Origin of the sequence: Gaetbulibacter sp. M235 (assembly GCF_043876835.1) — a bacterium.
Lineage (GTDB): Bacteria > Bacteroidota > Bacteroidia > Flavobacteriales > Flavobacteriaceae > Yeosuana.
The window spans coordinates 1-57,671 of record NZ_JBAWJZ010000010.1; the positions used below are offsets into that span (position 1 = coordinate 1).

The 57,671-nt window shown below is 33.6% G+C and carries 36 protein-coding genes and 1 pseudogene (1 of these 37 running past the window's edge); 4 read left to right on the forward strand and 33 right to left on the reverse strand.

Going from position 1 to position 57,671, the window contains the following annotated elements; all coding sequences use genetic code 11:
* Nucleotides 1–88: 88 nt before the first annotated feature.
* The 3 genes and pseudogenes from V8G69_RS14365 to V8G69_RS14375 all read right to left on the reverse strand — a co-directional run bounded on the left by V8G69_RS14365 (nucleotide 89) and on the right by V8G69_RS14375 (nucleotide 2,168).
* On the reverse strand, nucleotides 89–937 hold the full coding sequence (locus V8G69_RS14365) for a serine protease (RefSeq protein WP_394882772.1): 849 nt from the start codon (nucleotides 935–937) through the stop codon (nucleotides 89–91).
* A 101-nt stretch (nucleotides 938–1,038) separates the two neighbouring features.
* Nucleotides 1,039–1,800 (reverse strand): annotated as a pseudogene (locus tag V8G69_RS14370) (tyrosine-type recombinase/integrase).
* A 35-nt stretch (nucleotides 1,801–1,835) separates the two neighbouring features.
* Entirely contained in the window at nucleotides 1,836–2,168 is a 333-nt protein-coding gene (locus V8G69_RS14375; RefSeq protein ID WP_394882773.1) for a hypothetical protein, read from the reverse strand.
* A 263-nt stretch (nucleotides 2,169–2,431) separates the two neighbouring features.
* Between V8G69_RS14375 and V8G69_RS14380 the strand changes: the two genes are divergently transcribed.
* Complete coding sequence (locus tag V8G69_RS14380) at nucleotides 2,432–2,644, forward strand: hypothetical protein (protein ID WP_394882774.1); 213 nt, start codon at nucleotides 2,432–2,434, stop codon at nucleotides 2,642–2,644.
* A 1,222-nt stretch (nucleotides 2,645–3,866) separates the two neighbouring features.
* Here V8G69_RS14380 and V8G69_RS14385 read toward each other — a convergent pair.
* The 17 genes from V8G69_RS14385 to V8G69_RS14465 all read right to left on the reverse strand — a co-directional run bounded on the left by V8G69_RS14385 (nucleotide 3,867) and on the right by V8G69_RS14465 (nucleotide 32,163).
* The gene (locus tag V8G69_RS14385) at nucleotides 3,867–4,502 is read right to left on the reverse strand and encodes a GDSL-type esterase/lipase family protein (RefSeq protein ID WP_394882775.1); all 636 of its coding nucleotides are present in this window, start codon (nucleotides 4,500–4,502) and stop codon (nucleotides 3,867–3,869) included.
* 61 nt (nucleotides 4,503–4,563) lie between these two features.
* Complete coding sequence (locus V8G69_RS14390) at nucleotides 4,564–5,292, reverse strand: MIP/aquaporin family protein (protein WP_394882776.1); 729 nt, start codon at nucleotides 5,290–5,292, stop codon at nucleotides 4,564–4,566.
* A gap of 27 nt (nucleotides 5,293–5,319) precedes the next feature.
* Nucleotides 5,320–6,813 (reverse strand): glycerol kinase GlpK, encoded by a 1,494-nt coding sequence (glpK, locus tag V8G69_RS14395; protein WP_394882777.1) that lies wholly within the window; start codon nucleotides 6,811–6,813, stop codon nucleotides 5,320–5,322.
* A 52-nt stretch (nucleotides 6,814–6,865) separates the two neighbouring features.
* Nucleotides 6,866–8,428 carry a glycerol-3-phosphate dehydrogenase/oxidase gene (locus V8G69_RS14400; RefSeq protein ID WP_394882778.1) on the reverse strand — a complete coding sequence of 521 codons (1,563 nt, stop codon included), beginning with the start codon at nucleotides 8,426–8,428 and terminating at the stop codon, nucleotides 6,866–6,868.
* Nucleotides 8,429–8,480: 52 nt separating this feature from the next.
* Nucleotides 8,481–9,479, reverse strand: coding sequence for an L-rhamnose/proton symporter RhaT (locus V8G69_RS14405; RefSeq protein ID WP_394882779.1), 999 nt, complete (start codon nucleotides 9,477–9,479; stop codon nucleotides 8,481–8,483).
* Between the two features lie 16 nt (nucleotides 9,480–9,495).
* A complete protein-coding gene (rbsK, locus tag V8G69_RS14410; RefSeq protein WP_394882780.1) occupies nucleotides 9,496–10,410 on the reverse strand; it encodes a ribokinase in 915 nt (304 codons plus the stop codon).
* Between the two features lie 28 nt (nucleotides 10,411–10,438).
* Nucleotides 10,439–12,391 (reverse strand): sialate O-acetylesterase, encoded by a 1,953-nt coding sequence (locus V8G69_RS14415; protein ID WP_394882781.1) that lies wholly within the window; start codon nucleotides 12,389–12,391, stop codon nucleotides 10,439–10,441.
* 22 nt (nucleotides 12,392–12,413) lie between these two features.
* On the reverse strand, nucleotides 12,414–14,054 hold the full coding sequence (locus V8G69_RS14420) for a cellulase family glycosylhydrolase (protein WP_394882782.1): 1,641 nt from the start codon (nucleotides 14,052–14,054) through the stop codon (nucleotides 12,414–12,416).
* Nucleotides 14,055–14,058: 4 nt separating this feature from the next.
* A complete protein-coding gene (locus V8G69_RS14425) occupies nucleotides 14,059–16,719 on the reverse strand; it encodes a beta-L-arabinofuranosidase domain-containing protein (protein WP_394882783.1) in 2,661 nt (886 codons plus the stop codon).
* Between the two features lie 29 nt (nucleotides 16,720–16,748).
* Nucleotides 16,749–17,513, reverse strand: a complete 765-nt coding sequence (locus tag V8G69_RS14430) for a family 16 glycosylhydrolase (RefSeq protein WP_394882784.1) — start codon at nucleotides 17,511–17,513, stop codon at nucleotides 16,749–16,751.
* A gap of 50 nt (nucleotides 17,514–17,563) precedes the next feature.
* The gene (locus V8G69_RS14435) at nucleotides 17,564–19,381 is read right to left on the reverse strand and encodes a glycoside hydrolase family 2 protein (protein ID WP_394882785.1); all 1,818 of its coding nucleotides are present in this window, start codon (nucleotides 19,379–19,381) and stop codon (nucleotides 17,564–17,566) included.
* A 3-nt stretch (nucleotides 19,382–19,384) separates the two neighbouring features.
* Nucleotides 19,385–21,649: a glycoside hydrolase family 3 N-terminal domain-containing protein gene (locus V8G69_RS14440; protein ID WP_394882786.1), complete on the reverse strand. Its 2,265-nt coding sequence runs from the start codon at nucleotides 21,647–21,649 to the stop codon at nucleotides 19,385–19,387.
* Nucleotides 21,650–21,657: 8 nt separating this feature from the next.
* Complete coding sequence (locus tag V8G69_RS14445; protein WP_394882788.1) at nucleotides 21,658–22,497, reverse strand: endonuclease/exonuclease/phosphatase family protein; 840 nt, start codon at nucleotides 22,495–22,497, stop codon at nucleotides 21,658–21,660.
* 1 nt (nucleotide 22,498) lies between these two features.
* Nucleotides 22,499–24,058, reverse strand: coding sequence for a glycerophosphodiester phosphodiesterase family protein (locus V8G69_RS14450; RefSeq protein WP_394882790.1), 1,560 nt, complete (start codon nucleotides 24,056–24,058; stop codon nucleotides 22,499–22,501).
* A 324-nt stretch (nucleotides 24,059–24,382) separates the two neighbouring features.
* The gene (locus tag V8G69_RS14455; protein ID WP_394882791.1) at nucleotides 24,383–25,921 is read right to left on the reverse strand and encodes a SusD/RagB family nutrient-binding outer membrane lipoprotein; all 1,539 of its coding nucleotides are present in this window, start codon (nucleotides 25,919–25,921) and stop codon (nucleotides 24,383–24,385) included.
* A 12-nt stretch (nucleotides 25,922–25,933) separates the two neighbouring features.
* Nucleotides 25,934–29,089, reverse strand: coding sequence for a SusC/RagA family TonB-linked outer membrane protein (locus V8G69_RS14460; protein WP_394882792.1), 3,156 nt, complete (start codon nucleotides 29,087–29,089; stop codon nucleotides 25,934–25,936).
* 281 nt (nucleotides 29,090–29,370) lie between these two features.
* On the reverse strand, nucleotides 29,371–32,163 hold the full coding sequence (locus V8G69_RS14465; protein ID WP_394882793.1) for a triple tyrosine motif-containing protein: 2,793 nt from the start codon (nucleotides 32,161–32,163) through the stop codon (nucleotides 29,371–29,373).
* A gap of 417 nt (nucleotides 32,164–32,580) precedes the next feature.
* On the opposite strand from V8G69_RS14465, the gene wecB reads away from it, so the two are divergent.
* Complete coding sequence (wecB, locus tag V8G69_RS14470) at nucleotides 32,581–33,672, forward strand: non-hydrolyzing UDP-N-acetylglucosamine 2-epimerase (RefSeq protein WP_394882794.1); 1,092 nt, start codon at nucleotides 32,581–32,583, stop codon at nucleotides 33,670–33,672.
* A gap of 46 nt (nucleotides 33,673–33,718) precedes the next feature.
* Here wecB and V8G69_RS14475 read toward each other — a convergent pair whose 3' ends face one another.
* Nucleotides 33,719–35,239: an ArnT family glycosyltransferase gene (locus tag V8G69_RS14475; protein ID WP_394882795.1), complete on the reverse strand. Its 1,521-nt coding sequence runs from the start codon at nucleotides 35,237–35,239 to the stop codon at nucleotides 33,719–33,721.
* Nucleotides 35,240–35,465: 226 nt separating this feature from the next.
* Between V8G69_RS14475 and V8G69_RS14480 the strand changes: the two genes are divergently transcribed.
* Nucleotides 35,466–37,016, forward strand: a complete 1,551-nt coding sequence (locus V8G69_RS14480; RefSeq protein WP_394882796.1) for a M20/M25/M40 family metallo-hydrolase — start codon at nucleotides 35,466–35,468, stop codon at nucleotides 37,014–37,016.
* Nucleotides 37,017–37,257: 241 nt separating this feature from the next.
* Here the strand turns inward: V8G69_RS14480 and V8G69_RS14485 are convergent, their stop codons facing one another.
* The 3 genes from V8G69_RS14485 to hutH all read right to left on the reverse strand — a co-directional run bounded on the left by V8G69_RS14485 (nucleotide 37,258) and on the right by hutH (nucleotide 42,162).
* Nucleotides 37,258–38,439 carry an MFS transporter gene (locus V8G69_RS14485; protein WP_394882797.1) on the reverse strand — a complete coding sequence of 394 codons (1,182 nt, stop codon included), beginning with the start codon at nucleotides 38,437–38,439 and terminating at the stop codon, nucleotides 37,258–37,260.
* 221 nt (nucleotides 38,440–38,660) lie between these two features.
* Nucleotides 38,661–40,661 carry a urocanate hydratase gene (locus V8G69_RS14490; RefSeq protein WP_394882798.1) on the reverse strand — a complete coding sequence of 667 codons (2,001 nt, stop codon included), beginning with the start codon at nucleotides 40,659–40,661 and terminating at the stop codon, nucleotides 38,661–38,663.
* 10 nt (nucleotides 40,662–40,671) lie between these two features.
* Complete coding sequence (gene hutH / locus V8G69_RS14495) at nucleotides 40,672–42,162, reverse strand: histidine ammonia-lyase (protein WP_394882799.1); 1,491 nt, start codon at nucleotides 42,160–42,162, stop codon at nucleotides 40,672–40,674.
* Between the two features lie 82 nt (nucleotides 42,163–42,244).
* Here hutH and V8G69_RS14500 point away from each other — a divergent pair, with 82 nt between their 5' ends.
* Nucleotides 42,245–43,135: a LysR family transcriptional regulator gene (locus V8G69_RS14500; protein WP_394882800.1), complete on the forward strand. Its 891-nt coding sequence runs from the start codon at nucleotides 42,245–42,247 to the stop codon at nucleotides 43,133–43,135.
* A 6-nt stretch (nucleotides 43,136–43,141) separates the two neighbouring features.
* On the opposite strand, the gene V8G69_RS14505 is transcribed toward V8G69_RS14500, so the two are convergent.
* The 9 genes from V8G69_RS14505 to V8G69_RS14545 form a co-directional block, all read right to left on the reverse strand.
* On the reverse strand, nucleotides 43,142–43,411 hold the full coding sequence (locus V8G69_RS14505; RefSeq protein ID WP_394882801.1) for a hypothetical protein: 270 nt from the start codon (nucleotides 43,409–43,411) through the stop codon (nucleotides 43,142–43,144).
* Between the two features lie 64 nt (nucleotides 43,412–43,475).
* Entirely contained in the window at nucleotides 43,476–45,881 is a 2,406-nt protein-coding gene (locus V8G69_RS14510) for a cellulase family glycosylhydrolase (RefSeq protein WP_394882802.1), read from the reverse strand.
* A gap of 27 nt (nucleotides 45,882–45,908) precedes the next feature.
* Nucleotides 45,909–47,393: a glycoside hydrolase family 30 beta sandwich domain-containing protein gene (locus V8G69_RS14515; protein WP_394882803.1), complete on the reverse strand. Its 1,485-nt coding sequence runs from the start codon at nucleotides 47,391–47,393 to the stop codon at nucleotides 45,909–45,911.
* A gap of 22 nt (nucleotides 47,394–47,415) precedes the next feature.
* On the reverse strand, nucleotides 47,416–49,164 hold the full coding sequence (locus tag V8G69_RS14520) for a glycoside hydrolase family 30 beta sandwich domain-containing protein (RefSeq protein WP_394882804.1): 1,749 nt from the start codon (nucleotides 49,162–49,164) through the stop codon (nucleotides 47,416–47,418).
* A 233-nt stretch (nucleotides 49,165–49,397) separates the two neighbouring features.
* Entirely contained in the window at nucleotides 49,398–50,276 is an 879-nt protein-coding gene (locus V8G69_RS14525; RefSeq protein WP_394882805.1) for a PKD domain-containing protein, read from the reverse strand.
* Between the two features lie 47 nt (nucleotides 50,277–50,323).
* Nucleotides 50,324–51,430 carry a PKD domain-containing protein gene (locus V8G69_RS14530; RefSeq protein ID WP_394882806.1) on the reverse strand — a complete coding sequence of 369 codons (1,107 nt, stop codon included), beginning with the start codon at nucleotides 51,428–51,430 and terminating at the stop codon, nucleotides 50,324–50,326.
* An 18-nt stretch (nucleotides 51,431–51,448) separates the two neighbouring features.
* Nucleotides 51,449–52,987, reverse strand: a complete 1,539-nt coding sequence (locus tag V8G69_RS14535; protein ID WP_394882807.1) for a RagB/SusD family nutrient uptake outer membrane protein — start codon at nucleotides 52,985–52,987, stop codon at nucleotides 51,449–51,451.
* A gap of 12 nt (nucleotides 52,988–52,999) precedes the next feature.
* Nucleotides 53,000–56,119, reverse strand: a complete 3,120-nt coding sequence (locus V8G69_RS14540; protein ID WP_394882808.1) for a SusC/RagA family TonB-linked outer membrane protein — start codon at nucleotides 56,117–56,119, stop codon at nucleotides 53,000–53,002.
* A gap of 286 nt (nucleotides 56,120–56,405) precedes the next feature.
* A protein-coding gene (locus tag V8G69_RS14545; protein WP_394882809.1) for a T9SS type A sorting domain-containing protein crosses the window boundary here: on the reverse strand, nucleotides 56,406–57,671 show its 3' portion. It continues 516 nt past the right edge of the window; 1,266 of the gene's 1,782 nt are visible here — the last part of the coding sequence; the start codon falls outside the window, past its right edge; it ends in the stop codon at nucleotides 56,406–56,408.

The following is a 57,671-nucleotide window of genomic DNA, read 5'->3' on the forward strand; positions in this document are numbered from 1 at the left end:
AAATAAAAACCGAATAGAAAATCCGCGAGGATTTTCGTAAGTAGGCTAGAACTAGCAATAAATTATATACGGTGTTAGCAGCTGTTTTTTATAAATTAAATTTCTGTTTGAAAATCGGAAGAAAGTCCAAAACTTTTTCAGATTTAATTACTATTCCAAGGTTATTAGGGATTCTTGAAAATGTCATTGGAACTTGAAGGTTAGGAACGTTAACTACTTGTAATTCTCCTGTTGCTGTATGTTGTGGTCCCGAATATAGAATTCCAAGAAAGTATAATCTAGCAGCTCCTATATTAAATCCTCCGTTTTTGGTCGAGTATCCGCTATTGTTATAAAGCAAGACTGGTGAGCCACTTGAACCAGGAAAACAAGCAGCGTCAATCATAAACTCTTTTTTGCCATTATAGTCAATATTTGGATGAGTTGCTGTTGTACCTTTTCTTATAATAGGCATATTGTTATGAGAATCCCAAATTCCATTTGGATAGCCAATCATTAGTATGTCCTCAACAACATCAAGTTCTTCTTGTTGCTGTTTATTTGGAATAATATTATTATCAAATGTTCTGTAGAAAAGGTTTGCATTCATTTGTTTAGCAGCACTAACAAGTTGACCAATAGGCATTGCACATAAATCTATATTTGGGTCAGGATGATAAGTCCACATTTTATCAAAGTCTTTTGAAAAGTCTAGTGTAAAATGGTCGGTTAAATTTGGATTACCATCTTTGTCCGATTTAGTAAGTTTAAAGCGTCCTTTTGCCATTCCTTCCGCTACGTGTCTATTTGTTACGACCATAGGGATGCTTTTTTCATCGTCTATTTTTAGGCTAAAAAAGAATCCTGTTCCAGTTCCCTTATCTCCATTTGGTTTTTCACATTCAATTCTAGTTGTGCTGTAGCAAATTTGTTCAAGTAAAGAAAGTTGTTTTGTCATATGTGAGTTGAGTTGGTTTAAATTGCTGCTAACGTAAGGATATATACACTAGTGTATATATCCCCACTATATATACTATTACGAATTTAATAAAAAATACCTTACAAATCCAAAGGATTTTTAATAGAATCGAAACTGCTTTTGGCTACATGAGTGTGAATTTCAGTGGTTTTGGTAGAACTATGTCCAAGAAGCAATTGGATGTACCTCAAATCCGTACCAGATTCCAATAAATGAGTAGCAAAACTATGCCTTAAAGTATGTGGGGTAACTTTTTTCCTTATTCAAGCCTTAATGGCAGCTTCGTTTATTATCTTACCAACACTATTGGCACTGTACTGGTCTCTTGTTTGTCCTTCAAATAAATAAACACTTGGTTTCCACTCTTTAAAATATTGCCTCAAATCCCTTAATGTGTTGCTGGACAACAATGTGTACCTGTCTTTGTTCCCTTTGGCATCTCGTACAAATATCAACATCCTAGAACTGTCAATATCGGTCGGTTTTAAGTTTAATAGTTCGCTTCTTCTCAGACCGGCCGAGTATAAAAGACTTACTATACATCTATGTTTTAAATTGTTGGTGTGGTCTATAATTTTCTTTACATTTTCTTTGGATAGAACCACGGGCAGTTTTTTGTCTTTTCTCGGACGTTCTATGCTATAGAACCTGTTGGGCATCCCCAAAACTATTTCATAATAGAATTTGATACTATTGATGGCTTGGTTGATATAGGATTTCAATCTGTCTTTTTGCACCAACCATTGTAGATACTGCCTAATATCATTTTCGTTCAATTCATCAATTGCAGTTTTGTTGTAGTAATTAATAAAATCCTCAAAAGAAGAAACATAAGACTTCACGGTACTATTGGAGTATTTTTTCAATTCCAATTTAATCAAATACGATTCGGGACAATATCTGAAACTATCATGTTTTTTCTGCTTCTAAACCACGCGACATCAAATGTTTCGAACAATTGCTTCGACCTGGTTTCTTGGAAGAAGTATTTTGAATTAATCCAGGCAATACCCCTAAATAGGTTATATATACTGTCAAGATTGTTTTTGTTGTTGGGCAGATAATGCATATTGAACTCGTCACTCCAAGAAACGGAGTCTAGTTCATTAACCAAAATGTTCAATGCCTTGTTTGAGTAGAATTCCAAACCTATACATTTATTATTGTCTATAAGAAGATGCTTTAGGGTAATTTGCTGATTGAATTTCATATATAATAGTATTTTCTTAAAAATATACCATAATGAATTTATAGTTGTACATTACACGTATAATAAACGTATAATGTACAGAAGAATATATACACCATGAAACCCTTTAAAAAATGCTTGTCCTGTGGAAAGGAATTGGAAGGACGTTACGATAAAAAGTTTTGCGACCCTTACTGTAAAGTTCATATCATTACCAAAGGAACGTTCAAAATGAAACAGCTTTCTATAAGAACATTGATAAGCAATTAAAACTGAACAGAAGATTGCTAAAAAACTTTAATAAAGCCGGAAAGGCCATTGTTAGGTTGGACGAACTGGTTGCGGAAGGATTTAACCCCAATTATTTTACCCATTATTGGAAAACCGCAAAAGAAGATGTTTACTTGTTTGTTTATGAATACGGGTTCTTAAAAAGAAAAGAAAATAATATTGAAAAATACGTCTTGATTAAATGGCAGGATTATATGGAAAAATAATTTTTATAGAAATTTAAGCTAAGTGCTTGTAGTAATCTTACATGTTATAGAATCAAATTTTTATAATTCTAGTATTAAGAGTTCGATATTTTTTTATTTGCCTAGCGAACAATTTTAAAAGGATTTGGTCTAATTATAATCATAAAAAAGATTAAAAAATCTATCTCAAAACTTTTAAAATTCATTAAGTTCAATTAATAATTAATTTATTAAATTGCATTAAATATTTTCAATAATCTGAAAACTTAAAACTGCATACGTTTTTGCATACGTTTTATAATTTTAAGGGTTGTTTCTCCTCATGATTGTGCTTGAAATTCTTTTGGCGCAGAGCTCATAACCCGAAGGTCACTGGTTCGAGTCCAGTTCCCGCTACAAAATGAAATTCATTCAATACTAACGGTTTAGTTTACTCTAAACCGTTTTTTATGAAAAAAACTTTTGAATTCAACAAATTGTGTCTCAATTCAGCTACTTTTTCAAGCGTTTGATATTGGTCAAGAATGTCAGAGTCAATTTCCGTCTTTTTCAAGTCAATTTTTTTATCTGAGGAACTTTGTTCGATAACATAACTTTCCGCTATTTCAATTACTTGATTTTTGGTCAGAATTTTAGTTGAAGCCAGCCTGTAAAAATCAATAAAATGTAAATGAGTTCAATTTTTATTTTGTTCATCTCAAATATATGCTAACAACCTGTTAAACACAGGTTTGCTTTGCGAAGGAAAAGATAATAAATTTAAGCAACAATGATTTGAGAATTTGATAGATTTTGGGAATTAAGCCTCAAATCATTGATTATCGACTAGGTAGCGGAGCTACCGTTAGTTGTTAAATTTATTAGATTGGGAGTTCAAGAAGCAGGGTCAAATTGCTTTTAGCACCTGCTATGTCACTTAAAAGGTTTGAGTCTGTCAGCTGGAGCTGTAGTTCATATATATGCCATAAGTAATTAGGTTTAGCAGGGCGTTAGAGCTCATTTAACTTGTGAGGGGAGTGCAAAGCACGTAGCAGCATAAGTCAGCTTTAGCTGAATGTGCTTCAAAGAAAATCTAAAAGGCCTTACAGACGTTTCATGTGTTAAATATCCTATTATATTTGTCTCGTATATGGAGCACCATTCTAACCAAACCTCTAGGTTGTAAACCATTGCTAAAGTAGTAGTAATCCCCCCAAAAGAGAAAGGCTTGCCCTTCTTTTCAAGAAAATAGAATTGCTGTTAATTAATTTTTTAAAACCTTAAAAATTTCACTTGCCATTAATTTAGCTCCTTCTGCATTGGGATGAACCCCATCGGGCAGTAAATTTGATTTATCAAGAAAAAATCCATAGAAATTAATGGTTTTAATATGATTGTCAGATGCTATTTTTTTTAAGATATCCAACATTTCAAATTTAAGAACATCTTTTTGCATACTCCATCTGTTTTCAAATATAGGTGGGGGTAGGCCAATATACAGAGTCGTTTTCGGATTTAGTTCCTTTAAAATTTTGAGCATTGCATTATAGTCTAAAACAAATTCATCTTTATTTGTATTCCAATTGAATGTTTTTGTGTCATTAGTTCCCAACATCAACACTATAATATTGGGTTTAAATTCTTTTACAGCTTTAAATTCAGGTTCCTGCCAATATGGTTTATTTCCTTTTTTAATCATATTGGCGCCACTAACCCCAAAATTTCTAACATCATATCTTTTTCCCATGAGCTTTTGAAGTTGCCTTGGGTATGACAGAAAATCCCTGTTTTTAATTCCTGAACCATAAGTAATACTGTCTCCCACACAGGCTATTTTTACCGGTGAGCAAGACGACATTAATAGCAGTATCCCTAATAGTGAAATATAAAACTTTTTCATTTGGAGCATTTTAATTATTATAAAAGATATTTGAGATTCAATAGATTCTTAATTTCTTTTTTTAAGATAATAACATCATTAACCATGCAGCAATGGCTGCTCCAATAATTGGTCCCAACACCGGAATCCATGCGTAGCCCCAATTGTTGGTTGCCTTGTTTTTAATTGGCAGTATGGCATGCACGATTCTTGGACCTAAATCTCTGGCCGGATTAATGGCATAACCGGTTGTGCCCCCTAAAGATAACCCAATGGACCATACTAAAAAAGCAACAGGCAATGCCCCTAGAGAACCTAAACCAACAATTGTTTGTTTATCATCAATTGAAGCACCAGTAAAGTATAAAATGGTAAAAATCAAAACAAAAGTGCCTAAGATTTCACTGAATAAATTTGAAAATAAATTTTTGATTGCCGGTGCTGTACAAAAGATAGCTCTTTTAGAATCAGCATCATCGGTATCACCAAAATGATCTTTATAGAACAACCAAACTAAAGAGGCTCCTATCATAGCTCCGATCATTTGCCCTAAAATATATGTTGGCACCAAATTCCATGAGAATTTGCCAGCAATGGCCAAACCAATACTCACTGCTGGATTGATATGGGCCCCACTATAGGGGCCAGTTACTACAACAGCTACATAAACAGCTAACGCCCAGCCTGTTGTAATTACTATCCAACCACTATTATTTCCATAGGTTTTATTTAAAACCACATTGGCTACAACGCCTCCTCCTAATAAGATAAGTAATGCTGTTCCTATAATTTCTGCAATAAATGGTGTCATTTTTTATTTTGTTTTTTATGTTATGAATTATTTTTTTGTCCAATATTCTAAAGCATCTATTGCTTTATACCAACCTTTGATGTTTTCATTTATTTCTTTTCTATCTGTAATAGGATTAAAACGTTGGTCTGTTTGCCATATTTGTTGAATTTCTTCTTGGTCTTTCCAATATCCCACTGCTAATCCGGCTAAAAAAGCGGCACCCATAGCGGTTGTTTCAACTACTTTAGGTCTAACGGTTACTGTATTTAATACATCGGACTGAAATTGCATAAGCATATTATTAATAGTAGCACCGCCATCAACACGCAATTCTTTAATGGAAATACCAGAATCGGCTTCCATAGCCTTCAAAACATCCATGGTTTGATAAGCAATGGATTCTAAAGCGGCACGTGCAATATGAGCATCAGTACTGCCTCTGGTTAATCCAAAAATAGTACCCTGTGCATGCTGGTTCCAATGGGGTGCCCCCAAGCCTGCAAAAGCTGGTACAAAATAAACCCCTTCTGCGCTGTTAACTGAACTTGCCAATTTTTCAACATCAGCAGACGTTCTAATGATTTTTAAACTGTCTCGCAACCATTGAACAACCGCTCCGGCAATAAAAATACTGCCTTCAAGAGCATAATGGGTTTTTCCATTAATTTTCCAGGCTACAGTTGTTAACAGATTATTCTTTGAAACAATAGGTTTCTCGCCAATATTCATAAGCATAAAACAACCTGTGCCATAGGTGTTTTTAACCATTCCGGATTTTGTACACATTTGCCCGAATAGTGCTGCTTGTTGATCTCCTGCAATTCCAGCAATAGGGATTTTGGTGTCATAAAAAGTTGAGTGAGTATGCCCGTAAACTTCACTGGATTGTTTAACCTGTGGCAACATACTTTTTGGAATGGTAAACAGTTCTAGCAATTCATCGTCCCAATCCATAGTATTCAGGTTAAACAACAAGGTTCTGGAAGCATTGGAAGCATCGGTTACATGTTGTTCGCCTTTTGTGAAATTCCAAATTAGCCATGTGTCTATGGTTCCCATAATCAACTCACCCGCTTCAGCTTTTTTTCTTGCTCCTTCAACATGATCTAAAATCCATTTTACTTTAGTCCCAGAAAAATAAGAATCAATAACCAACCCCGTTTTTTTTCTAATCAAATCACTTTTTCCTTGCTTTTTAAGTTCATCACAAAAATTGGATGTTCTTTTGTCTTGCCAAACAATTGCATTGTAAACTGGTTTCCCTGTTTTTCTCTCCCAAACTATAACTGTTTCACGTTGATTAGTGATGCCTATTGCCGCAATATTTTCAATATTTAAGTTTTTCTTAGCAATGGCTTCAGCGGCAACGCCTGCTTGAGTAGACCATATTTCAATAGGGTCATGCTCAACCCAACCCGGTTTCGGAAAATATTGTTTAAATTCTTTTTGAGCGAGTGAAACAATATGCCCTTGCTTGTCAAAAATAATGGCTCTAGAACTTGTAGTTCCTTGGTCGAGAGCAAGTATGTATTTTTCCATAGTCATTGTGGGTTAAAGGGTTTCAAAAAAAATTCTAATATAATAATTCGATTTATAAAATGTATTGATTTGCTATGTTTATAAAGTTTTTGATTTGTTGTTGTTTCCATGCTTCATCTTTATCCAGTTCATTGGCCAATAAACCGGCTACAACTGGAATGATTTCTATGGTTGCTTTAGCATCTATGAACAAGGCTCGCACCCGTCTTGCTAAAATATCTTCAACGGTTCTTGCCATTTCATTTCTAATGGCCCAGATAACTTCTGCTTTGGTATATGGTAACCGTGGATGTAATTTTTCTTCTAACTCAGGTGATTCTTTTGTTAGTTTTTTAATAGCATCTTGGTCGCTTCCATAAACATATAAATGGTTGGTTTTATCAACCATTTCTTTAGCTCCGTGAATTTTCAAATTTTTTGTCTTACATGCTATGTTAGGCAATCCAGCTGTGAGGATAGCCCTGTTAACAGTGTCTTGGGCCATTCTTCTATAAGTTGTCCATTTACCGCCCGTGATAGTGATTAATTTAGATGGAGACACAATGATTTTATGACTTCTTGATATTTCCTTTGTTTTTTCTGACTCGTCTTTTGAAACGGCCAAAGGCCTTAATCCTGCAAAGACACTTAGCACATCTTTATTGCTTATGTTTTTGTTTAAATAGTTGTTTGCGTTTGAAATGATAAAACCGACTTCTTCTTCTAAAGGCTTAGGTTCTAAACTGTGACTTTCAATTAGTGTATCGGTGGTACCTATAAGCACTTTATCATGCCAAGGCACTAAAAACAGTACCCTGCCGTCATTGGTTTTGGGGATCATGATGGCATCATTACCAGGTAGAAAAGATTTGTTCACAACTAGATGAACCCCTTGGCTAGGGCGAACAATATTCTTTGCTTTTGGATTATCCATTTTTAAAATTTCATCAGTAAAAACACCAGTAGCATTAATGACAATTTTGGCTTTTATAGTATAAAAAATATTGGTTTCTATATCTTGTGCAGTAACCCCATTAACAATGCCATGGTTGTTTTTCAACAGTTTCTGCACTTTAAAATAATTTAAAAGCGTTGCACCGTTTTCAATACAGGTTTGGGCAATATTTATTGCTAATCTGGAATCGTCAAATTGACCATCCTGATAGATTACACCTCCTTTAAGATTTTCATTTTTTATTGTCTTTAATCTGGAAAGAGTTTCTTCTTTTGAAATATATTCGGATTTTCCAAAGCTTAGTTTCCCTGCCAAAAAATCATAAATTTTTAGCCCAAACGTGTATAGGAAAGTATCCCATCTTTTATAGGTTGGGATTATGAATGATTGATTGCTCACTAAATGCGGCGCATTTTTTAACAGCAGGCCTCTTTCATATAAGGCCTCCTTAACCAAATCTATATTGCCTTGGGCCAAATATCTTACGCCCCCGTGAACCAATTTGGTGCTCCTGCTAGAGGTTCCTTTTGCAAAGTCTGCCTGCTCTAATAAAAGCGTTTTAAAACCACGTGTGGTACTGTCTGATGCAACCCCTAATCCCGTTGCACCTCCACCAATAACAACAACATCCCAGATGGAGTTATCTTTTAATTGCTTGGTTAATGTTTCTCTTTTGTACAAAATTGTTTAAATACTTTTAAATTATATATCAAATGGAACTCTTAAAATAAATTTATTTTGATAGGATAATCATTGTTAATCCTGCTACATATAACAACAACATAATATTTAATAGAGTTTTTGTTCCTTTGGGTGCTGTAGCAAACTCTTTCCAGATATAAATGCCCCAAATGGCAGCAACCACGGTTGCACCTTGCCCTAATCCGTAAGAAATAGCCGGACCTGCTTTTCCGGAAGCCAAGATACTTAAAGACATTCCTATACTCCAGATAATACCTCCTAAAACACCTATTGAATGATCTTTTTTGTTTCCGTTGAAATAATCACTAAAAGAAACTGCAAAACCTACAAAAGGACGCTTCATTTGAATGGTATTAAAAACAAAACTGCTCATTACCACACCAAGAGCAAAAACCACCAATGCGGTGTATGGAGTGAGTTTGCCTGGTTCAGGAATATTGAAATCAGTCACCATTGAACTTGCAACATATTTGTAGAACAATCCCATTAAACAACCACTTATAACAGATATTATCAATCCTTTTTTGGATACTTTTTCAACTAAATTGGCTTGCATTTTTTGGTAGGCTCTGGCATTTAGTATAATGGCCAAGGTTATTAATGCAACACCTACAAATATTAATGTTGGATCTCCCTGAGGATTTGAAATATAATTTACAATAACCCCTAATACCAAAGCAATTCCAATAGCGACAGGAAAAGCAACCGACATTCCCGCTATTGCTATAGCGGCTACCAACAATATGTTTGCAGCATTAAATATAGCCCCTCCAATAAAAGCAGATGCCAAACTTTCAGAATTGGCCTGTGAAAAATCTTCAAGAAATGACCTGCCTTCAATACCATTACTTCCCAACGTAAAAGCGAGTAGTAAAGTAGCTATAAGAATCCCAAACCCATAATCCCAATAAAATAGTTCAAACCTCCAAGTTTTAGTGGTCAATTTTGTTGTATTAGCCCAAGAACCCCAGCAAATCATGGTAACAACACAAAGGAAAATGGCCAATCCGTAATTTTCTACAATGAACATGAGTTAAGTTTTTAAGTTAGTTTTGTTTAATTGAAATTTCATTTCTGTAAGGAACTGATACTTGTGCCCCCAATCTTGTTACTGAAACGGAGGCTGCTTCAACAGCAAATCTTATTGCTATTTCCCAATCCATTTTTTCTGTAATGGCAACTGTTAAAGCACCGCTAAAGGTGTCACCAGCAGCCGTAGTGTCCAATGCTTGGACTATGGGTGCATTTATTTTTAGCTTTAAGGTATTGTTTTGAAAATAGGCGCCTTGTTTACCCAAAGTAATAATCACATTTTGAACGCCTTTGCTTAAAAAAACTTCTGCAGCTTGTGAAGCTGTTTTATCATTTAAAACGGTGATACCAGTTAATAATGTAGCTTCTGTTTCGTTTGGTGTCACTAAGAATAAACCGTTCAATAATTCATCATCAAGTTTTTGTGCAGGTGCAGGGTTAATAATTACTTTTTGGTGATTTGCTTTTGCTTTTTTTGCAATGAATGTGATGGTTTCCATAGGAATTTCCAATTGCATTAGAATGATTTCAGCACTTGAAATATCCTTTACTTTTTCAATATCTGAAGGCAACAGATAAGCATTGGCACCGGGAGCAACGACAATACAATTTTCGCCCTCTTCATTTAATAAAATCAAGGCTGTACCAGATGGCGCTTTTTCATCAGTAAAAACAAAATCAGTATTGATCATGTCTTTTTGTAGGCCTTCAACGGTTTGTTTGCCAAAAATATCGTTACCTACTTTTGAAACAAACGTTACATTGCCTCCCAATCTAGCCGCCGCAACTGCTTGATTGGCACCTTTACCGCCCGCATTCATAAAGAAAGTTCCGCCTAAAACAGTTTCTCCTGGTAGTGGAAGTGTTTTTGTTTTTACTACCATATCGGTATTTGAACTGCCTATGACGATTATTTTGTTTGTTTTCACTTTTAATGGATTTGTTCAGCTTAATTTTTTAGATTTTATACTTTTCTTCTTTGGTAACGGTTTTCCATTGGTCAGTTCTAAAAGGAACAGCAGGAAATCCTTCCTTGTTAAACAAATTGCTTTCTGTTGCGTCACCAATCCAGCTATAATGAACGGCAATTGGTGTATCTACTTCGTTGCTTGAAAGTATTATTTTATTGTCTTTGATGTAAGCTGTTGCATAATGAAAAATCTGGTCTTCTCCAGCTATTTCAAACCCTTTAATATACCCGTATTTGTCTGGTGTATATAAACCACTTCCAATATCATCAAATGAAACTATAATTTGATTACCTTTTATTTCCATTGATTTATACATAGGGCCACTACAAACCATGGGCTTATCATATACATTATTAAAAGCAAGAGCTGCCAATCGTTTTCCTACATCTTGCTTGTTGGTAGGATGAATATCTCTAGGATTAGTAACCAAATCTGTTGTAACAACCATTCCTGTATTTGGTAAGCTCAAAGCTATTGTTTGTGCTTCCCTAAGTTCTGCCCAACCACAACCATCGTTACTGTTTCCTCCGGCAAAAAAGGATGCTAATTGCATAAAATAAAAGGGAAAATCACCTTGATTCCATTTTTGGCGCCAGTTGTTTATCATTAGTGAAAATGCTGTTCGATATTGAAAAGATCTTCTTGCATTGGATTCTCCTTGATACCATAATACGCCTTTGAAAGCAAATGGAATGAGCGGATTTATCATGGCGTTGTAGCATAGTGAAGGAAATGAATTTTCGTTGTTTGTTTTTTTTATGGATTCTACCTGAAATTTCCAAATCCCGTTTAATGGAATGACAGTATTATCAATAATTAATCTGAGATTAGCAGGGTCTCCATAAATACCACCGCCACCGCCAGTATCTGTTACTCTTATGGCAATTGTATTGACCCCTTCATTCAATACACCTGCCGGGATTGTATATTTCCTAAAAGCGTCCCACTGGTTAGTACTTCCTATTTTTATGCCGTTTACGTAGGTATCGTCATAGTCATCAATTGTTGAGAGTTCTAAAACTGCTTGTTTTTTACTATCACCAGTAGGTATAACAAAAGACTTTCGCAGCCAAACTATACCGTCTAATTCACCTAAACTTTGCTGTTCCCATAATCCTGGTTGGTTCAATTCTGGCCAATTGGAATCATGATATGCCACTTCTTTGAAATTATTTGCATTTGCTGCATTTATTTTTTCACCTTGTATTTTTTCTATTCTCTTTTCAAACGTTTTTACTTTGAGTTTTGAAAGTGAGTCTAAACTTATTTTAGGCATACCGGCAATTATTTCTGTAAATTCATCACTACTTTCATAACCATCTCTACTAATCCAAGTTTCAATATTTGTTCCTCCCCATGATGTGTTTATGAGCCCGATTGGAATTTTTAATTCGTTGTATATGTTTTTCGCGAAAAAATATCCGGCAGCCGTAAAATCTCCAACAGTAGTAGAATCGCAGACCTGCCAACCATTAGCTGAATTTACATCTCTTTGAGGCAATGAATTTATTTCTTTGTCAATTTTAATATGCCGAATCATTGGATTATTTGCAGAAGCTATTTCTTTTTTAGCGTCGTTAGACTGTACAACTGACCATTCCATATTTGACTGTCCTGCACATATCCAAACCTCTCCAACAAGTACATTTTTTATTTGAATGGTATTTTTCCCTTTAATGATTAATTCAAAAGGGCCTCCTGCAGTTTCGTTATCTAAATGGATCATCCATTTACCATTTTTGTCTGCCGAGGTTTTTTTGATTTGCTTGTCAAAATGAACTTCAATTTTTTCATTTGGTTTGGCTTTTCCCCAAACAGGGATTGGTGTATTTCTCTGCAACACCATATTGTCAGAGAAAATTTTAGATATGGAAACCTGCGCATTAATTATAATGCTGTTAATTAGTATGGTTATAAGAAACAAATACTGTCTTTTCATTTTTAATAACTTTAATATGCTTTTATTTAATTTCAATCCAATCCAACTTAATAGTGTTGGATTTTACCAAAATTTTAATCTTGTTTTCTCCTTTATTCAAATAAAAATTTCCTAGGGTTGTTTCTGTCAAATTTTTGTTGTTAACTATAGAAATTATTTTTTTGTCATTAATTTCTATGCTTAGTTTGGTGGGCTTTGCTCCACTGGATGCTTTTAACGAAAATCGAAATGTTTTGTCTTCCAGACTCGTAAACTTATAAACTACCCATTCTGATTTTTGAAGTTCAATAGATTGGTCTGACCAAAATTGCGTTTCATCCGTACTGTCCAACTTTATTTGAACAGGTTCATCCTTTCTGTAAAATTCAGATTTTTTTAGTGTTTCTAAAACAAAATAAGAACGGTTGTAACCATCAAAACCATAATTTTCGGCTTCTATTTTACCAGGGATTCTTGTGTTTATAGCGTTACAGACATCTTCAAAATACTCGCAGTTTGATAGTTTAATGTTTTCTAAGAAGTCATTAAATGCTTTTTCGGCAACAATACTATCTGGTTTTTCTCCTCCTCTTGTATATTCAGAAATTAAATCCCAATTAGCTGGTTTTTTAATGGAGTAGGGTGTATTTTTAGTATTCAATTTTTTCCAAGGCCAAAATGAAAAACCAATGTTATTTTTTTCAAAATATTGTGTGGTTGCCCAATAAATGGCATTTCCTTTTTCACCGGTTTCTCCAACCCAAATAGGTGTGTTAAGCTCATTGCGTTTTTTTAGAAAGCCATCAATACTATTCAAATTATCTGGTCTTGACCAGCAATAATAATGAAACTGATAAAAAACATTAGAATCAAAAGGTGTGTCAAAAAGAGACCAATCATTTGCCCAATTAAAACCTTCTAAAGTAATCATATGTTTTTGATCTACTTTTCTAATTTCAGATGTAATGTGTTTATACAAAGGCACAAGTAAATGTTTGTATTTTTCTGCGGATCCGGTATTGATTGGTAATGGCTCGTTTAATAAATCGTAAGCAGCAACGGTTGGTTCATCTTTATATCTTTGAGCAATTTTTACCCAAAGATTAACAAGTTGATTTTCAAATTTTTTATTAATGAATAGTTCTGGTTGATCGTTTGCACTATCATCAATATTGGCACCCGTTTGTCCACCAGGAGCTCCGTGCATATCAATAATAACATAAACTTTGTATTTTTTGCACCACGAAATTAAGGAGTCAATCAACTGAAACCCTTCTTCAAGATAGACAGGGTTTTCATCTTCAGTCAAAAATAATCTAGAATTTAGAGCTGGTCTAACAGAATTAAAACCCAATTCTGCAATTCGTTTAATATCAGCCTCTGTGATATAGTGCTGTCTATAAGTTTTCCAAAAGTGAGCAGATTTTTCTTTTCCAATTAAATCTTCTACTACTTTTTCAATTTTTCTGGGACGATCGCCGAGACCACCAAACTTCCACATGTAACCTTCAGGTAAAAGCCAGTTTCCAAGTCCAACACCTTTTAAATATATTTTCTCGCCAGTTTCGTTGACTATATCTTGTCCAGATGTATGCAAAAAAGTTAAATTGTTTTCTTGCTTTGTTTGAGCCTGAGAAAAATAGGCAATAATTAAAAATAAAAATAAAGTTCTAAATTTTTTCATCTGTTTATTTTTTTTCGTTTACTGGTAACCAAACCTTTATAACTCCGCTGGCTTGACTAGCATCGGCATAAGGAACCAGTAACAATTGTTGATCAGAATTGTTGCCTTTTTCATCTATCATGTTTACAGTATAGGTTTGCTTTCCAATCCATTGGGTTGGTAAAACATCAAAAACAGTTTTAACCACAAGGTTTTCAGTTGGCAATAATGGATTAGTGTTTATGTCTACTCCTGTGTTCAAAGATGAGTCAAATGCCAAGACTTGCGGGCCTCTTTGAAATGCAATTTGATTGGGATAACTTTTCCCTCCATTTAATATTTGAATTGGCATATCAAAAGAGACGTTTATTTTATCTCCCGAAGTCCATACTCTATCAATTTTTAAGTATTGATTGGCAATACCCCTATATTCTTTTTTACCAATAGTAACCTTAAAAGAAGTACACCAATCAGGAACCCTTAAGGATAGTGCAAAAGCGGCTTTTTGAGATGGATTAACTGTTATAGTGGCATCACCGCTTTCGGGGAAATAGCCTTCAACCTGTAGTGATAAATTAATTTTTTTACCTTTTGAAGTTGCTATGGTTTCGTTATAATTAGCTGGGTCAAACATCATAATGGTTGGAACGTTTTGAACATTTCCAAAAGCAAAATATGGTATCATTGCAATGCCTCTAGGAACGCTTGATGTACAGCAACTAATGTAGCATATAAAGGGTTTTTTGTCCATGAGTGGTGTGTAATAACTCACACAACCGGTTTCTGGGTTTTCAGCAGCCAATAAATGGTTGTAAATGGTTTTTTCAATTTGATTGGCATACTTTAAGTCACCAGTAATGTTTAAAAGACCATGATTTAATTGAAGCCAAGTAACTGTTACACAACCTTCTCCCATATGGTCTTTATCTGCTGCTGGTAATAATTTGTCGTCTTGAAAATGTTCCCAAGAACTGGTGGTTCCGGTAATGTATAATCTGTTGTCAACAATGTCCTGCCAAGCAATTAAAACAGGGTTTAGCAATTTTTCATCTCCGGTAACTCGGTATAAATTTACCATTCCAACAAAATTTGAAAGCATTTCATAGGCTTTGCCATTGGCTACTTTGTTTACCTTTCCTGAAGATAGTAATGTGCTGATGATTTTAGGGCCGTTTTCTTGTTCCCAAGCATCAATGATATAATAGCAAAAATCCAGATACTTTTTGTCGCCCGTATATTTGTACAATTCAACCATTGGGTCTAAAATGCTGGTCGCTGCCATTCCAATATGTGTTCCTGCCAAAATAATGTCTCGTTGCCCAGGATTATTTCCAAACGTTGTGCACATCAAATCACCTATTTTTTTACAAGCTTCTAAAGCAGGTTGGTAACCCGTTGTAGTATAATAAGCAAGCAAACCGTATAAATTGTATTTATGGGACCATACATCCCAACTTGTCCAATAGGCATCAGGGGTATAGGTTCCCAAATAACCATCTTCCAGTTGTGAGTTTACCAATTCAAACATTATTCTGTCTATCTGCTGTTTGAGTTTGGTATCATGCGTATTTTTCCAAACATTGCAGGCAGTTTCTAAATATTTGCCAACATGTTCGCCAGCCCATGGATGAATACCGGGTCTTTTTAAATAAGAACCTATGATGCCTTCTTCATCCACATTTAAAAGGCGTTCCACTAAATTTTGAGCTTGTCGTTTTCCTAAATAGCCATTGAATTGCTGATTTTGAAAAGGAATTGAAGTGAAAACATCCTTTATTTTATTTTCAACTATTATGCTTGGTTCATTGGCAACAGGAATTTTAATATTTCTATCTGCTAAATACATCTGTCCATCTTCTATGGAAGCAGTGCTATTATTTTCTTGAATTTGATATCCTACTTTAAAAATATTATTTTTTTCAGGCTGATAATTTGACGATAAAACAACAGCTTTATATCCTTGAATTGGTTTAACTTCTACAGGCAATGTTTCGGAAAACAAAATGGTCTTATTTTTATCCGCTACCCAATATTTTATATTTCCATCAAAGGCTCTATTGCTACTGTTTGTGAATGTAATATGAGTTGTAAAGCCATTATTGTCAGTTTCTAAAATTTTATACGTTGTTGAAATATAATCAGACCATTGTACAGGAGCATAATTATAGGGCCCTTCATACAAACCAATTCCTGCATTGTCCAGACTAAATACTCTAACGGCTATAACATTTTCTCTATCCCATAATATTTCTTTCTCAGGTATGATATAGGAGCGTTTGACATCCCATTTAGTTTCATAGTGTGGAGGTAAAGACCCTGTTTGGCCAATTAGTTCTCCATTAAAGAAAGTTTGGTCAGCATCATCAATCTTTCCTAGGTTTAGTTTTATTCCATTGCCCTTTTCAGCTAGACTTTTCATACTTGAAGGGATAACAATTTTAATACGATACCAAGCAAAAACATTTTCTTTTTGTGTTGTTGAGGCCCAACTTGTCGCCAATAATTTAGTATCCCAATCTGTATCATCAAACTCTAAACTAGCCCAATTTGAATCATCGCCTTGTTTGAATTTGCTTTCAATGGGTAATTGCTGTAGTAGTTGTGCGTGAATTTCGTTAGTAATAATCACAACAAAAAAAACAACTAAAATACTGGTTGATACCTTGTGTTTAAAAAGTGATTTCATGACGTGATGTTTATTTTTTTCTTTATGCTTTATTTTCTCTGATAAACCCTTATATAATCCACTTCCATGGTTTGAGGCCATATGGTTTCATCCACCCCGTTTTTTCCACCCCAATCACCTCCAACAGCAAAATTCATGATTAAGTAAAAGGGCTGATTAAAAGGCCAGTTCTCTTGTGTCTTGGGACTAGGGGCATAAGTGTTTTTAATGTTTTCAGGAGAATCAATATAGAATTGTATGGCATTTTCTGTCCAAATAATTCCATAAGTATGAAATTCTTCCTCGGCAGTCTTTAGGTTAACTGCCGTTTTATTATTTGTGTAGCCGTAATCACTTTTTGTATGAATATTAGTATGCGCTATATTTGGTTCGTAACCCACATATTCCATAATGTCAATTTCCCCACACAATGGCCATCTGGTTTCTTCATGATTGGATCCTAACATCCATAATGCTGGCCAAGTGCCCGTGCCATGTGGTAGTTTAGCCCTAAATTCGATACGACCGTACTTGAATTCTTTTTTTCCTTGACTTGATAATCGGGTGGAGGTATAGCCTCCTTTTTTGTTTTCGCCCGTTTTGGTGGCAGTTATATAGAGTATGCCGCTTTCTATTTTGTAATTGTCTGTGTTTTCAACATATTGTTGCCATTCGTTATTGACTTTTCCAGCGTTCCATAAAATAAACGACCAGTTATCTAAATTAACATTGTTGCCGTTAAATTCATCGGCCCAAACTAATTCATAATTTTTTGATAATGCTGTTGCCTTTTTGTTGCTTGAACAAGAAGGCAACAGTATCAAACTAATTACACTAATGAAAAAAAAACTTATTTTATGCATCTTTAATTATACTGGAGCTTTATTTTATTATAGAATTCTTGCATTACAAAAAACGCTTTCTTTTTGATTCCATGGTTTGATATCAATCCTTTTCTGTTCCACCCGTCTTGGAATCCTGGAAGTACTCTTTTTGGAGACCTGAAGTCATTTAATATCCATGGACTTGTCCCTCTTATGTTTGGGATTTTCTCAATCATTTTTAGATTTTGTTGGTACAGATACTCTTGGTATTCTTCTGTCCATCGTTCTTTTATGGTTCCGTGCAATCCTTGTAAAGCACCACCACCAAATTCTGATATTACTACTGGCTTATTGTATTTAATATTCCATTTTGCATTTGGAGCATCTTCTAAAGAACCGCCATACCATCCGGTATATTGGTTAAAAGCGACAATGTCCATATACTTACCAATTTCATCATCAACAATGTTTACATCATCTTTAGTGTGTTTTTCCAATGCAGCACTAACAAGTCTGGAGTCATCTTTGCTTTTTGTGAGTATAATAAGTTCTTTGATAAATGCATTTCTAGCTTCGGATGGAGGCGTTTCGTTAGCCATAGACCAAATAATAATGGAAGCCCTATTTTTGTCCCGTGTTATAGCTTCTGTTAATTGGTTTTTAGCATTGCTTAGTGAAGTTTGATTGATAAAATCAACAGTCCAGTAAACAGGAATTTCTTCCCATACCATAAGACCAATCTTATCTGCCAATTTTAGTATGTACTCGTTATGCGGATAATGTGCCAACCGTACATAATTGCAGCCCAATTCTTTTGCCCAGTTTAAAGCTATCAAGGCATCAGCATCATTATAGGCCCTGCCTCCTCGCATGGCATTTTCTTCATGAATGCAAACACCCCTTAAAAAAATGGATTTACCATTTAAAAGAATATTTGGGCCTGAAGTTTCAATGGTCCTAAAACCAATATTATCTGTTAAATCTTGATAATCTGTTTTAATAGTTATGGCATACAGTTTGGGAGAATCTGGCGACCAATACTGTATGTTTTTTGTTTGGATTTCAAAGGTTATATAACCTTCATCATTTGCTGTTAAAGTTTGATTTATTTTTAATTCAGGAATGGAAAGTGTTATAGCGTCGTTTCCTTTTGAATGATTCAGTTTAACATAACCACTAATTGTTTTGTTGGAATCTTTTTTAAGTTGAATGCTGTAATCTTGAATGAATGTGGCAGATTCTTCAATAAGTTTTACGTCTCTAGTAATTCCACCGTAATTCCACCAATCTGTATTAATGGTTGGTATGGCTTCTTTAAATCGCTTGTTATCTACTTTAACAACTAAATAATTATCAGTTGGTTTTACAATATCTGTGACTTCAAAATTAAATGGCGTAAAGCCCCCTTCATGAACGCCTAATTTTGTGCCGTTTAGGTAAACTTCAGCTTTGTAATTAATTGCCCCAAAATATAAAAACAATCTATTGTTGTCCTTAGTAAACCTATAATCAAAAGAACGTTTGTACCAAATAGTCCCTTCGTAATAAAGCAGTTTTTCGTATTGAGAATTCCAATCTCCCGGAACTGTTAATGTGGGAGACTTATCAAAATCATACTCAACTAATTCCAGTTTGTTGTCTGTATGATAATTATTAAAAAATGCTGAATTACTTTTTTCGGTTAGCTGGTCATAAGGCTCATATCTGTAATTATAATATCCAGTTTCGTAAGGATCTACAATATAATTCCATGTTCCATTTATTGATGTTACATGTCTGTTTGACGTGTTGATCAACAGGTTTTGAGCTGACCCAATTAAGGGTAATAAAAATAAAATTTTTATTAAAAAGGGTTTCATTTTTTAATCAATTAATTCAAAATAATCTGTCAATCTGATATCGGCAGAGGAAGCCCCAATCATAATCTCAAATTCTCCTAATTCAGTAATCCTTTCAGCTTTTTGATTATAAAAAGACAGTTTTTCTTTATCTATAATAAATGTAACTGTTTTAGATTCGCCAACTTTCAATGCTATCTTTTGAAAATCTTTTAACTCCTTAATGGGTCTTACTACTGATCCAACTTTGTCCCTTAGGTAAAACTGCACTACTTCTTCGCCAGAAACTTTACCTGTATTGGTAATATTTGCAGTAACTTCAATAGTTTCTTTATCTGTCATTTGCTTTTTGGATACTTTCAAATCAGAATATTTAAAGGTAGTATAGCTTAACCCATAACCAAAAGGAAATTTAGGACTGTTTTTTAAGTCGATATATGCTGAAACATAATTAGTGTTGGTTTCGTTATCGGCTGGTCTTCCTGTATTAAAATAATTGTAATAAATAGGAATTTGACCTATTTCCCTTGGGAATGACATAGGTAATTTACCAGAAGGGTTGTAATCACCAAACAAAACATCGGCAATGGCATTTCCTGCTTCACTACCTAACCACCAAGTGTAAATAATTGCGGGAACATTATCGGCTGTCCAATTAAAAATAAGCGGTCTTCCGGCATTAATTAAAACTACAACAGGTTTTCCTGTAGCTTGAATAACTTTTACTAAATCCTCTTGAACCCCAGAAAAATGTATATTGCTTCTGCTTTTGGCTTCGCCACTCATGTTCCATCCTTCACCAATGCTTAATATTACAACATCAGCTTGTTTTGCAATTTTAACGGCTTCAGAAAAACCATTAGTGTCTTCTCCATCAATATCACAACCCTTAGCATATAAAAGTTTGGTGTTTTTACCTACTTTGTTTTGTAAACCATCCCATTGTGAAACAATATAGCTTGAATCAACATCTTTTAAATTAATGGCCCAAAAACCATGATTTGCTCTTTTTGGTTTTACCATCGGTCCAATGAAGGCAATGGTTTTTATTTCTTTAGATAGCGGGAGTAAATTATTTTGGTTTTTTAATAAAACAACACTTTTTTTTGCAATATCTCTTGCTGCTTTTGTATGCTCAGGATTGTTCAGTTCATATTGTTCCCGTTCTGGGTTGCAAAATTTAAAAGGATTGTTAAATAATCCTAACTCAAATTTTTTATAAAGTATTCTCTTTACGGCCTCATCAACCAAAGCAATAGGGACTTTGTTTTCTTTTACCAATTGGACTAAATTATTTCTATAGCAATTGCTTTCCATATCCATATCACTTCCTGCGGTTATAGCTTGTAATGCTGCTTCTTTATTGTCTTTTGCGTAACCGTGTTTAACCATTTCTCCTATAGAACCCCAATCAGAAACCACAAAACCTTGAAAGTTCCATTTTCCTTTTAGAATATCTCTTTGCAGGTATTTGTTTCCTGTTGCAGGTATTCCGTTTAAATCATTGAACGAATTCATAAAAGTGGCAGCTCCTGCATCTAAGGCTGCTTTAAATGGAGGCAGATAAGTCTCCCAAAGCATTCTTTCGCTCATATCAACTGAATTATAGTCTCTTCCTCCTATGGCAGCACCATAAGCGGCAAAATGTTTGGCACAGGCCATTACAGAATTGACATCACCCAAATTTCCTTGAAACCCTTTTACCCTTGCATAGGCAATCTTTGAGCCTAAGTAAGTGTCTTCTCCAGCTCCTTCCATGACTCTTCCCCAACGTGGGTCACGACCTATATCTGCCATAGGAGCAAAGGTCCAGTGGATGCCACTAGCAGAGGCTTCTGTAGCAGCAATTCTAGCAGATAGACCAATAGCTTCCATGTCCCAACTAGCAGCTTCTGCTAAAGGGATTGGAAATGTGGTTTTATATCCATGAATGACATCAAGACCAAACAACAAGGGAATTTTTAGCCGTGATTGCATAGCTAATTCTTGATATTTCCTTGTATATGTTGTTCCTAAAACATTTAACATGGAGCCAATTAAGCCATTTTTTATTTCTTCTTGTTTGTTGGGGTTTATGGTAATAGGGCCAGTAGCTGTCCAGTCACTGGTATATTGATTTAGTTGACCTATTTTTTCTTCTAGGGTCATTAAAGCTAATACTGAGTCAACTTTTTGCTCAATCCTATTATTTGTTGTTGAACTATTTTTTAAATCGGTTTTGTTACCGCAAAAAATAAATAGAAAAGAAAAAAGTATAGCAATAACTATTTTAGAGACACTTTTTATCATGGATTATCTTATTTAATAAAGTTTAGAATTACAAAAACAGGTAAATGGTCGGAAGGATATTTCAAATCTTTTGAGTCACTTAGCACTGCATATTTTTGAACATTGATCTTGTTGTTTTTTGAGGTGAATATATAATCTATCAATTTTGTTACGGGTTCGTTATGTTTAAAATCATTAAAGGTACCAGAAGGGCCAAAAGGCGGATTTTTGGAAACGGCACGCGTATCGTTCATTTCTTTTTTAAGATTAATAATCCTCTCTGCATCAGGTTCAGAGTTAAAGTCACCCATAAAAATCACAGGATAATCTTCTGTGTTTAATGCATCAATTTTTGAAAGGATTAATTGTATTCCTTTGGTTTTGGCAACTTCACCCATATGGTCTAAATGAGTATTGAATACCCAAAAGTTTTTTTTGGTTTGCTTATCTTTTAACAATGCATAAGTACAAACTCTATTAAAAGCAGCGTCCCAACCTTTTGAAACTTTATCGGGTGTTTCAGAGAGCCAAAACGTATTTGTTTCTTTAAGAATAAACCGGGTTTTTTTATAAAAAATATTTGAAGATTCTCCTTCGCCAACACCATCTCTTCCAATACCAACATGATTATATTGTTTTAGAGTAGTTTCAATATCGACCACCTGATTTGGTTTTGCCTCTTGAATGCCAAAAATATCAGGTCCATAAAATTGTATTTGAGAAGTAAAAAATCCTTTGCGAAGTGGCCAAGCATTTTCTCCATCGACGTCAACATCTAAACGGATATTGTAGGTCATAACTTTTAATGTTTGTGCATTAGAAATTATGCTTACTAAAGAAAACAAAAGTAAAAAAGCTGTTTTTTTCATATTAATTTAATTTTTGATACACTCTTACATATGCTACTTGCATTTCGGCCGGAAAAATACTATCATCAATTTCACCACCCCAATTACCACCAATGGCGAGATTTAGAATTAAAAAATAAGGTTTGTCAAACGGCCAACCTTGGTTGGTAGTCTCTTTACTATTTTCACCTTTTATAGCTTCATAGAACAAGTTGTTGTCTATGAAAAATTTAATACTGTTTGAAGTCCACTCAATTCCGTATAAATGAAAACTATTTATGACGTCCGGTAATTTGTCAAAATGGGTGTATTGGTTGTTTTTAAAAAAATTATAAAGTTCAGAATGTAATGATGTATGGATTACGTTTGGTGCTTTACCAACATGCTTCATAATATCTATTTCACCACAAAGAGGCCATTTTTCGGTCTTCTTAAGAAGGCTTTCTGGAAGCATCCAAATGGCTGGCCACGTACCTTTGCCTATTGGCAATTTTGCCATGACTTCAATTTTACCATATTGCAATGAAAACTTTTGATAGGTTATTAATCGGGCTGAGGTGTATTGAGAATTTTCATGCTCCTTTTTTAAGGCAACAATATGTAACATACCATCTTTTACAAAAGAATTTTCAAGGGATTTTTCTAAATAAAATTGTTGTTCATTATTCCCCCAACCATAACCCCCAACTTCATAGCCCCATTTAGTTGAATCTGGTAATCCAGAATATTCAAATTCATCAGACCATATTAAATGATAGCCTTTGTATAAGTTTGAATGGTGTTTGTTTCTTTCTTTTAATAATTCGGGTTCATTCGTAGTGATAAAATCAAAATTGTTGGCTATGGCCCAATCTAAATCAGAAACATCGTTAACAGTCCAAGTATTTAATATTATGTTATTGTTTTTGGCACTTTCAATCCATTCGGGATGAGATTTAAAAACTGTAAACTCATAATCTGCACCATCTATACGATCCGTTTTTAATTCCTCGGGAGATTTATCACCTTCTAAATATTGAGTAGATGCAAAAGGATTTAATTCCTTTATTTTTTTAAGTATATCATAATCAAAGCTAATGTAGGCAACCCTATTTTGTGCCTTAAGGTTTTTAACCAATTGTACTACTTTTGTGGCTGTTAATAGGCTTCTTTCTTTATTTAAATCAGATGGTTTTATCTCACAAATTAACTGTGTTGTGTTGTTATTTTCAATACCTGCTAAAATATACTCCCTTAAAGTAGGCAGCTTTTCTCCATTTGAAAGTTTGAAATTTGCTAAATCTGCATAAGTTGTTTCTTCTATTACTAAATTGTTATAATCTGAATCATGGTTGATAATTAATGAATCATCAACAGTCATTCTAACATCAAACTCAGAGCCTCTAAATTTTAAAGCTATAGCATTTTTTAGGGAAGCAATTGAGTTTTGTGGCAGGTTATTGGTTTTCCAAGCACCGCGATGTGCAATAATATTATTATTTGAAAAAACAACACCTTGTTTTGAATATGATTTATGGGAATTACAAGCTAACAAAAGAATTAAAATTAATATTATTATGTTTTTTCTTTTTAAATTATTCATTTTTGATTTTTTTAAAGCTGAATCTGCTATTAATAAAAACAACAGAAACAGCTTATAAAAAATAATTTTTGAAATAGTGTTGAATACTCTAATGCTAAAATAAAAACCCCCCTCAATTGAGAGGAGTTTCTTGTTAATTTTTAAAGTTTAATTTTTTTGAAATATTTATATCCCATTAAACACAAAATGGTTATCCACTTTATCAAAGAGTAGATTATTGTCTTAAATAAGACCTAAAGGGATTGTTTATGACCCTTTAGGTCTATAAAAATTAATAAAAAAACTAACTCAAATAATATTAAACTAAATTTACTATTTTATATACTATTGCAAATACCAAGGAACTTTATTAATACCATCAAATCCACCATACTGGCTATCAATTGCTGCTTGATAATTACCAGGATTAGTAGTTATTTCAGATGTTGGATATTTCAAACGTTTAGGGTAAAGTGTGTTATCCTCTGGATTTAGGCTAGTTGCTGGGTCTAGAGGTAATACAGGATATCCTGTACGAAGAATTTGAGGGTAATTTAATCCATTGCCTTGAAAGAAATCTATAAGATATCTTTGATCCCATATTTGATGTTCGCGGTCTGTTTTGGTACCAGTCATTGCGTAATCGGCATCTCCTGTAAAATAGTTGTCAATATAGGTTTGATCTATTGCCATTCCGTGAGCATAATTAGCTGCAGAAGCCGCAGGTAAACTCTTGAAAAAATCAAGCATAGCTTTTACACCATTTTCGTAGTAAACTTTTGCTGCGGCAGAGCCTCCAGAAACCCAGCCTTCCTCAATTGCTTCTGCAATAATAAAACATTGTTCTGCATAAGTAAATTTAAGCATAGGGTCTCCGGCATGAACTTCTCCATAACGTTTGTTTATTGTACAATAGTTGCCAGCTTGATTATTAGATGTAATAACTCCATTTGACAATGATGATAAAGCCCCTTCATATGCAGAAAATTCATTTGCTTGCATGCCGCCAGAAATTAATGCTGTAGCTGGTTCTGCAAAATAAAATAATCTACGATCATTATATTTTTTCAACATATCAACCACTAACTTAGAAGGGATGTCTTTAAGCCTTCTAGCTTCAGTTGCAGTATAAAAAGGATGGTTTGTTCCAGAATAATCAGTGTAAGTTAATTTAAAATTATCACTGTTACTACCTAATAAATTATTAGCAGTTACTATTTCTGCGAAACGTGTTTTTTGAGCAGCTGAAGCTTTTTTACTAATTGTTTGTATAACTTTTAACTGCATTCCATTACATAACTTGCGCCATTTAGTAGGGTCTCCATTATACATGATATCTCCACTAAAAGTTGTTCCTGCTGCAAAAAATTGCTCTGCAGCTTTCAAATCTTCTAATACTTGAGCAATAACATCTGCTTGTGTATCATATTTTGGAGTTACGTTTCCTTCTTCTGCCTGTCCAGCTTCAGAGTATGGAATATCTCCCATAGATATTGTATTATTAAAACCATACCAAGCTTTCATAAATAAGGCCAACCCTTTATATGAAGATTCAGATACCGATCCTTCAGAAAATTCAACCATTCGTTTAAGATCAGTTAAATTTTGGAATGAACCAAAAGAACCATAAGGATAGGGATTGTAATATTGTTCCCCAGATAAATCTTGATTAACAAGATGATGTGCTTGTAAATTTCCTGTTGTGAAATCATTAGGATTTGGATTCCAAAACCTAAAAGCGCCTTTCAATACCCCAGCAGCAAGCATATCAGGAGAAACACTTGTTGCAGCGTCAGGGTTTGTATTTAATTCCTCATAATTACTACATGAATTAGCAATTACAAGAAAAAATAAGACTACAATTATATGTTTTATATTTTTCATAAGTTGATAAGATTAAAAAGTTAATTTAATATTGCCGCCAAGATATCGTACTGCTGGGTCTGCAAAGTCTTCAGAACCACCATCTGGGTCAGAATATTTGAAGTCTTTAGCCCATAAAAACACGTTTTGTCCAACAAAACTTATTGATGCTTCTTTGGCTCCCCATCCTTGTAAGAATTTAGAAGGAATATTATATGTTAAAGAAATTTCACGTAGTTTAAAAAATGTTTTTTCATAAGTATCTAAAGGTCTTCCTGTACCACCCCAAGCACTACTGTTGTGTACGTTTTTAACATAATCTTGATATGTTGTATATGTTGTATTTGGTCCATAAACACGGGTGTCAGAAAGAACAGTTCCAAAAGCATCAGAATAAGTTACAGTACCTGATACTACTTGTACGCCTTGAGAAAGCCAGTTTTTAGAACCAGGAGTAGCAACATCTAGTGCTCTTTCAGGAGTAACAGAATCAGGGTGTCCTCCTGCTTGCCACATATAACTTTCAGTTCTTGTGTTTGTAAGACCACCTTTTACACCATCTAAAGAAATAAATAATTCAAAATTTTTATATTTTAAATTTGAATTTATACCCCAAATATAATCTGGATCAGTATAGCCGTATCTAGTATCAAATCCATTAAATACTTCTCTACCATTGGATCCAATGATATGATTTCCTTCTGGGTCAACTTGATAGTCTCTAATTAAGAAGTTATCAATTCGCTCTCCAACTTTATTCCATGGATTTTTAGTGGTATAAACATCATCTATCTTGGTCCAGTAACGTGCATAAGTTGACCAGTTGGCACCTAAGGTCCATTGCCAGTCTTTAGTTTTAAATGGTGTAGCATTAAGTGAAATTTCCCATCCTCGGCGCTCTATCCCTTCTCCAATATTTATAAGAGTACTATTATATCCGGAAGCTTGTGATACAGGTGCATACTTTACAAAATCTACAGTTTCTTTTTGATAGTAGGATACATCAAAACCAATGCGATTTTTAAATAACATAGCTTGTAAACCATATTCTATAGTTGTAGATTTTTCAGGAAGGATATTTTCTGCATCATATAGAGCAGTAGGAGAATATCCTGCATTAAAACTTGGACCCCAAATGGCATTACTAGTACTAAAAGAACTATTAACAGTATATGGACTTGCTGGTTTTTTTGATACTGTCCATGAATTTCTAAATTTCAATAAATCTAACCAACTTTTTGTTGATTCTGGCAAAAGTTCAGAAACCACAAAACTGACAGCTAAAGAGGGATAAAAATAATCAACTTTATTATTTTTATTTTTTATTTGTAACGATGAAGCCCAGTCATTACGTCCTGTAGCTTCTAAAAAAAGAAAATTGTCATAAGAGAAAGCTAAACGACCAAATATAGAATTTACTTGTTGACCGATAACGCTTGTTTTAACAGATGCAGGATCTTTTGATGCTGCCAATGAGAAAAATCCAGGAACAGTAAGACCATTATTTGTATTAGCTAAAAAGTTACTATCTTCTTTATTATATATTGACCCACCTACAAGATAATCTATTTTAACTTTATCAATAATAGTTCTATCACCTGTTAAAAGTAAGTCAGCATTAATACTATGGCCGGAACTTAAACCTATACCATATGCTCCTGTTTTACCTCCACCTATCCAAGTGTAAGGATTACCAGGGATACCTGTATTACCTGATGACTGATAAGAACCTACAGCAATTCGTAGTTCTCCTTTATCTGTATAAGAATCATATCCAGCACGAACACTAGCTTTCAACCAGTCAGTAAGTTGATAACTTAAAGATAAATCGACATTAAAAATATCGCGAGAAGTTTCATTTGTTCTTTCGTAACGGTCAAAATATGGGTTGTTTGATCCTCCTTTATATGTAAAATTTTGAACTTGATCTGGAACAAGCCAATAATTATCTTTGTAATCTAAAACATTAAAATCTGCTGCAGACCAAATAAGCAAAGAATACATAGCATCATAAGCAGTATAACTATTTGATCCTAAATTAGGAGTGTGTTGATTAGCGTATGAGAAATTAGAGCTCATTTTAAATTTATCTAAATTAACATCTCCGCCAAAAGTATAAGTATATTTGTCTAATGATGAATTTGGGTATTGACCTTTATTTTCTATCCAGTTAATAGAACTTCTAAGAGCCAGTACATCGCCTTTGTATCCAACATTAATGTTGTTGTTAGTTATGTATCCTTGTTCTAAAAAGTTGGCAAAATTGTTTTTACCAACAGGTAGATACTCATAATCTCTGTAATCTTTCAAAAATGGATCCCATTGGGTGCGGATTGTACCATCCATAACAGGTCCCCATGAACTATCTGAGTTTATATTATAAGTACCACCTGTACCACGACCATAAATACCCTGACGCTCTGGAATAGCTAAAAATCCAGCAGTAAACATGGTGTTAGTAGCAAAACTTGTTGAAATTCCAAGACCCTCATTAGTACTACCATTTTTGGTTGTAACCAAAATGGCACCATTTGCACCACGGAAACCATAAAGGGCTGAAGCTGTTGCTCCTTTTAGAACACTTAAGGATTCAATGTCTTCTGATGAGATATCACCAAGAGACTTGTTGTTATACGGAACCCCATCTATTACTAATAAAGGTTCTTCGCCCCGAATAGTAAGTGATGGAGCTACACCAAAATCAGATGAGTTTTTTACCAAAAGCCCTGATACTTTTCCTGTAAGCGATGTTGCAACGTTGACAACAGAGATTTTTTGTAGGTTTTCTCCAGACACTTTTTGAACGGCATAACCAAGGGCTCTTTCTTCTCTTTTAATACCTAAGGCTGTAACAACCACTTCATTTAACGCTTGAGTTTCTTCAGCAAGAGAAATGTTTAAATAATCCGAGTTATTAATTGTAATTTCATTTGTTGTGTATCCAATAAAAGAGAGAACTAGCGTTTCTCCTTTTTGAATATTAGACAGTATAAATTTACCATCAAAATCTGTTGATGTTCCTTTTGTTGTATTTTTTACAACTACAGAAACACCAGGTAAAGGTATGCCACTTTCATCGGTCACATTTCCTTTAATTTCAAAAGTCTGTGCCGTAGTGACAAAAACACAAAAGAATAAAAAAAGCGAAAAAAGCATCTTTACCCTTTTAGAAGATAGTTTTAATTTCATAATTAATTAAGTTTAGTTTGACATTGTTTAAACTTAAATACATTTATTTTTAGTTCTATGTAATTAAGCTTTTGTTAAAATTACATGGAAAAAATGTCGGATTCATAAAAAACACTACTACAAAAAACGAACATTATAATTTTAAAGCTATGCATATCCTAATTTGTATAGTAATATAGCCTCGGAAGGGTAGAAAAAAAATATGTTAAAAAATTTAACTTTTTGCATTTGAACCACGTTGTCGTGGTAATGACGTAGTAAAATTTAGGTTTGTTGTGGTGTTAAATATCTAAGATGTGATTAACAAGGCTTTCTTTATGCTCTAAATTCATTCTTTTTCGCATTCGATATCGTTTAGTTTCAACACTTCTAACTGAAATATTAAGCAAGGAAGCAATTTCTTTTGATGATAAGTTTAAACGTAAGTAGGCACAGAAGCGTAAATCGTTTGGGGTTAAATCTGGGTACACTTTTTTGACTTTATTCAAAAAATCTTTGTCAACATTATTAAAGGCTTCTTCAAAAAAGCTCCAGTCTTTTAATGTATTCAAATTATCATCTACTAATTTTATTACTGATGCATTGTCTTGTTTTTGAGGATTATTTTTTAACTCTTTTTTTATACTAGCTAATAATTCATTTTTCTTAATAATACTCATGGTTGAAATAGCTAATTCCCTATTTTTATTTTCAATTGCTTGATTCAACTTTTCATTTTTAATGCTAATAATTAATTGCTCGCTTTCCAATTGTTTGTGTTCAAGTTGTTTTTTATAATATTTTTTATAGGTTTTATGGGTAAATAATGTAATACCCAATAAAATAAATAAGTATAGTATAATGGCAGAGTAAGATAAATACCAAGGTTTCAAAATTTCAAAATCATAACTTATGACATTATTGGATAATTTATTTCCAATTTTGGCACGTATTTTAAAAGTATAATCGCCAAAGGGGAGGTTGTCAAATACAAGTTCTGGTTTTGGTGTCCACTCGCTCCATTGGTTATAGCGTCCTAATAGTTTATACTGATATTTTATTGTTTGATACTTATTATAGTCTGGAACACTATAATTAAAAACAACTGAATTATTGATATATTTAAATTCGCCCTTAAATTCACCTGATTTATGAAAGTCTACACTAATGTTTGCTTTTTCAGGGTTTTTTATTTCAATAGTATTGAGAAAAATGTCATAACCCTTATTTTGATCAATGCTTGAGAGATCAAGAGTAATATAACCGTTTGCGGTTCCTAATAAAAACGTATTATTTTTAAGATGTGTTATGTTTTCATACCCAATCATTGCTTTTCTTAGCTTGTCAGGAATCGATATTTTATTGATTTTGAATTGATTTGTCAAATTATCAACAGTTACGTAACTTATGTTTTCTTTTGAAAAAGCCCACAGTTTTTGAGTTTCATCAACTACTAATTTTCCAGACATATAGGTTGCGTCTGTTACTATAGGACTTAGTATGGTGTCTTTTTTAAACTCATTTTCCTGATAATCATAATTAAAGACGCCTTTTTCAAAAGCATATAAAAGATGATTTTTAAATTTTATTAAACTTGAATATTTTTCAATAGGAAGCGTTGGATCTCTGAAGATATCAGTAACGGAATCGAAATTATCATTAATTTTTAACCTAAAAACACCTTTATAACCGTGACTGATCCATATTTCATTTTTGTTCAGTATTTCAAAGTGCCTCACCGAATTATCAAATCCATTTATTCTATTTTTTATACCCCATGTTCCATTATTTTTGGATAAAATATATAAACCACCATAATTGCCTTGTAATAATTCGTTTTCTTTATTTGGGATTTGTCTAAAATTCCATGTGCCTAGTTTGTCTGCTACTAATGTCGCTTTGTCTTTATTGATAATAAAAGTTCCATAATGATGTCCACAAAACAACTCGTTATTGTAAATAAACAAACTCCAAACTTGACCAGCTGTACCATCAATAAAATGGAATGGTTTGTCACTTCCCATTTCTTTAAAAAAGAGACCTTGATTAGTTCCTAAATATAAATTATTAGCAAAAATTGATATTGCATAAACAGTTCCAAGACTTCCTTCATTATCTGTAAAAATTCTAATAGGGGACTTTAGATTCATACAATTAATTCCATTATCTAAACCAATCCAAATATTTTCATCAACATCTTCAAACAATGATAGTACAGTATTGTTACTTAATCCATTTATTTGATTTATTTGATAAATGAGAGTCCCATTACTGCTCAAATAAATGAGCCCGTCTGAAATAGTTCCTATAACGAAACTGCTGTCATTTAATTGAATACTTTGATAGACATTTGTTTTCTTTAAAATGTTAGCGGCTGGAATGTCCCAAATAGAAAGCACATTGTTTTTAAAAACATAAAAACCATTTTTTCTAGTCTGTATAAGTAATCCATCTTCAAATGGAAAAAGATTGACAATAATACCTTCATCAAGAACAGGATCATGTATTACTATTTTTGGTTTTCCTTCTTCAATTTTATAGATTCCTTCACCAATAACACTATAATAAATAGTATTATTAATGTTAAAGGTTCTTGTTATAAAATTGGTTGAGTTAATAACATTAAAATTATCACTCTTGGTATTATAAAAATAGATACTATTGTATGATTGAAAAAGAATCCATTCGTTATATGAGATAATGTTCCATATATCTTCATCCTCAATCATTTTTTCATTTAACTTTGGAATTAAAGACGTATAAAATAATTCTCCGAATTTGTCTTTTTGCCAATACCCAAATTCCATATTGCATCCTGTATAAATTCTATCACCTACAGCAGTTACAGATCTAATTATAGTATTGTTTGGGGACTGATAAGTTTTCCATTTTGCTCCATTAAATTCTAAAAGCCCTTTATTATTACCAACATAAATAAATTTATTTTGGGTTTGAGATATCCTCCAATTTTGGTTTTCTCCGCCATAATCTTCAGGAGAAAATTTTTCTATAGGAGGAATTTCTTGTCCGTACAAATTACAAATTGCAAAAAACAAGAAAATTAAATTATGCGCTATGTGAATAGCTTGTTTCATGAGGTTTATACTAAAATAATCATTTGCTTTTATAATTATCATATACCTTTATGATAATTAAAGCAATTTAAGCAGTTTTTTGATTTATTGGTAATTAATCATTAATAATTAGTTGGCTTCTACAATTTTAAAGAGCCTACTTTTAAGGTAGCAGTTATGGTAATGCTAAGAACACTTTTACTAAGAGTTTTGTAGCATGCAAATTGAAATAGAGCTATCAAATAGTATAAACCTTTCTTTTTTAAATTGCTGTTGCTTCCTTGTTTGAGCTTTCATTTTTAAAACTGTATCGGTTAACCCATTTTTTTATTATATTTCTTCATTCCCTTCGTATAATGATTTTAATTTAAATTTGTGATATATTGTTTTATCAACAGTTTTTAAACCAATCGTAATTAAATTAAACAGAAGAAAATAATGAGAATAACCATTATCGCAGGAGCTCGTCCTAACTTTATGAAGATTGCTCCAATAATACATGTTATTAAAAAGGAAGCGCTACTTGGGAAAAATATTTCTTTTCGTTTGGTTCATACAGGTCAGCATTATGATGAGAAAATGAGTGCTACATTTTTTGATGAGCTTAACATTCCTTTTCCAAATGTAAATTTAGAGTGCGGTGGTGGAACTCATGCAGAACAAACAGCAGCAATTTTAATTGCATTTGAAAAAGAATTATTAGCAAATCCAACTGATTTAGTGCTGGTTGTTGGTGATGTAACTTCAACAATGGCTTGTGCAATTGTAGCCAAAAAGCTTAACATCAAAGTGGCTCACATTGAGGCAGGTATTCGTTCTTTTGATTTAACAATGCCCGAAGAGATTAATAGAATGGTTACTGATAGCATTACCGATTATTTTTTTACAACAACACAATTAGCAGGCCAAAATTTATTAAATGCTGGTGTTGATAAATCAAAAATATTTTTTGTTGGAAATGTAATGATTGATACATTATTGACCAATTTACCAAGATTTAAAAAACCTGTTCTTTTTGATGATTTAAATTTAATTAAAGAAGGATATTTTGTTTTAACAATGCATCGACCTGCCAATGTTGATGAAACAGAAAAATTGAAGACAATGATGGACGAAATAGTTAAAAATGTGAACGGTTTGCCTATTGTTTTTCCCATACATCCTCGCACTGCTAAAATATTTTCAAGCCTTAATATTAGTGCCAACAATCTAAAAATGGTTGAGCCATTGGGTTATCTGGAGTTTAATTATTTAGTAAAAAACTGCAAAGCGGTAATTACAGATTCTGGAGGAATTACAGAGGAAACTACTATGATGGGAATTCCATGTTTAACATTACGTGATAATACTGAAAGGCCAGAAACAATTACCATTGGTACAAATGAGTTAATAGGAACTAATCCTAATGCTATAAAATCTACTTTGCATAAATTATTTGAAGGAAATTGGAAAAAAGGAGGGATTCCTGATTTGTGGGACGGGAAAGCAGCGGAAAGGATTGTTAATGAAATCTTGAATATTTACGAATAAGAAAATATTTGATTAAAAGCATAAATGAATCGTGTGCTTAATTTTTTTATTCAAAGATTCTTTTCATAAATAATTCTTTCATTTTCCCAAAATCCTGTTTGGGCCTTCTGCAAATATAAATTTTCTGATAAAGCTCTTCTTCATTGTCAGCATAAGGGTTGTAAATAGTTTTGACCAATGTTACTTCGTCAAAGTAAGATTTAAAAAAATCTCCTACACGATAACTCAAGGCAATAACAGTATTCGGTATTTTGTTTTTAGGTGTCCAACTATAAAAACTTCCGTGAAATGAAAATGCTTTTGGTAAATTATATTCATTTCCAAAAAGATTTACCGCACCTGCTTGCCCATAATGTTTGCCCCAAATTATGCAAGTCTGTTTTTCATTCTCAGGTAAACTGTCAAAAACAGATTTTAAATTTTGCATTGTTATTTTCCATTTTTCCTTGGTATAATACTCATCAAATTTTACACCATATTTGCCGCCTTTAATATCCTTTTTTTCATATGGATATCCTTTTTCAAGATAACGATTAAAACTATAAACTGGCATACCAAAGGGAATTAAGGCAGTACCTAAAATCAGTAAAACAGTGATAGGATACATCATCCATTTTCTTTTAACAATTACAATTTGTTCCCAAAACATGGCTCCAAAAGGAAGTATCGTTAATATGATGGGAAAAAAATAATACGACTTGCCATTTTTGAATAAAAGCAAAATAAATGATAAACCAATTACAACTGATAATATGCGAACTATATGGTTGTCTTTTCGTCTTATTATGTAAATCAGCGCAGGAAATACTATTAATAATGATACTACCGGGTTAATAGCCATAACTAAATTTACCAAAATATCAAGTCGACTTATTTTTTCCAATTGTGTTTCATAAAGCCTGTTTGTCATTTGGAGTAAAGGAAAATCATTACAGAATTGCCAAATAATATTTGGTGAAATACACAGAAAAAATACAATTATATTGAACCAAAATTTATGCGCGATCAACGCTGTTCTTGTTTTTTTGAAAAACAACAGTGCAGATAATCCAAAAAGGAAAAAGACACTGTCATACTTTGCTAAGAAACCTAAAGTGCAAAATAATGTGAGATACCATAACGATTTTTTATCAAGATATTTCACAAAACGGGTTAATTGATAAAATGACAAAACCCAAAATAGTTGACTAAAAACTACAGGTTGAAAAAGTTGTTGAGAGCGTCCAAAACCAGGTGCAATAAGGATGGCTAACAAAACAAAAAAAACAGCTTTATTTTTTCCACCTAATTCAATAGTGGTTTTAGCAATATAAATAAGTATAAGTAAGGATGCAATGTGAGGAAAAAGATGTTGAATAAAAACAGAGTTATTACCAAAAAGATTTTGAATAAAAGCCAAAAACCCAATTAGTGGTGGAAACTCCATATATCCGAAAGCCAAATGTTTACCAGTCTCAATGTGCAATAATTCATCTCCTTGAAATCCGGAATGACTGTCCGCAATTAGATGAAGTGTCAATTTTAAAATACAGAAAATAAAAATTATTAGCTTGGTTTGTTTATTCATTCTCATGGTTTATTTGGAAGGCATAATGAAGCACAACTCCTTTGTGTATTGGTGAGTTGCTAGTTTGATTGAGAGAATTTTTTCGAAAGAAAATCGAAAACTGACAAACAAACAACTAACATTTGTTTAGCTAAAAATAACAAATTTTCATATATGGGTTGTGTTTTAATAATTCTTTATTAACTTCATCACATTCCAACCAACCAAATAAATAATGAATCACATTATGAAAATCTTTTCTAAAATTTTTATCGCTATATTTCTTTTTGTAGGATTTTCTGCAATCAGCCAAACAAAATCTCAAGTCCTTTCTAAAATTAATACAGAAGGCTTTCAGAAATCGCAAGTCATGAGTCTCATTTCAGACTTGTCAGATGTTTATGGTCCTCGGTTAACAGGAACCAATCAATATTTTACTGCAGCAGAATGGGCAAAGAAAACCTTAGAAAATTGGGGAGTTGATAAAGTATATTTCGAAAATTATTGTGATGATTGTATGGGTTGGGAAGTAAAATCATTTAATGTAGAAATGACAGCACCCTCTTATATGAAAATACAAGCCTATCCTTATGCGTGGACAGAAGGCTCTAATGGCGTTCAAATAGGAGATTTAATTTGGATTGAAAGTCATTCTGATTTAGATAAAGTAAAAGAAAAATGGAGTGGAAAATTGCAAGGGAAGACAATATTGATAGGATCGGTACCAAAGCAAAATATGTTATTTGATGCGCTTTCAACACGGTTTACGGAAGAACAAATTGAGGAAGCTAAAAAATCAATTATTACTGCGCCAAATAATTCGTTAGATCCTTCTGCTTCAAATGTTGATTTAGTTGAAGATGACAAGGAGTTTGAAATCTATAAAAAAAAGGATGATGCTTTTTTTGCATTCCTAAAAGCAGAAGGCGCTATGAATGTTATGGCAACAAGGCCTTTATTCCCAGGTATTATTCATCCAGGTGGCACCTATAATTATAAAAAAACGGATGCAAAGCCAATTCCCTATTTTGCGATTTCACCAGAAAATTTCGGAAAACTACAACGCTTAATAGTCAAAGGAATCAATCCAAAAATTAAATTCCATTTAGATTCAGAACTCTATTTAAAACCTGAAAACAATGTAAATATTATCGGAGAAATTATAGGTTCAGACCCAAAATTAAAAGATGAAGTTGTTATGGTTGGTGCTCATTTTGATTCTTGGCATTCAGCATCTGGCACAACAGATAATGGCTCAGGTTCTGCCGTAATGATGGAAGTGATGCGAATTATTAAAGCCTCTGGGTTAAAACCAAAACGAACTATTAGAATAGCCCTTTGGGGAGGAGAGGAACAAGGGTATTTAGGTTCTATGGCCTATGCAGAAAATCACTATGGAAAAGTAACTAAAACAACTCGAAAAACAGAATTAGAAAAAATTTCGGCCTACATAAATATGGATAATGGTGCTGGTCAAATGCGAGGCATCTTTTTACAGGGAAATGAAGCGGTAAGACCCATTTTTGAAGATATGCTGAAACCATATTCATATTTAGATGTGAATGCTTTAACCATTGAAAACACTGGCGGTACCGATCATGTGGTTTTTGACTATTACAAGATACCTGGATTTCAAATCATTCAAGATGAGTTAAACTATTCAACAGTAACTCATCACACCAATTTAGACGTTTTAGAATATGTTCCGGAACGTGATATGATGATTAATGCAACTGTTATTGCTGCACTGGTTTATCAAATTTCAGAAATGGATTCGCTTTTGCCTAGAGAAGATTAAGATCGATTACTTAGCAGTACTATTGATTTGTATTTTAGTTCTTTTGCTGCCCTGTGTGCTTGTTTGATTAATAAACATCCATTCCATTGTATTGATAATTATGGAATGTAGGATTTTGATGTTCTTAAACGCTCCCAAGAAATTGTTCTGGATGGTAGTTAAATTTTTCCGATTTAAAAGCTTTTTCTATTAAGTTGAAAATTACTTTAAAATCAGTTGGTTTTCTTGTCTAATATTTATCTCATTCATTTCTCGCAATTTCAGGTTTAGGAATGGTTAAGATGTATACAACAATAATTATTGTAGCGATTGCAGTTATTAAAAAAGTAATTGTTGCACCAAACTGAAACCAGATAAGTCCAGCTAATGAACTTGCTAGCATTGTGCAGATGCTTTGAAATCCTGAAAATGTTCCTATGGCTGTTGCAGTATCTTTTTTGTCTGTGATATTCGAAATCCACGCTTTTGAAATACCTTCTGTTGCAGAGGCATAAATTCCATAAAGAAAAAATAGTCCAAAAAACAGATAAAGATTTTTGTTTGCCGACATACCAAAATATACGACTGAAAATAATAAAAGTCCAATTATAAATATCTTTTTCAGTCCCACTTTGTCTGCAATGATGCCAATAGGGAAAGCAAATAAAGCATAAATAAGATTGTAAAAAATATAAACTCCAATTACCATAGTGTCATCAAGTCCTGATTGTTTTGCTTTTAAAAGCAAAAAAACATCAGAGCTATTGAAAAGCGTAAAAGCAAGAAGTCCAATGACTAATCTTTTGTATTCTATTGGGCTTACTTTCCAATAATTTAGAAACGAAAAAAAAGGTGCAACAACTTTTAGATTAGTTTTATCTGCTTTTTTGCCTTTAAGTAAAAACGAAACCAAAACTGCAAAAAGGCCAGGGATAAAGGCGATAAAAAAAAGCGTTATGTAATTCTCTGGGAAATAGTACAAATAAACCAAAGCTAAAGATGGACCAAGTACAGCACCCAAAGTGTCCATTGAGCGATGAAATCCAAAAACTTTACCTTTAGTTTTCGCGGTTGCTTCATCTGAAAGTATAGCATCTCTTGCCCCTGTTCTAATTCCTTTTCCGAAACGGTCAATGGTTCGAGCAAAGAAAATCCAAAGGGGATAGACAAAAATTGCCATCATTGGTTTTGAAATAGCACTAAAAGCATAGCCAATTTGAACAAATGGAACTCTTTTGCCCGAAGTGTCTGAAAGTTTGCCGAAATAACCTTTGCTTAAACCCGCTGTCGCTTCTGCAACGCCTTCAAGTATTCCAATAAGTACAATAGAAAAGCCAATTGATTTTAAATAAATCGGCATAATAGGATACAGCATTTCGCTGGCCGTGTCTGTAAACAAACTTACCAACGACAAGATCCAAACAGTTCTGGTTATATATTTCAATTTAATAAGTTTGAATTTGTGTTCATTTTTAGCTTGTTTCCAACGGTTTGTATAAGATTAGTTGTGTTGGTAAGAACTAAATTAGTAAAAGAAAATGTGCCAATGGAAAATTCATAAGAATTTCCTAGTAAGTTATGACCAAGTAATTATTTTTACACTTTTGTAAAAAGTAGTTTTTTGTTTATTATTATCAAATTCCTTTAATATTTATAAAAAAGTATTTATTTAAAAAGGTCTTTTAATAAATCATCCGACACTAAATTTGGCAATGTAACCTTAAGATTAGGTGAGCGTTCCATTTCTCTTTTTATTGCAAAAATAGCCTCTTTGTTTCTCGCCCAACTGCGCCTTGTTATTCCGTTATTGACATCATAAAAGAGCATGCTTTTTAGATTTTTTTCAGCTTCTTCTGTGCCATCCAATAACATGCCGAAACCTCCATTAATAACTTCTCCCCAGCCAACTCCACCACCATTATGAATGGAAACCCAAGTAGCACCCCTAAAACTATCCCCAATAACATTATGGATTGCCATGTCGGCTGTAAATTTGCTGCCATCATATATGTTTGAGGTTTCTCTGTAAGGTGAGTCGGTTCCGCTAACATCATGATGGTCTCTACCTAAAACAACGGGTCCAATTTCACCATTTGAAATGGCTTTATTAAATGCACTTGCAATTTTTGAACGTCCTTCAGCGTCAGCATATAAAATTCTTGCCTGCGAACCAACTACCATTTTGTTGTTTTTGGCTTCTTTAATCCAAGTGATATTATCTTGAAGTTGTTGTTTAATTTCATCTGGAGCCGTTTCAAAAATCTCCTGTAAAACAAACATTGCTATTTCGTCAGTTTTATCTAAATCTTGTGGTTTTCCTGAAGTGCAGACCCAACGAAATGGTCCAAATCCATAATCAAAACACATAGGTCCTAAAATATCTTGAACATAAGAAGGATACTTAAAATCAATGTTATTATCACTCATAACATCAGCTCCAGCGCGAGAAGCTTCAAGCAAGAAAGCATTTCCGTAGTCAAAAAAGTAAGTCCCGCGTTCTGTATGTTTGTTTATTGCTTCAGCATGACGACGAAGTGTTTCCTGTACTTTTTCTTTGAATAGTTCTGGGTTTTCACTAATCAATTTATTTGCTTCATCATAACTAATATCAACAGGATAATAACCACCTGTCCATGGAATATGAAGAGAAGTTTGGTCTGATCCAACATGAATAAAAACATCTTCTTTATAAAATTGTTCCCACACATCAACTACATTGCCAATGTAGGCGATAGATACAGTTTCATTGTTCTTTTGAGCCCTTTTAACTCGTTCAATTAACTGTTGCATATTATCAATAAGCTCATCAACCCAACCTTGTTCATGTCTTTTGGTGGCAGCTTTAGGATTTACCTCTGCACAAACAGTAATGCATCCGGCAATATTTCCAGCTTTAGGTTGTGCTCCGCTCATGCCACCCAATCCTGCAGTTAAAAATATTTTACCTTTTGTTGTATCTCCTTTAGGTAATATATTTCTAAAAGCATTCATTATAGTAATAGTGGTTCCGTGTACAATACCTTGCGGTCCAATATACATAAAAGAACCTGCAGTCATCTGACCATATTGGGTAACACCTAATGCATTAAATTTCTCCCAATCATTAGGCTGTGAATAATTAGGAATCATCATGCCATTGGTAACCACAACTCTTGGGGCTTGTTTTGAAGATGGAAATAATCCCATTGGATGGCCAGAGTACATATGAAGCGTTTGTTCATCTGTCATGTTCGCCAAATATTGCATTGTTATTAAATATTGAGCCCAATTTTGAAACACGGCACCATTTCCACCATAGGTAATTAATTCTTCGGGATGTTGCGCTACAGCAGGATTTAGATTATTTTGAATCATTAACATGATGGCTGCAGCCTGTTGTGATTTAGCTGGATATTTTGAAATTGAACGCGCATACATATCATACTGTGGTTTAAATCGATACATATAAATACGTCCGTAAGAAATTAATTCCTCGGCAAATTCTGTAGACAATTCTTGATGCCATTTTTCAGGAAAATAGCGTAGAGCATTTCGAATAGCCAATTGTTTTTCATCTTTAGATAAAATGTCTTTGCGTTTTGGAGCTCTGTTTATTCCAGAAGGATAATTTCTTTTTGGTGGTAAATCAGTTGGAATTCCTTGTAATATGTATTCTTTAAATGTCATTTTTTTAGATTTATCTAACTGTGAATGATTGATTAATAACTAGGTTTATCATGGCATTAATATCATTTTTTAAAATTCTGTCCTCTTCAAGTTTTTTAACTTGATTTCTTATGATCTTAAAATTTTCTTCTATAATCTCTGAAAATGTATTAGGTCTTCTAAACTCTAAAGCTTGTGCTGCATACATAAGTTCAATAGCAAGTATTTTCTCTAGATTGCCTAATATTTGATTAAATTTTCTTCCCGAAATACTTCCCATGGATACATGGTCTTCTTGCCCCAATGATGTTGGAATGCTATCTGCAGAAGGAGGGAAACATAACGATTTGTTCTCTGTAACCAATGCAGCTGTTGTGTATTGCGGAATCATAAAACCAGAGTTTAATCCGCCTCCGGTTGTTAGTAAACGAGGCAGTCCGTATTTGCCTTCAATTAATAAATAACATCTTCTGTCAGCTATATTTCCTAATTCTGACGCAGCAATAGATGCATAATCCAGTGCCATGGCTAATGGCTGACCGTGAAAATTTCCGCCTGAAACTGCTACTGTTTCGCTTAAAACAATTGGATTGTCTGTAACAGAATTCATTTCAATTTTAGCTAAATCATTTAAATGATAAAAAGCATTTCTTGAAGCGCCATGAACTTGAGGGATGCATCTCATGGAATAAGGATCCTGAACCCGTTCGCAATTTTCATGGGACATAATGTTTTCAGAATCTTTAAAAAACATTCTCATGCGTTTAGCTACTTTTAAGTTTCCTTTAAATGGTCTGATAGTGTGCAACGCTTCTTTAAAAGGGGAAGCACTTCCTTTGTAACCTTCAATACTCATAGCACCAGCTAAATCTGCTAAATCAAGTAGGTAGCTCATTTTGTTTAGGCCAACTATGGTATGTGCTAAAATAAATTGGGTCCCATTAATTAAAGCTAAACCTTCTTTTGCTTGTAATACAATGGGTTTTAGCTTATTTTCTTCAAGAATCTTATCAGCAGATACAATTCTATCTTCAACCCAAAACTCACCTTCACCAATTAGCGGTAAAAATAAATGTGATAATGGTGCCAAATCCCCGGAAGCTCCAACAGATCCTTGCTCTGGTACAACTGGTATCAAGTTGTTTTCAATAAAAAAAATAATGCGTTCGATAACTTCTAATCTAATTCCTGAAAAACCCTGACATAAAGCATGTACTTTACAAATCATCATGATTTTTGAAAGTTGTTTATCTATAGGATTTCCAACGCCAACAGCATGCGTAATTAAAAGGTTTTCTTGAAGTTTACTAGTTTCTGCAGGTGTAATTTGCACATCACATAAAGGGCCAAAGCCAGTATTTATTCCATAAACAGCTTTGTTAGATTGCGCCATTTTTTCAACTCGCTTTCTGCTTTCATTCACTTTAGCTATAGCTTCATGGACTAGAATAGCTTTTAAGTTTCCTTTTGAAATATTTATGGCTTTGTTAACTGTTAGTTTGTCTATACCGTATCTAAACATAGTTGAAAAAATTGTGTTATTAATTGATAAATACAAAGTTATGTTTATTTTTGATGCTTAATAATATTAACTATTATAAGTAATGATACCTAAAAGTAATCAATTAGAATTACGTCATTTAAAATATTTTTTGGCAGTTGCTGAAGAGTTATATTTTAGAAAAGCGGCAGAGCGTTTATACATTTCACAACCGGGGTTAAGTAGGCAAATTAAGCAGATGGAAGATGATTTAGGTATTGTGTTATTTGAGCGTCATAACAGAAAAGTAGAATTAACTAAAGTTGGTACTTACCTTAAGGATGAATTAACAAGAAATTTAAAAAATTTAGATCATGTTTTTAATCATGCTAAATTACTAAATGATGGTTTGGGTGGAGATTTAAAACTTGGTTATGTTGGGTCGGCTATTCAAAAAGTGATTCCAGATTTGTTGTTAAAGTTTAGAAAAGCTCATACAAACATTGTATTTACATTAAAAGAAATGGATAATAACAAGCAAATTGAAAGTTTGTTATCGCAAGAAATTGATATAGGTTTTGTTAGAATGGAAAGGGTTCCAAGACATGTTGAAATTGTACCCTTATTAACAGAATCATTTTGCTTGGTTTTACCAAAAAATCATCCTTTAAGTAGTAGTAATTTTAAAAACATGAATCAATTAAAGCATGAATCATTTATATTGTTTGATCCTGAATACAGTGCTACATATCATGAAAAAGTGATGCAGATTTTTGATGATAGTGGATTTGCACCAATAATATCTCACAATACCATACATGCAAGCTCAATTTATAAATTGGTAGAGCATAATTTTGGAATTTCTATTGTACCTAATTCATTAAAGTTGAGTGACAACAGTCATTTAAAATTTATAGATTTAGATAAAATACCACAAAGAACCGTATTATCTGTAGTTTGGAATAAAGATAATACCAATCCTATTTTAGAGAAATTTTTAGAATATGTTAAGTAATTTGAGTTATAATTTATATTTTACTTCTTTTGTTATCGTCTTACAATCGTCAGTTCTAAAAGGTGCTGTGTGAAAACCTTCTTTGTTATATAAATTACTTTGAGATGCATCACCTATCCAACGATAACGTACAGCAATAGGGTTTTTTACCTCGTCGTTAAAAACCAATACACTATTGTTTTCAATATATGCGTAAGCTTGATGAAAAACTTGATCAGTTCCAGCAATCTCAAATCCTTTGACTTGTCCGTTTTTTGTCTGAAGTATATAATCCACTTCTTATATCATCAAATTCTCCTAATTCTTCAGTTTTCCATATTTCAGGTTCATTGATGTTTATTTATTGCCCTTTTATAAATTTAACGATCTCTGTTTTATCTGAACCAATAATTTTCATTAGATAGGTACCTGTTGGAATTTTATTAACGTCAATTTTATATTGGATACCACTTACAGAAGTTTTGATTATTTCTCTTCCATTTAAATCATAAATTGTAATTAGCACATTATCATATGTTGACGAACTTATTGTTATTGAATTTTGAGCTGGGTTAGGAAATATCTTAAACCTATTTTCGGTATTATATGGTTTAATACTTAAAATTTCAATTGTACCAGTTATATCCCAATTGAAGTATTCCCATCCTTGAGGTATTGTTCTGTTACAAGTAAGTCCCGTTGTTGAACCGTTTTCTGATGAAACATATAAATTGTTATACCCTTTTATATTATATGCTCCACTCAAATCAGTCAGCTTAAATTTTTGATAATTTCCAATTACACTCGAGCTACAATACAATTTATTAATTGTAGGGTTTAAACTTACATACAATCCATTACTTCCTTTTAGGGCAATTAGCCCATTACCCGCTTCAATTACGGTAAACTTTTCATTCACTCCTAAAGTTGGACTTGTACTAGACATCAAATTATTAGTAACCGAATAGGTTACATAATTGTCGTTGTTTCCTTTCAAATAAATGATGTTGACGATAGGAATTACGTGAACTGCCGGAGGAATATTTGAATTTAAATAAACAAAATTCACAGAATTCACATTGAATTCTCCAGACTTATTTATTATTCTAATCGCTTGTGACCCTATAGAAGCAAAAGCACCGGTAGTTGTTATTGTTTGCCAAGATTCCCAACCACCTGTTGGAGGAATATTCACAGTTGCCAATATTTCTGAGCCAATAGCATTTTGTATTTGTATTGTTCCTGTTGTAGAATTCCCATTAGCAACCCTAAATTCGATTGAATAAGTACCTGCAACAGCAACATTTACAGTATATTTCATCCATTCGCTAATGGTAAACCAACCTATAGTATAACCATTGGATAAATAATCGGACGTAGCTGTAACATCAACACCATTGTTTCGATAACCCCATCCGTGATTCCAACCCGTATCATTTCCTGTTGTATATCGTACATCTTCCCAATCCCTATCAGAATAGGCATATCCATTCATTCCCTGATCATAATTTGCTGTGTATAGCCTGCCTGGAATATTGTTGATTGAGAAGGGCTCTGTATTTCTATTATCTGGTTGCATAAAAATAGATCGTATAACTTCTGTTTGTAGTGTGCAGTTTGCCAATTTGATATTTTCAGCTAATTGCATAACAGTATTAAAAGCCGTGGCGGGATCAATACCAGGATTTGTTCCTCCAAAATAATTAAGAAGATCTTGATAACCTGCAGGCCATTGTGCATTAGCAAAATCATTTATACTCATAAATTTCTTCATTGGCCACCATGAAAATCCAATATTGTTAGCATTAAATGTTTCGACCATTTCTGTAAAAAGGTCATTACTGTTTTCGCCGTGTTCTCCGCACCATATTGGTCTGTTTTGTGCGGTTCTAAAGTCGGTTATCCATTTAATATCTTGTGTTGTAGCTGCTGTCCAATATTTATGAAAGGAATAAACTATATTGGCATCCCAAGCTGGGGTTAAGCCTGTAAAATCATTTGCATACCAATTCCCTTCTATGAAAAGAATGTGATTGTCTCCATTGGTTCTTATAACAGATGTTATTTCGTTATAAATGTTTCTTAAATCTGTTCCGTTTGGTAAATTCCAAGCAGGCTCGTTTAATAAATCATAGCCCGCAACCCAAGGTTCATTTTTGTAGGTTTCTGATAATTTTTTCCAAAGTTCTACCGTCTTGGTCTTATTTGCTGTGCTCTCCCAAAGCGAGGGTTTTGTGCTATCATAATCACAAATATTATTGGCACTCTGACCACCAGGGGCTGCATGCAAGTCAATAATTACATAAATACCTTCGGCACTACACCACGAAATAATATTATTTAAAATTGCAAATCCTTGCGGATTCCATACATCGGGTAAACCAGCATTGACGAAATACTCATAATGAATTGGCAAACGCACAGCATTAAATCCCCAAGCCTTGATTTGTTGTATATCCGCTAACGTTACAAAATTAGAAAGCCAAGCATTATAAAATGTAGCTGTATTGGTACTTCCTATTAAAGTAGTAAGTTTCTGTTTCCAAGTATGTTGATCGGGTGCTTGATTGACGGAATTCATCATATATCCTTCCATTACCATCCAATTGCCAAAATTCATAGCGTTGAGAACAACCTCTTGATTATTAGAGCTATTAATTATTTTTTTGCCACTAACTGTTAATAATTGTCCGCTTGCATTCAAATTAAAAAAAATACTCAGTAATATTGAGAAAAAAAAATTATTTGCGCAAATTCGATTTTTCATAACAATTTAAATTTAGGGTCTTGGCCCTTAATTTAATAGTATAGTTTGCATAGTATGTGGCAATGTGTTTAATTGAGCTGTTTTTGATTGTATGGTTAAACTGTAATCTATCATTTGGTCACTAATGTTCATTACAACTATAACAATACTTTTATCTTGATTCTCAAAAGCGGTAGTTAATAAATTGTTTGTGCTGGATGCACTACTGATTCTTTTAGCTCCCGGACGAACAAACTTTGAAAAATGACCAATGTAGTAGTATGAATTAGTAAAAGTCAACTCACCTGTTTGTGTATTGCCATGAACTGGAGAAAAGCATAAATTACCCACGTGGTTTGGCCCTCCTGTTTCGTCTAAGAGAATGTTCCAGTCAGTCCATGCTACAACACCATTGTTAAAATCATTAATCATAGATTTTCCGTAGCGTTCGGCCAATTTAGGGTCTTCATTTTCTATTCTGACAAGATCATATTTTTCATTGCAGCCTTCTGTAAAGATTAAATTTTTATCAGGGTAGGCTTCTTGAACCCGTTTTACGGCATCATACATGGGAGTTCCATCTTTCCAATCTTCATACCAGTGAAATCCTGTTCCCCATACATATTTTGCGGCTTCAGGATCATTTAAAATGATGTTAGCTCTTTCAAATAATAAATCTCGGTTATGATCCCAGACTATAATGTGTTTATCTCCCAAACCTTCTTTTTCCAAAGTTGGACCTAAATAATTTTTTAAAAAATCACGCTCATCTTCAGCAGTGTAAATACAAGATTCCCAACGTTGCACAGCCATTGGTTCATTTTGAACTGTTAGACCCCAAATAGGGATACCTTCTTTTTCGTATGCTTTTATGAATTTAGCATAGTAATTAGCCCAGGGTTGATAAAAATCTGGAGACAGTTTACCCCCATGAAGCATATCACCATTGGTTTTCATGAATGCGGGAGGGCTCCAAGGACTTGCATATAAGTTCAATGTTCCTCCGGCTGCTTCGATGGCTTTTTTTGTAAACGGAATTCTATAGGTCTTGTCGTGCTCTATATTAAATGTTTTTAGCTCTGCATCACCTTCTTCAACATAAGTGTAACTTTCACTTGAAAAATCACAGCTATGGATGTGGGTTCTAGCCAACGTATAACCAATGCCCTTATCAGCACTAAAATAGGCCTCCATAAATTGGTCTTGCTTTTCTTTTGGTAACTTATAAAATGTTTCAGCAGATGCATCGGTTAACGCAGCTCCAATACCCATAAAAGTCTGGAATTGTTTGCTTGGGTTTACATTAATAGCCGATTCTGTTTCCAAAGGCTGTTTAAAATCTTTAAACTCAACTGGGGCATTGCTTAAAGATAATTTTAAATCAGAATTATGGGCCGTTGTGTAAACAGTTATTTTTTTCTCTTTTAGGTTAAAAGGTTCCTTTGTTGTTTTAACTGTTTCAATAACATTTTTTTTCTGTTCACATCCAAAAAATGTTATTATTAAAAGTAATACCAATGTTATATTTTTCATGTTTATATAAATTTGAGCTTTTTTACCAAATAAAAGTACCAATAGAACCTCCATCTAAAGATACAGTTATCCACTTACCCTTGTGTTTTATATTAAATATTTCTGAAGAATTTCCGTCATTTTCTACTATCAAAACAATTTTTCCATTAGGTGTTTTAAAAGCAACATTATTTAAATTCCCTTTTAAATTACTAGTAATTCTTATTGAACCAGCAGGAACAAATTTTGAGGCATGACCAATAATGTAATAACCAACGTTTAGTGTATATGAATTACTACTGTTTATAGTAACCGCTCCTTTACATGTTGTGCAACCACCTGAGGTATGAGGTTCAAAAGAAGGATTGTTTGCCAAGTTCCACTCAAGAGCAATCTTACTCCAGTTACGCATTGAACCAATAATAACATTTTTTAAATGCCATTTTAAATCACCACTAAAGGTTCCGCTGCTGGACGTGTACTGCTCTGTAAAATAAACATCCTTATCCGGATGTGCTGAATGAACCGTTGTTAAAGCACTAATATCCCCTGCATATAAATGAAATGCTGAACCTGTAATAAAAGCTTTTGCACCAGGATCATTTAAAATTGAAATGGGATAATCTGGTTTATCACAGTTGTGGTCGTAAATTATAATTTTAGTGTTGATATTGGCTGCTTTAAATGCAGGACCTAGATGGTTTTTAATAAAATTTGCTTGATCTGGCGCCAACATTAACATGCTTGGGTTATTGCCAGGATGTAATGGTTCGTTTTGTGGAGTTATGGCATCAATAGTAATGCCTTCCCCTTTCATTTTTTCAATATATTTTACAAAATAGTTTGCATACACACTGTAATATTGTGGCTGTAAACTGCCTCCAATGGTACTGTTGTTATCTTTCATCCAAACAGGAGGAGACCAAGGGCTTCCTAATATTTTAATGTTTGGATTAATGCTTAAAATTTCTTTTAAAAGAGGTATTAAATGCTGTTTGTCTGGATCTAAACTAAATTTTGTTAAGTTAATATCTGTTTCACCTACCACTAAATCATCATAAGAAAATGTTGTTGCGTCCAAATCTGATGCCCCTATACTAACTCTTAAATAACTGATGGAAATGGAATTGTTGTTATACCCAAAGAGGGTTTGCAATAATTCTTGTTTTTTCTCGGGACTTAATGAATTAATAACTTGCGCACTTCCACCAGTTAGTGTAAAACCAAACCCTTCAACTGATTGATAACTTTGAGACTCATCTATCTCAATATTTGGATAACTATTATTGCTACTATTAAAATTAAGATTACTATTTTGCTTTTGAATTTTTACAGATTGGTCTCCTTTTGTTAGCCAAAAATCAACGTCACTTGCAACAATTCCATTATCTAATATCGTCCCTGTTGAAATTATTGGAGTTGTATTTGAAGTGTTGTTTGAAGTTACAGTTCCAGTTAAAGTAAACGTTTCAGTACTTTCAGCTAACGAATCACTATTAGTGACTACATTGACGGTCGCTGTTGTTTTCCCAGCAGCAATTGTGATTGTAGTAGATATTGGTGAATAATCTGATAAATTTGCTGAACCATCTGTTGTTTTAACATTAACTATTGTTGCTTCTGCACTTTGATGACTCAAAGTTATGGTAAATATCACATCATAACCCTCAGTAACCGGAAAGCTAGAAATACTTACAATTGGATTACTTGTTGATGGAGGAATTATTTCTTGGTTTGAATTAGAACATTTCGAAAATACAATCAAAAGGCTTGTTAAGAATATAATTTTCATAGAATTTTTCAATATTATTTTATTTTTTGATTTGGAATACTTTAACATAGTCTAATTCGAAAGTGTAACTAATGAATTTTTTTATAGCTCCAGCATAATTTCATTTTTTTTGCAATTAAAAATCAAAAATATGAGTGATTAAAAATGCATGCTACTCTTATTAAAGAAGATAAAAATAATTCCTTTATTTTCAACCATTAATTCATCCAGCTAAAAAAATCATAATCCTTTAATTAAGAAATCCTTCTCATTTCAACATTCTTGATCGTTACAGTATTTCCACTAATTTGACAACCAGCTTTAATAACTAAATAAACGGTTCCACTTGTAGGAAAAGAGACTATTCCATGAAATTTTCCTACACAACTTAAATCACTGAGCAATCCGTTAAAAGGAGTCCTTCCGCAACCAACCCAATAATTTAAACCCCATACACCTTCTGCACCTACGTTCCCGTAATCGCTACCTTGTGCTGGTACTTGAGGTAAACAATACACTTCAAACCACATTAAATTAATTCCATTAGGTGAAGATACCTGCATATCAATACTATAATTTGTATCCGCATCGACATCTATGGCTTGATAAATGGCTTGATTACCAGGGTCTGGAAAGCTGACAGTTGCACTACCTGGAGTGAAAGCCCAAAAAGCTGATCCAGAAACTGGGGTAATATTTAAGATATTCCATTTACTCCAGTCGTCTGCACTTTCAAATTTTCCTCCTTGTATTATATTCCCTGCAATTGGATCTGAAGTATCCACAATAATATCTTGTGAAGAAGAATAAGATTGTCCACCTATTCCAACCGCTGTGTGTGTAACAGTATAGGTTCCTTTGTCTGGATACGATACGGTTTCTTCGGATTTACCTGTAGTCGTTCCTCCGCCTTTACCAAAATCCCATTTTGAACCAATATAATTAGTAGCGACTGCTTTTAAGGTAAAAGTATTTGTTTGATTTGCCACTGCAGTCACTGTAAATGAGGCATCCAATTCAGGGCCTAAAATACCATTGCCACTACCTACGTCATCAGGTTGGCATGCAGATAAAAAACCCAATGCTGTTACAATAGTAAGCATTAAGTTGAAACTTATTTTCACTTTTTTCATGATTTATATATTTTATTAAATTAATACTTTCTATTTTAACTGACTCTCTAATTAGTTAATCTAATATTATCAATATAGAAAGTTTCGCTTCTTCCGGTTGTACTATCATTAAATCTAAAAACAAGTTGATTGAATTTTGCATTAGCAGGAATTCCTGGAATAGTACTAAAATCAAATACCAACTCTTCCCAGGAGCCTGACGTAGTCAATGGTACCTTTAAAATTGCTACACCATTAGCAGGTGTACCTCCAACTGCCGATTGCAATTCCACATTTAATTTCTTGCCAATATTGGAAGAGGAAGTAGTATAAACCAAGACTCTTATTTTATTTCCAGTAGAAAAATCTATAGGATAATCTAATGTGCTTGTGCTGGAAGAATTTGCTGGGGACCCTACAACCTTGAAAATTTTACCTACCATATCACTTGTATTAATACCAGATATATTGGGATTAGCTACTTTTTGGAAGGACAAACCAGAAGTTACAAAAGAATAAGCAACATTAGGATTATCAAAAGTAATTGGTAATTCGAATGCGTCAGTAATAACAACTTCTGTTGTTTTTTCAGTTTGTGCTATTCCGCCACTTAAGGCAACTACTTTAACATTATAGGTTCCCGCAGCTGTGTAAGTATGAGAAACTTCGGCAGCTGCAGCTAAAGGAGTTCCTACTTCATCAGGTCCTACGTCTCCAAAATACACCAAATATGAAGCCGCATATATAGCATTGGCTTTTACTTTTAAGTTATGTGCCGTTTTAGTAAAAGTTACAGTCAAATTCTCAGGAGCTCTAAAAATTACTGATAAAGGAAATGTTTTCTCTGTATTTACTCCATTAAGGCCATTTGCAACCACTTTTACCGTATAATTTCCTTCTTTATACAGATGGCTAACATTAGCCCCAAATTGTACTAATGCCGGATTAGATGTGTCATCCCCAAAATAAACTGAATAGGTACCTGCACCAGATGCACTAGGCGTAATAGTAACTTTTCCAGAATTATCATTGGTAATATCAAAAAGAGAAGCCACATCAGTAGGGCTATCTGTCTTGTTTAATGTTAAATCTTGACTGATTCCATCAGGAATACTACAACTTATTGCAGTAGTAAGTATTACTAGAAAGCTTAGTATTATATTTATTTTTTTCATCATTTTAAATTATAATTATTAATACCCAGGATTTTGTTCCAACACCGAATTTTCTAAGTCTCTAAAGGGTATTGGCAAAATTTCATTTTTACCAGCAACAAATCCTCTGCTCGCTAAAACAGTGGCGGCTTTTCCTGTTCTTACAAGATCAAAGAAACGGTGACCTTCGCAAGCCAATTCTTTTCTACGTTCAAGTGCAATAGCATCTAATGATACGGGAACAGATGACAATCCTACTCTTGCTCTAACGGCATCCAATAATGCCTGAGCTCTGGCTCCTGAACCTCCTAAAGCTTCTGCTTCCATGAGATACGTATCTGCTAATCTGATGATATACGTGTTTTGCTTAAAATTTAATTCTTGTGCAGCTGATGCAACTGGTGTAACATCTGAATTTTTTGGGGCAAACTTAGCCATAAAGTAACCTGTATCTTGAACACCAACCGTATAACCCTCTATTTGACCAGAGGCCATCAATGCTTTCGCATCAATAATCGTGGCGTCAAAACGGGGATCACCTTTTAAAATATCATATAAATCTTGGGTAACGGTATTATATCCCCAACCACCAGAATAATAATCTGGTGCGGTTGAATTAGCTGCTCTCGTATAACCTCTAATACCTGTCATGACATTTAGAATATTCCCTTCGGTTCCCCAGCTAACACCTCCCCAAGTCGCATTTCCTGCGCTACTATGACTATCTGAAAGGATGCATTCTGAATTAAATTTATTTGTAAAAACCCAGAGATCACTAAAATTATTCAACAATTTATACCCATAAGGACTTGAAAAAACCATTCCTGAGTTCGGGCCGTTTACTATTGCCAATTGTGCTGCTGCCTCTGCATTCTTTTTTTGATAGAGATATACTTTTCCAAGCATTGCTTGGGCAGCACCTTTTGTCCAACGTCCGCCTTCAGTATCAATGTTAATGGTAGATGGCAATCCGTCAATGGCATCAATCAAATCTAGCTCAATTTGTGCATATACTTCTTCTGGTGGCGATTGAGGATACGTTAGAGCATCTGTAGGGGTAATTGTAGTAGTTAAAAGAGGAATATTACCAAACATTCTTACCAAATTAAAATGATAGTAAGCCCGCATGGCTTTACACTCTGCTGCATATCGTGTTTTCAAATTGGCATCCATAGGAATTTCTGGTAACTTTTGCAATAACGTATTGGCTCTGAATATACCTTGAAAATGATTGCTCCAAAGACCAGATGCCCCTGCATCATTCATGTTTATAGGATTTACATTAAAGCTTGAGAATTGTGCGATGGTGTTACTTCCTTCCCCAGGACCTCCTCCTCCAAAATTATCATCTGATCCTGCATTCATAAAAGTAATTATGTTAGCAAAGGAGCTAGAATTTACATTCATGATATCATATACGGCGACAAGAGCAGAAGTAGCTTCACTTTCATTTTTATAATAATTATCTTCGAGAGCTGTTCCTTTGGATTTTACTTCTAAAAAATCTTCACTACAGGAAACCAACAAAATCATCATTACTCCCGCAATAAATAAATTTGTACTGTTTATTGTTTTCATAGTTATTTATTATTAAAATTGTAAATTAACACCTAACATAAAGGTTTGTGCCTGAGGATAATATCCTCTATCTATACCCATTGTACTTCCTCCAATTTCTGGATCATATCCTGAATATTTTGTAAAGGTTATCAAATTTTCTCCCTGCACATAAATTCTCACTTTACTGGCTCCTATAGTACTAATAGCTTTAGTTGGTAAAGAATAGCCTAGAGTAAGTAATTTAAATCTTAAATAATCTCCTTTTTCAAGATAAAAATCGGATACCCTAGAAAAATTCAAGTTGGTATCATTGGTAGTAAGACGAGGATACGTATTTGAAGTTCCTTCACCTGCCCAACGACCTAATGCAGCCGTTTGAAAATTAGCTCCAGTTCCAATATCGATTCTTCTTAGACCTTGGAAAATTTTATTGCCAGCAGCTCCTTGCATGAAGATTCCCAAATCAAATCCTTTATAATCGATATTGAAATTAAACCCAAAAGTGTATTTTGGAAGCGTAAGCCCTAAATATTGTTTATCAGCATCAGTTATTGTTCCATCACCATTTGTATCAACCCAACGAAAATCACCAGGTTTGGCAAGTGGTTGAATTAATCCTCCCGTATCATTTGTATAAGCATTTATTTCTGCTTGATTTTGAAAAATACCTGCTGTTTTAAAACCATAAAATGAGTTTCTGGATTGTCCTACTTCTGATCTGGTTAAAGCTCCAATAGTTTGAAAACCTGGTCCCGAATTAATAAAAGTTTTACCATCACCTAAATAAGTAACCTCATTTTCTATATAAGAACCGTTAGCACTAATTTTAAAATTAAGCTCTCCAAATTTTTTGTTATAACCTAATTCAAGTTCAATTCCACGGTTTTCCATATCGGCAACATTTCCTACCGGTCTTGCTGAAGCTCCAATAAAAGTAGGAATATCCACTTCTTGTAAAATGCCAGTAGTTTTTTTCTTATAAACATCCACGGTCAAATTTACTGTATTGTTAATCAATCGTGCATCAATCCCGATGTCGGTTTGTATGGTTTCTTCCCATTTTAAGTCTGGATTAGATGGAGCTGCTGGACTGTTCCCAACCAGAATGTTGCCATCTGGCCCAAAAGGATAGTTTCTGCCATCGTCAATAAGTGCCTTGTAACCATCATCTCTTATATTATCATTACCAGTCACACCATAACCTGTTCTAATTTTCAATGAGTTCAATACATCGTTTTCTTTCCAAAAACCCTCTTTTGTAACTACCCATCCTAACGAAATAGAAGGGAAAACGCCATATTTGTTATTTGGTCCAAATTTTGAAGAGCCATCACGACGAACAACACCAGTTAATAAATATTTCTCTTTATAATCATAATTTAATCTTGCAAATAAAGAAGTAAGATGGTGAGGTTTATTAGAATATGCTGATGCCGTTTTATTTTCTTCAAGAATATCAAAATTAACTGATGCCTCTCTATAATCCGATGTAGGTAAACCTGAATAAGTAACACTTGTACCTGTAATCTGATTATCAACATAAGTACCTTGCCCCAATAACACGGTAAAATTATGATTCTCAATTTCTCTAGTATAAGAAATTATATTTTCATTATTCCAACCAAAATTCCTATTGGTACTTATATTTAGGCTGTTTGCAGTAGAAATGGTATTGGAATTAAGGTAGAATTTTGGTGTAAAATTTTCAGAACCCCAATACGCTAATTTAGCTCCAAAAGTGGATCTTATTTTTAATCCTTCTATAGGAGCAATTTCTAAGTACATATTCCCAACAAAGTCATCAGACCAATTGTAGTTTCCTAGCCTTGTTTTAACATAAGCCAATGGGTTGGTCATGTTATTTTGTACTAAACTGGAAAGGCCATAGGGATTCCCATTTTCATCTCTTATAAGATCAGTCCTCCCAACATAAGGGACATTATTTAATTTATCAGGATCTGTTTCTACTAATGGCGTAGTGGGATCTAAATGAATAGCAGAACTTAAAGGTCCTCCTTGCTCCGCATTCGTGTTTCCAATTCCTTGTGTTTTTTGATGAGAGTATCCTATAGTTTCTCCAAGAGTAAAGTATTTGGAAATTTTGTGGGTAGAGTTAAGACGAATATTCTTTTTATTAAAATTTGAAATTTCAGGAGTTACAATACCTTGTTGGTCTTGAACACCAAATGACATATAAAATGATGAAACATCGTTGCCACCACTAAAATTTATTTCGTGTGAATACCGCCTAGCATTATTGCTGAAAATAGCTTTCTGCCAATCGGTGCCTTTACCCAATTCGGTTAGATTAGGATAGAGAATATCTCCTCCACCATTAACAGATTGTTCATTCTGTAATGAACCGTATTGTGTTGCATTTAACAATTCTAATGTTTTTTCTGGGCCGGACACTCCCGTAAATCCAGTATAATTAACACTTATTTTCCCAGATTTCCCTTTTTTAGTAGTTACCAAGATAACTCCTCCAGCAGATCTAGAACCATAAATTGCCAATGAAGCTGCATCTTTAAGCACTTCAATAGACTCTATATCTGATTGGTTCAGATATCCAATTCCGCCGTTGTCAACTACAACGCCATCAACAACCCAAAGCGGATCGTTTCCTCCTTCAGAAAAAGTAGTTATACCTCTAATTCTTATTGTAGAGGACGAACCTGGTTGTCCTGCATTTGCTGCAATAGTTAAACCGGAAACCCTTCCTTGCAAAGCTTGTTCGATACGTCCATTTGGAACATTTTCGAGGTCTTTTGTTTTTATGCTGGAAATAGCACCGGTAACTACACTTTTCTTTTGAGAGCCATACCCTACAACCACAACTTCATCCAAACTTTGAAGTTCAGGGCGTAGTTTAATGTCAATTCTAGTTCTTCCGTTAATAGGTTCTTCAATAGTTGCATAGCCAATATAGCTAAATATTAATGTGCCTTTTGATGAAGCGACAATTTGATAGTTTCCATCAAAATCTGTAGTAGTACCACTAGAAGTTCCTTTAACCAAAATAGTCACACCAGGAATTGGTATACCGTCTTCACCTAAAACCTCTCCAGTTATGTTTGCATCTTGTGCGAATCCATGAACTGAAAAGAGTGAAGACAAAAAACAAAAAATAAGCAATTTTGTAAATTTCATTTTTTAATTTTTTTATTAATTTATTTGTAATATAATTTGGAGTAGTTTTTTATTGTTTACGAGAATGTATTGTTTAAACACCTCGCGTAGCATTTTATAAGCGAATAAAAATGTTAATACACTTATTTTTAATGTTTTACAAAATATTTAGCCCTATACATTAAGGAGAATGCAACAATTTTATTTACTGTTTTTTATCAAAAAACAATAATTTAACATATCTTACAGTTTAAAGAATAAATCCCCATCTGAAAATTAGCAGATGGGGATTTGTTTTAAGCTATTATTAGTTTTTAAGAAGCTTAAAAGTTTGAACTGAATCACCAGAAGATACTTTTGCAAAATACATTCCTTTTGATAAAGAAGAAGCGTTAACTGAAACCTCTTTAGATGAAGCTTTTATGCTCATTACCGTTTTACCTAAAATATCTATAATACTTAAAGAAGATATTTTATCATTGTTTTTTGAAACAAATTTCCAAGTATCATGGGTTGGGTTTGGATAAACAGAGAACTTACTTACTTCAAATTTATTTACTGCTAAAGTAGCATCAGAGATTGTATATGCAAATGTAACTCTGTTAAAAGTAAAGTTGTATGTTCCAGGCTCTAACCACATATCTTGAGTAGCTGTATTTGTTAAAGTTCCTGACAAAGGACTTGTACCAGGATCTGGGATAGAGGTATCATGTCCAAATTGAACACTCCAACTGTGGTTATCTCTAATTTTAAAATTACGACGACCAGCTTTATCAAAAACAACACCGTCTAAAGTGTAATTAACTCCATCAACAGAAGTGAAGTCAATGTCTGTACCCCAGTTACTTGCTGAAAAATCTCCAATTAAACCAACTACAGTTGGAGTAAAACTATTAACTCCTGTAGAGATATCTACTGCTACATTCCAAAAACCTGAAGCAGGTGATGTAACAGCAGGCCAAGTGAAAAAGGTAGGCCCTGGGTTTAGAATGCTTGCTACTTCGTTAAAATCGCCACTACCAGCACCTGCAAAAGATAGTTCTTGTCCTGTATAATTTGTTCCATCGGTAGTGCCTAATGATATTGTAGCTGGTGTAGAAGTAGTTCCTACATATTCAACATTGGCATTTAGGCTCTCAAAGCTATATTCTAATGTAATTCTATTAAAAGTAATGTTGTAAGTACCCGCAGTAAAATGAATATTGCTAAGTTCGCAACAATCAGGTGCGGCTGTTCCTGTAGGAAAATCATTAACTGAAGATGCTCCAAAATTATTACTCCAACTATGATTATCTCTAAATTTTAAATCACTAGCAGCAGCAAATGTATAACCAGAAAGTGTATAAATAATATTATCGGTTGTTTCCATGTCTATATCAGTAGCCCAATTACTTTGAGCAAAACCTCCAATTATACTTACTGTAGTACCAACAAAATCATAAGCACCAGAATTGGCATCGAAAAATATAAAATAGTTTCCTGGGGCAACCGGAATGAGTGTGCCGTCTTGAGTGCCTACACCAGATGGAAAATCAACACTTGACCAATTAGCTGTTGGTGTAGGATTAATAGG

Excerpts from the sequence above, each read along its gene's own strand:
- V8G69_RS14365 (WP_394882772.1), bottom strand. The coding sequence starts at position 937 with ATGACAAAACAACTTTCTTTACTTGAACAAATTTGCTACAGCACAACT.
- V8G69_RS14375 (WP_394882773.1), bottom strand. The coding sequence starts at position 2,168 with ATGAAATTCAATCAGCAAATTACCCTAAAGCATCTTCTTATAGACAAT.
- V8G69_RS14385 (WP_394882775.1), bottom strand. The coding sequence starts at position 4,502 with ATGAAAAAGTTTTATATTTCACTATTAGGGATACTGCTATTAATGTCG.
- V8G69_RS14390 (WP_394882776.1), bottom strand. The coding sequence starts at position 5,292 with ATGACACCATTTATTGCAGAAATTATAGGAACAGCATTACTTATCTTA.
- glpK (WP_394882777.1), bottom strand. The coding sequence starts at position 6,813 with ATGGAAAAATACATACTTGCTCTCGACCAAGGAACTACAAGTTCTAGA.
- V8G69_RS14405 (WP_394882779.1), bottom strand. The coding sequence starts at position 9,479 with ATGTTCATTGTAGAAAATTACGGATTGGCCATTTTCCTTTGTGTTGTT.
- V8G69_RS14415 (WP_394882781.1), bottom strand. The coding sequence starts at position 12,391 with ATGAAAAGACAGTATTTGTTTCTTATAACCATACTAATTAACAGCATT.
- V8G69_RS14420 (WP_394882782.1), bottom strand. The coding sequence starts at position 14,054 with ATGAAAAAATTTAGAACTTTATTTTTATTTTTAATTATTGCCTATTTT.
- V8G69_RS14425 (WP_394882783.1), bottom strand. The coding sequence starts at position 16,719 with ATGAAATCACTTTTTAAACACAAGGTATCAACCAGTATTTTAGTTGTT.
- V8G69_RS14435 (WP_394882785.1), bottom strand. The coding sequence starts at position 19,381 with ATGAAACCCTTTTTAATAAAAATTTTATTTTTATTACCCTTAATTGGG.
- V8G69_RS14440 (WP_394882786.1), bottom strand. The coding sequence starts at position 21,649 with ATGATAAAAAGTGTCTCTAAAATAGTTATTGCTATACTTTTTTCTTTT.
- V8G69_RS14445 (WP_394882788.1), bottom strand. The coding sequence starts at position 22,497 with ATGAAAAAAACAGCTTTTTTACTTTTGTTTTCTTTAGTAAGCATAATT.
- V8G69_RS14450 (WP_394882790.1), bottom strand. The coding sequence starts at position 24,058 with ATGAATAATTTAAAAAGAAAAAACATAATAATATTAATTTTAATTCTT.
- V8G69_RS14455 (WP_394882791.1), bottom strand. The coding sequence starts at position 25,921 with ATGAAAAATATAAAACATATAATTGTAGTCTTATTTTTTCTTGTAATT.
- V8G69_RS14460 (WP_394882792.1), bottom strand. The coding sequence starts at position 29,089 with ATGAAATTAAAACTATCTTCTAAAAGGGTAAAGATGCTTTTTTCGCTT.
- V8G69_RS14465 (WP_394882793.1), bottom strand. The coding sequence starts at position 32,163 with ATGAAACAAGCTATTCACATAGCGCATAATTTAATTTTCTTGTTTTTT.
- wecB (WP_394882794.1), top strand. The coding sequence starts at position 32,581 with ATGAGAATAACCATTATCGCAGGAGCTCGTCCTAACTTTATGAAGATT.
- V8G69_RS14475 (WP_394882795.1), bottom strand. The coding sequence starts at position 35,239 with ATGAATAAACAAACCAAGCTAATAATTTTTATTTTCTGTATTTTAAAA.
- V8G69_RS14480 (WP_394882796.1), top strand. The coding sequence starts at position 35,466 with ATGAAAATCTTTTCTAAAATTTTTATCGCTATATTTCTTTTTGTAGGA.
- V8G69_RS14490 (WP_394882798.1), bottom strand. The coding sequence starts at position 40,661 with ATGACATTTAAAGAATACATATTACAAGGAATTCCAACTGATTTACCA.
- hutH (WP_394882799.1), bottom strand. The coding sequence starts at position 42,162 with ATGTTTAGATACGGTATAGACAAACTAACAGTTAACAAAGCCATAAAT.
- V8G69_RS14500 (WP_394882800.1), top strand. The coding sequence starts at position 42,245 with ATGATACCTAAAAGTAATCAATTAGAATTACGTCATTTAAAATATTTT.
- V8G69_RS14510 (WP_394882802.1), bottom strand. The coding sequence starts at position 45,881 with ATGAAAAATCGAATTTGCGCAAATAATTTTTTTTTCTCAATATTACTG.
- V8G69_RS14515 (WP_394882803.1), bottom strand. The coding sequence starts at position 47,393 with ATGAAAAATATAACATTGGTATTACTTTTAATAATAACATTTTTTGGA.
- V8G69_RS14520 (WP_394882804.1), bottom strand. The coding sequence starts at position 49,164 with ATGAAAATTATATTCTTAACAAGCCTTTTGATTGTATTTTCGAAATGT.
- V8G69_RS14525 (WP_394882805.1), bottom strand. The coding sequence starts at position 50,276 with ATGAAAAAAGTGAAAATAAGTTTCAACTTAATGCTTACTATTGTAACA.
- V8G69_RS14530 (WP_394882806.1), bottom strand. The coding sequence starts at position 51,430 with ATGAAAAAAATAAATATAATACTAAGCTTTCTAGTAATACTTACTACT.
- V8G69_RS14535 (WP_394882807.1), bottom strand. The coding sequence starts at position 52,987 with ATGAAAACAATAAACAGTACAAATTTATTTATTGCGGGAGTAATGATG.
- V8G69_RS14540 (WP_394882808.1), bottom strand. The coding sequence starts at position 56,119 with ATGAAATTTACAAAATTGCTTATTTTTTGTTTTTTGTCTTCACTCTTT.